Below are 53517 nucleotides of genomic sequence, written 5' to 3' on the forward strand. Positions count from 1 at the left end.
TTCATGCATGCGTCGCCTGCTATGTGGGAGCGCGTAACATGGACATCATTGAAGCGATCGTTACGAAGAGCCAATGGATTATTGCGATCTTGGCACTCTTTGTCGTTGCCTGGGCTCGCTTCAACTCTCCGCCCACCAATCGGTCCGGTACGACCTTCGCACTGTTCTTCTGGGGGGTGATATTCTACTACGCCCTGATGATACCGCTCTGGCTGGTCGTCATGATCGGACTCGTCCAGGGCAGCATCGGGTTCGACTTCATCGTCGGCCAGATGAAGGCGGTAGATCCAAAGGCGCAGGCGCAACTGGCTCAATATGCTCCGATCGTGGCCGTGCTCATCATCGTCGTCGCTTCGCAATTCCGGCAGGTGGCACGGATCGACCGGGCCGCGCGCGCATTTTGTGTCAGATTGGCCGCCATTCCGCGTGAAGCCGACCGACTCGCATTTGAACTCGCGCAAACCACGGGTTTCGTCCCGCGCGACGACCTTCGAAGCAAGGTGACCAAAATCGTTTCGGAGAATATCGGTCCGCAAGCGTTGAGTTTCAGCAGGGACGGTACTCTTCCCGACCGCTTCACAAGAGCCATCGGCCTTTACAACCTGTTCGTCGGACCCCGGCAGAATGCCGCGGCACTCGACTTCACCGGAAATGGCTATGGCCGATCCGCCTACGCCATGATCATACAATTGGGCGACGCGGTGGCGGCTCGTGCGGATGCCCGTTACGAAGAGATGATGCACGCCGGTCTTGCATTTTTCACGTCGTCGCTTCCAACCCCGGAATTGAAGGACGCTTTGAACCGCAACATTGCTGAGGTCACCAACCTCACTTGCGGCCTCGTGTCTCGCTATGTCCTGTTTTGCGAACGGACCCATAGCGGCCGATTGCAGCGGCTAGCGAGGATGGGCTTCGCCTACAGTCCGGGGCCGACCTTTGGGCTGGATCAATGGGCGACAACGATCTTCCTCGTCACGGCCTGGAGCATTGGCATGATGCTGTTCATGCCGGGAACACTTCCGATCGAAGTCGACAAGGTGTTGACGATTGCGGTCACATTCGGCGCTTCGATCGGCTTCGCAGTCCTGGGCGCAATCGTCGTGGCGCAACGCTTCATCGGACGCAAGGAAGGCAACACACCCGGATATCCGCCTATCGCCGAGTTGGTTGTCGCCGGTCTCGTCGTCGTGGGGCTGTCGATTGCGCTCCGGATCGGCATTCCACTAATGTCCGCCCTGATGCAGGGAGGAGGATATCAGGACGTTCTTAGGCAGTTCATCGAGCGGCTATACGGCGTCATCACGCCTTTCGTCTGTACGATTTCCCTCGGGCTCATTTGTTCCTACATGGGATGTTCGCGGATGAGCTGGTACCGCGTGGCGGCCCTCGGGGCTCTCGCGAACGGCGCCGCGCTGACCTGTGCGGGGTGGCTGGTCGCGCATATGATCGGCCAGCAAGTACTGGCTCTGTTCTATGTACATCCGCAGGATGCGATCCAACTGGTGGCGTTAAGCACTGGCTTAACAGGCTTCATCGTCGGCGGCATGGTCCTCGCGGTCTTCAATGAGTCCGAGCGCATACGCAACGTCACTGCTGAGCGGATAGCCACCAGTCCACGCAAGGAGTTTCCATTGCATGATGCGCCGTCGATTGCCGTCGGACTCGAACCTCCGCCAGTGACGTCTAGGTTCGACGTCGCCGATGATCTTGGCTACCGCGATCGCGCAGGAGTGGAGACCTTCGAGGGGGATTACGTCTGCTTCAGGCCCGCGTTCTCCAACCCCGAGATCATCAGTGCCTACATCATCGGCATTCATTGGGACGAAACCGAGTCCTGTCTCATGTTCGAGGAACGCGAACGTGTTGATGCCGGGCACACGCAGAGGGGCCGTGTCTACATCCCGGATGGACGCCCGTTCCTGAACTTCGTCACCCTCGAGAAGGGAGCGATACGTCTGATCATGGTGTCACGTCCCGATAAGAGAAACGAGCCCGCACGCGGTCTGATCACGACGCTGTCCAATCCCGGTGGCGCCCAGTTTACACCGGCGAGCGCTCCGATCGTTCTCAGGCGTGTGGTCGATCACACGCTTCAACTCGGCTTCATTCGGCCGGGAGCGCTCAGCTACGAAAGCTATCGCCGCGAACTCGAAATGGTGGTGCCCGATTTCGGCGTCTTTGCGTTGGCTCCCCCCCAGGTGGCTTGCGTGGCGGCGGAGTAAAAGGCCTAGTCGGCGCTGAGCCGCACGCGGGCGCGCAGAAATTTCTGCGGATCGACCGCTTCACCCCCGATGCGGATCTCATAATGCAGATGCGGTCCGGCTCTTGCCTTCAGCGCCATGCCGCCGGCGACGCCAACGCCCAGCACATACATCCAGCCTTCGTGGAAATCGAACAAATGCGAGTTCAGAAGCGAGCTTGCGATGTTCTGTACGACGGCCACGAGCCCGATCCAGGCCGCAAGGCCTTCGTCCAGGAACAGGCGAAGGTGCGCGATCCACATGGCGTAGAGCAGGACGACGCCGAGTACGCCCCATTGCATCGCGACATTGAGGGTCTGGTTGTGGGGATTGCTGACGATCTCCGCATCGAGGCGGCTTCCACCGGTGGCGGCGCGCTCGAACTGGCGCTTGATCGACCCGGTGCCGTGACCGGCCAGGGGCGCCTCGGCAACAGCGTGAAGAGCCTTGCGCCAATAGGTCAGGCGTTGGGCGGTCGAGGCTCGGCTGATGTCCTCATGGCCGTGGCGGTATTCCACGGCGATGTCCGCAATGCGGTGGCGCAGATAGGGCGAGGTCGTCCAGGCCAGCGCGCTCGCGGCTATCGTGCCCGCGAGCAGGACCAGCGCCGCGCGCCGGCTCAAATGCCTCCAGGCGAGCAGTCCGAGCAGCACCGCAATGCACAGCAGCGCCGTGCGGGCGGAGGCGACGAACACCATGTTGGTGACGAACAGCAGGATCAATGCCAGACAGGCGGCTGTCGCGACCACGTTTCCGCGGCGCCAGAAGGTCAACGCCGGCAGTGCGAGCGCAAAGGCACACAGCGTGAATTCCTGGCTCTGGTCGATGTAGTTCTTGACGGGAACGCCGGCCGACGCGGTCGCGGAGAGTTTCCAGGCAGGATCGTGCAGCACGATCCAGGAATAGACCGCAAGCAGCGCGCAGGACGCGAGAAAGCCAAAGAAGACCCAGAAACAGCGTTCGGATCGGCTCAAGTGATAGAGCAGTGCTGGAATGAGCACGAGCTTTGCGACCGGCTTGATTGCATGCAGCCGGTCCGCCCACGCGCCGTCCGACCAGAGCGTGCCGAGAAGCGCGAGCAGCAGCAAGGCAAAGGGCAGGGCGAACGCAGGCCGTGCGAGCTGGCGTCCATAGTCGCGCCAGTCGATGGTCGGCGTCACTACCAGCAGCCAGAGCCCGACGAAGATCGAAGGCGCCGTGGTCGACCAGGGCAGCGACGCCGCGATCAGCACAGCGAGCACATCGGCGGCCCCGATCAGAGCGGGCGATTTGCCCATGGCTTGCCATCGGGCGCGCAAGGCTAGTCGACCGGCCGGGCCGGACCTTTCAGCAGTCATGTGCAACGACGCTTATTGCGCGGCGGCCAGGCTTTCCCGGGGCATCTCATGCCCGAGGAAGTCGCGCGCCTGGGTCTCGTAGCCGAAGCGCTCGGCGAGCTCGTGTCGCCTCGCGCGGATGCGGCCGCGGCATTCCTCCTGCCGCGTCAGCACGCGGGTGATTGAAGCTGCGATCGCCTCGGTCGAGAAGGGGTCGAAATAGTCGGCGAGCTCGCCCGCGACTTCACGGAACACCGCGATATCGGAGCACAGCACCGGCGTGTTCGCGGCCAGCGCCTCGATGATCGGTATGCCGAAGCCTTCGGCCAGGCTCGGCATGATCAGCCCGTGCGCCTCCGCGATCATGGCGGCCTTTTCATGCTCGTCGACATAGCCGGCGAAGCGGACATTTGGCGGCAGGTTGCGCATCCGGCTGATCTGGCCCGCATGACCGATCACCGTGAGATCGGCCTGAGGGACGTTGCGGAAGGCACGAATGACGGTGGCGACGTTTTTGCGCGGCTCGTTCGACACGATGATGACGAAGTTCGGCCGCCCCGGACGCCCCGACAGGGCTGGGAGGTGGAGGACATCCGGGGCGTCGAACCGGGTGCGGGGATACACGACCCGTGCCGGCAGGTGCGCAAATTGCGGCAACAGTTCCCTGAACCGCATCATGCTATAGTTTGAAACGAAGGCGAGCTCGTCAGCCTGGCGCAGGCTGGTGCCGATCCGCGCCAGGAATTGCCGCGTGGCGATGTCGCTGAGCTTGAGGTCGGTGAGCGGCAGCAAATCATGGACGACGCAGATCACCTTGGCGTTCGGCTTGCGCCTGATCGCGACCCGCGTCGGGGTGTCCACAACGATGAGATCATAGTCACGCGCGTCGATCCGCGGCGGCGGCAGCAGGAAGAAGGCCGACGAGTCCTGATAGTTGAAGAATCCGGGCTCGAGCTGGAATTCGCCGAACAGTTCGAGATGGCGCATATCCGGCGGAATGTATTCGAGCGCGGCGGTCCGGTTCTCGATCAGCCGGGCTTGCAGGCCAAGCAGGCCGATCGCGCGCAGGAGGCAGAGGATATTGTCCCGCGACAGCAGCATGGTGGCCTTGTGGCGGAGCCAGTCGAACCTGCGACGCGCGCCGCTGAGCATCACTGGCCCGCTCACGTTGACCTCGTCGAGGAAGCGATAAAGAGCGAGCAGCTCGATGTTGCGCGACTGCGCCGGAAACAGCTTCGTGCGTCGCTCGCGCCGACATAGCTTGCGGTAACGCTTTGAGGTTTCCACCAGTAGGGTGAGTTCGTGGCCTTCCGACGCGAGCGACCGTACCAATTCCCGGGTGAAGTGGAAGATGCCGCGCTTGTGATTGGGCTGTCCGAGCGACTCGGACACGACCAGGATGTTCTGTTTCATGCGCGTTTCTCTCGGAGCTCAAAGGCGTGCGTGGCGGGCGGCTCGACCGCAATGGTCGAGGCGATGCGGCCGTGATCGAGGTTGATGATGCTGGAGCAGGTGCGGCGCAGCAGCGGCAGGTCGTGCGAGGCGATGATCACGATCGCTGCCTGCGAGACCAGGTTTTGCAGCCGCCTCTCGGCCTTCTCCGCAAAATGCTCATCGACGACGCTGAGCCATTCGTCGAGCAGCAGGATGTCGGCCGGGAAAGCGGTGGCGGTCGCGAACAACACCCGCATCAGCATGCCCGAGGAGAACATCCGCAAGGGCAGGCGCTGCATGCGCGCTTCGAGCTCGGTGAAGGCCCAGATCTCGTCGATCACGCTGCGTGTGGGCTTGCGACCGCTGATCCGCAGCAGCAGCGCGATGTTGTCCTCCGCCACGAAGTCCAGATTGACCCCGGCGTTCAGGCCGAGCAGGGGTACGACGTTGCCCCGGATCGTGACGCGGCCACTGCTCGGCGGATAGACACCGGCGATCAGGCGCAGCAGCGTCGACTTGCCGGAGCCGTTGGGCCCGGCGAGCCCGATACGGGCGCCGGCTTCGGCCTCGATCGAGACGTTGTCGACGGCGCGGATGATCCGCATCTCGCCCGGTTCGCGGATGAGGTGGCCGAGCAGTCGCCGCTTCAGCGAAAAGTCGTAGGCGCCGTAGAGCGGATAGTCGAGACAGACGTTGTGCAGGCTGATCGAGACCATGCGTCAAATCCAGAATGCGGCTTTGCGCAGGTGGACCAGCGTCAGCACGCTCGCAAAGATCAGCAGCGCCAGCGTGATGAGGACGTAGACGATGCTGGCGGGATCGATATGGCCGCCTGCAAGCGGCTCGCGCCACACCGCGAACAGATGCGTCAGCGGATTGAGCCGCATCACCGTCGAGCGGTGATTGATCACCTCGGCGGACCAGATCACGGGCGAGGCGAGGAAGGCGAGCATCAGCGTGGATTCGATGATCGGCTTGAGGTCGCGATAGCGCGTTGCCGTCGCGCCGAGGACGAGGCTCAAGGCGAATGTACAGGCTATGAACAGCAGCAGGCCGGGCAGCGCCGCCAGCGCGTGAGAGAGGTCGTGGGGCGAGAGGATCAGCCACAGCACCAGCGGCACGCAGGCGTTATGCAGCGCGAACAGCGCCTGGCGGAAGGTGCATTGCAGCAGGAAGATCACCGGCGGCAGCGCCCGGTCGCGGATCAGGCTCGCGGAATTCTGAAGCGCCGTGGTCGCATCGAGCACGACGCTGTTCAGGAAGGTCCAGGCCGTCATCGACAGCGCCAGCATCGGCAGGCGCGCCAGCATGTCGGCGTTCGACATCTGGCCGATCACCGAGCCCAATACTGCGACCACGATCGCCATCTGAAGCGACATCCAGAACGGGCCGAGCAGCGAACGCACGTAGCGGTGGCGCATGTCCGACCAGGCCAGTGCGGCCGCGATCCGGACGGTGTCCAGCCAGCCGGTCGCCTGCGGCGGCTCGGCGGCGGTTGCGGGTTCCTTGCACGACGCGGTGACGGCGTCGCGGTAGACGGCCTGCATGCCTTCCCGGAAGGCTGGGGCGGAATAGCGGGTGAGGGCGCGCGTCCGGGCTGACAGTCCCATGCGGCGGCGGCGCTCGGGATCGCTGATTAGCGTGTCGATGGCATCGCCGAGCTTTTCGGCATCACCCGGCGGCACCGTGATCGCCTCCATGCCGTGGCGGGCGACGCGCGGCACCGCGGTGTCGAGCGCCGTGTTCACGACAGGGCGTCCGGCGGCCATGGCCTCGAGCTGGACCAGGCCAAAGGTCTCGGCATTGGTGACTGACGGCATGACGAAGACGTCGGACAGGCACATCAGCTTGATGCGCTCGTTGTCGTTGACCGAGCCGAGCAAGCGGACGCGGTCGCGGAGGCCGAGCTCGCGGATCAGCTGCTCGAGCCGCGGCCGCTCGGTGCCTTCGCCGATGATCCAGACCTCGAACTTGCGGTTGACGGCGGCGCGGATCAGGACGTCAAAGCCCTTGTAGGGCACGAGCCGGCCGCAGGCGAGCACGAGCCGGCCGCGATCGTTCACGTGGTGCGGCTCGATCTTCGGCCAGTCGTAACCCGAGGTGTCGATGCCGAACGGCACGACGTGGCATTTGTCGACGAATTCCCGCAGCAACGGCGTGTTCTCGATCAGCGCGTGGTCCGAGACGATGATTGCTTTCGCCCGGCGCAGTGTCCGCCGCATCAACGGTTCGATGAACCAGCGCAGGCCGGCATGGGTGACGATGTCGGCATGCCAGTGCACCACCAGCGGCCGATTGGCGCCGAAGCCGAAGGCGAAAACGAGGTCGGCGAGCGGGAAGGGGGCATGGAGCGCGAGCAAATCGTGCTCGGCGATCTTGCGCCAGAGCCGCCAGGGATAAGTAGGAGCGGCGGGAAGCGACAGGACATTGCCGAAGGAGCGGACGCGCTCGACCGGCACATCGTTGACGACGATCTCGCGCCGCTCGGCCGATTGCGAGCAGACCAGCACGGCGGAGGCGAAACTGTCCTTCAGGCTCGCGCAGATGTCGCGGATCACCGTCAGCGTGCCGCCGAACAGGTCGGGATAATAGATCTTGAAGATGTGCAGCACCGACGGGCGGTGCGGAGTTTCGCTGGTGTGATGCATGTTGGTGTCAGCCTGCGAGAAGGGCCGCGACGAACGGTGCGGCCAGCACCGAGATGAAGATCACGCCGCGCAACAGCGCCGGCAGCATCGGCTCGATTGCGCCGTGCCCCCAGTCGCGAGCCGGCACAGCACGCAGTGAGTTGGAATTGCGGACCAAGCGGTCAGCCATGGGTGTGAGTCCCTTTACGTCGCGCCCTCAGTGGTGTCCCGTATATGTGGGAAAATTTACCACGTCAATCGGAAGGGAGAAAAAAGTGGGATTGTGTCCCACGTGGGGCGCGGGTACAATTCGGACATGAATGCCAAGTCCGGGTCCAAAGCAGCGGCTCCGCAGCCGACTGCCGCGAAGCTGCACGCGCCGCTGGCGCGGCTGCTGCGCCCGCTCGTGCGGCTCTGCATTCGCAGCGGCATGACTTTTCCGGCATTGGCGCAATTGCTTCGCGAGCTGTTCGTCAACGTCGCCGAGCACGATTTTGCGCTGGAGGGGAAGGAGCAGACCGACAGCCGTGTCAGCTTACTCACCGGGATCCATCGCAAAGAGGTGGCGCGGCTGCGCGGTGCCGGCGCGCCGGTGCACGAGGCGCCGGCCGCGGTGTCGCTGACGAGCGCCGTGATCGCGCGCTGGCTTGCTGCGCCCGAATTCACCGATACGAAGGGTGAGCCGCTGGCGTTGCCGCGCACGGCCGAGGGCGATGCGCCGTCGTTCGAGCAGCTGGTCGCCTCGGTCACCAAGGACGTGCGGCCGCGCGCGGTGCTCGACGAATGGGTCGACCGCAAGCTCGTCACCATCAACGATTCCGACGAGATCGAGCTGGTCGAGGCGGCCTTCGTCCCGAGCGGCGAGGACGACAGCAAGTGGCACTATCTCGGCCGCAATCTGCACGACCATATCGCGGCCGCCGCACAGAACGTCTCAGGCGCGGCGCCGCGCTTCCTCGAGCGCGCGGTGCACTACAACAACATCTCGCCGAAGCTTGCCAAGCGCCTCGAGGCACGCTCGCGCGAGCTCGCGATGGACGCGCTGAAGACCGCCAACCGCGAGGCCAACCGCGCGCTCGGCAAGGACAAGGGCGGTGACGCCCGCTGGAATTTCGGCATCTACATCTACAGCGAAGATGCAGATGGTGAGGCAGAGGCCAAGGAAGGCGGCAAGGACAGCAGCAAGGAAAGCGGCAAGGAGGGTGGTTCTTCATGAGCCGGCCGCCGCTGATCTCCCGCCGTCTGCTGCTGACAGGATTTTGGCTCGCCGGTACGGCGATGGCCCACGCGCAGGTCAAGCGCGGCACCGATCAGGGCATCGGCGGCACCGGAATCAGGCGCGGTGACGACCACGGCATCGGCGGCACCGGCATCGTCGGCGTGATCCAGCGTTTTGGCAGCATCTACGTCAACGGCGAGCGCGTCACTTATGCGAGCGACGTGCCGGTCCGGATCGACGGCGAGGCCGCGAGCCCCAAGGCTCTGCGCATCGGTCAGCTCGCGCGCGTGGTCGCGACCCGTCAGGCCGACGGCACGCTCGTGACGCGCAACATCACGATCGCGAGCGAGGTCGCAGGTCCGATCGAAGCCGTGAAGGGCAACGAGCTGACGGTGCTCGGCCAGAAGATCGTCACAAGCGACAAGGAGAGCAAGCTTCGTGCGGGCACGCAGGTGGCCGTCTACGGCCTGCGCCGGACCGACGGCGTGATCGTCGCAAGCCTGATCGAGCCGCGGCGCGAGGCGACCGAGCGTGTCACCGGTCTCGTCGAGCGCGGGCCTGACGGCTTGCATATTGGCGGGCTGAGGCTGAGCGGGGTCGATCCACTGCTGGTTGGCCAGCGCGCCCAGATCGAGGGCCGTTCGAGCCAGGGCACGATGCAGGCTGCGCGCACGCGCATCGACGACTTCTCGGATCTCGTCGGCGCAAGCCGCCTCTCGATCGAGGCCTATGTGCAGCGCGTGGGATCGAACCTCCAGCTCGGCTCCGGCTTCGTGGCTCGTGACGGTTCACGCTTCGGCCCGGCCGCCGGCGAGGCCCGCATGGTGGTCAACGGCGTGTTCGATCGCTCGCGCGGCTTCCAGGTGGAGTCGGCTCAGGCCATCGGTCAGGGGCCTGGAGCCCCTCCATCCGGTGGCGGCAATCCCAATCGGTCGCCCGGCGGCTCGATCCTGCATCCGAACCGCGGCGCCACCACTCCGAGCGGCGGCCAGCCCGGCGCGCCCGGTGGTGGACCTGCGCCGGGATCTGGCCCTGGACCTGGCCCAAGTGCGAATCCCGGCTCCGCGCCGACGGGCCCGAGCGGCCCGTCAGGCCCCGGCGGATTTGGTTCGCCCGGCGGCGGGCCCATGGGACCCGGCGGTGGAATGGGCGGTGGCGGCTTCGGAGGTCCCGGAGGCGGGATGGGCGGCGGCCGGCGGTAGGTGCGGCCACGCTGAAAGCGCGTGGCACGGGCTTACTAGCCCGCGCTGAGCCGCACGCCGGCGCGCAAGAACTTCTGCGGATCGACCGCTTCGCCGTCGATGCGGGTTTCGTAATGAAGGTGCGGGCCGGTGGACCGGCCGGTCGAGCCGACGAGGCCGATGACCTGGCCAAGCTTCACGATCTCGCCGACCTTGACGTTGATCTCGGAGAGATGGCCGTAGCGGGTCGACAGCCCGTTGCCGTGATCGACTTCGACCATGCGGCCGTAACCGCCGGACCAGCCGGCCGAGACCACCTTGCCGTTGGCGGTGACGCGGGCGGGATCGCCGGTCGCGGCGCGGAAATCGAGACCGGTATGCATCGCGGGCCGGCCCAGGAACGGATCGCTGCGCACGCCAAAACCGGAGGTGAATTCGACCTCGCCGATGACGGGCTTGCGGTAGGGCACCAGCGCCAGCGTGCGATTGAGCCGATCCATCTCGGCGCGGGTGACATTGATGCGGTTGAGCTGCTTCTCGAACGGCCCGGCATTGGCCGTCAGCTTGACGGGCACGAAAGGACCGCCCATCTCGGAGCGCGGCACGGCTGCTTCGAGGCTGGCGAGATTGAGGCCGAGGTCGCTGACGACGCCGCGCATCCGGCGCATGCGCGAATCCATGCCTTCCTCGACCGCGCTGAGCGTTGCCATCTGGCGACGCTCGACCTGGTCAAGCGAGGTCGTGAGCCGGACCAGGACGTTGTCGAAACCCTGGTTCTTGGCGAATTGGCTGGTCGGCGGTGCCGCGATGGTCGGCGCGCGCGACTCAAGCCGCGCTTCACGATCGGGCGGTGCCACAAAGATCACGGTGTCGCTGATCGGCGACGGCTTCGGCGTACCCTGCGTCGCGCCCTGGCTCGAATCGCCGCGCTGCGGAGCCACGCGGGGGATTGATCCCGTCACGTCGGGCATGGCCCCGAGCGCCGTGGCGCGGGACTCCAGCGCCGTCTGGCGCTTCATGATCTGGTCGAGCTTCTGGTCGAACTGTTCCTGGTCGAGCAGCTGCCGGCTGGTGGTGCGGTCGACCTTGGCACGGAGCTCGGCGATGCGGTCCTCGTAGGCGTACTGCATCTCGGCCTGGCGCGCGATCAGCCGGGTCAGGACGTCGTCGCGGAAGGCGAAATAGGTCGCGGTCGCGGCCGACCAGAGTCCGAGCAGCACGACGGTGCCGACCACGATCCAGAACACCACAGGTCCGAGGCGGACCTGCTTGCCGTGGTGCACGATGGTGTAGGCGTCGTCGGTCGAGGGAAGAGGGATCGCGGCTGCAGCCACGGCGGCGGCAGGACGGCGATGGAGGGGCCGTCCGTGGTCGTGCGCGTGATGTTGGGGGTACTGCGAATATTGGGCAGAACTTTTCGACATCGGCACTCCCGCGCCGGTCGGATGAGTCCGTACGGCCTAATTGCCGCAGCAATCTGGGCCAGTCATGGTTAATTTTCCGGAAATGGAACCACTCGAATTTAACGGATTGGTTAAAGGCCTCTTGCCGCTTCCAGCACCTCGTCGGCGTGGCCGTCGACGCGGACATTGCGCCAGACCCTGGCTACCTTGCCGTCGGCACCAAGCAGTATCGTGGTGCGAAGAACTCCGAGGAAGCTCTTGCCATACATGGATTTTTCGCCCCAGGCGCCGTACGCCTCCAGCATCTCGTGTTTCTCATCCGAGATGAGGGGCATGCCGAGGCTGTGCTTGTCGCGGAACTTCTCCTGGGCCCTTAACGGATCGGCGGAGATGCCGAGCAGGGCCGTGCCGGCAGCGCTGAAAGCGTCCGCCAGCCGCGTGAAATCGATCGCCTCCCGGGTGCAGCCGGGCGTGTCGGCGCGGGGGTAGAAGAACAGGACGAGCTTCCGACCGGCATAGTCGGCGAGCGAGACCACATCGCCGCCGTCGCGGGGCAGCCGGAAGGCGGGCGCCTTCTGGCCTTCGGTCAGGGCCGGCTTCGCCTTCGCGGGCGCGGAGGCCGATTTGGAGGAATTTAACTGTTTCGATGCGGCCTTATGTGATCCTGCTTTTGCTACGGTCCTGGTTGATTTGCTCGCCTGCGTCCGCTGTGTTTTCGCGGACTTTGTTTGAGTCGTTGCCCGCTTGGTCGGGGTCTTCTTTTTAGCCGTTGCGATGCCGGAGGGCGTTTTGGACGATTTCTTTCGGGATTTCTTGGACATACGCCTTCCTTTCGTCGCTTTCGGCGGGTCAACCAAAGCGGTATTGCAGCTCTCGTCCGGTGTGCCGGAATCGCCCTTGTCTGGGCAAGTCTGGCGACGCCGGGGTATGGTTACAAGGAATTCCACGCACCACCCCACTGCTCGTTGAACGCGCGCCCGGGGCGAAATGACGAACAGCAGGAACATTCGAGGTATGGCGGCAATGCCGGCGCGGGGAGCTTCGCTTCCCGCGGACGGCTGCGGTCCCGGCGGTGCTCAATCCTACGATGGGCGCCTGTATCGAGAGGCAATGGCAAGGAATACGTCGCCCCAGGATTACAATCGGGATTTCGATCGGCGCGGCGGTCAACAGCAGCCGCAGGAATGGGACGACGCCGACTGGGATCCGGATCAGGAAGCAGCGGCGGGCTATCGGGCGCGCCGGCTGTTGTCGCGTTCCAATTCAGGCTTCCATCGTTTCGGTGACGGGTTTGCGTCAATGCGCCGCTGGCTGGCGGCTGATCGCTGGCTGAAGCGGCTGGCCATCGTGGTCGGGGCCCTCGCCGTTATTTTCGTCGGCTGCTTCGGCGCGCTGTGGTGGCGGCTTGGTGCAGGTCCCATCAATCTCGACATCGCGACGCCCTGGCTCGCTGCCGCCATCGAGGACAATATTGGCCACGGCAACACCGTGGAGGTCGGCGGCACCCAGATCGAGCGGGCCGGGCGGATCCGCATCGCCGTGCGCATCCGCGACATCGTCGTCCGCGACCACGACCACGCCATCGTCGCCACCGCGCCGAAGGCCGAGGTGAAGCTGTCGGGGGCAGGTCTCCTGATGGGGCACCTGCGCGCCGAGAGCCTCAATCTCGTGGACGCGGAGCTCGCGATCCGCATCGCGCCCGACGGCACCGTCACCGTGTCCGCCGGCGACACCGCCAAGCCGCTGGCAACCGGCGTCGCATCCAAGAAGGAAGCGGGCCTGCCGCCGACATTCCCGCGCAACGGTGTCCCGCCGCCGCCATTCGCCACCGGACCTGCAAGCCCGGACGCATCGCAGGCCGCTCCCCAGGCCGCTGCCCCGAGCGGCATTCTTCAGGGCCTCGACTGGCTCGACAGTCTGAGTATGACCGGCCTCGACGGCCAGAACCTCAACGAGATCGGTCTGAAGAACGGCAATCTGATCGTCGACGATCAGCAGCGCGGCAGCAAATGGAGCTTTGAGAACATCACGCTCAGCCTGCGCCGGCCGAGCCATGGCGGCGTCGCGCTCAGCCTAGGCGAGGAGGGCGCGCGCCCGTGGTCGCTGCGCGCCACGATCGGCCCTGCCGAGAATGGTGTGCGTTCGGTCGACATCCGCGCCGATAAGCTTTCCACCGCCAACATCCTGCTGGCGCTCCGGGTGAAGGACTTCACCTACACCGCCGACCTGCCGCTGACCGGCGAGCTCAAGGGCGAGCTCGGCCGCGACGGCGTGCCGACCTTCTTCCGCGGCAAGATCGCGGTCGGCGCGGGCAATATCATCGACACCGACACGCCAGATTATCCGATGGCGATCGACTCCGCCGAGATCAACGTCGAGTGGGATTCGAACCGGCGGGTATTGGTCGCTCCGTTCAAGATTCTCTCGGGCGCGAACCGCCTGACGCTTCTGGCCCATCTCGAGCCGCCCAACGGCACCACCAACGACTGGCAGCTTGGCTTCAGCGGCGGCTCGATCCTGCTGGGCGGCATCGACAACGAGCCCCCGCTGGTCTTCAACCGCATCGCGATCGGCTTCCGCTTCGATACCGACCACAAGCGCATGCTGCTGACGCAAGCCGATATCAGCAATGGCGAGATCGGCGTCGCCGGCACCGGTGCCATCGACTATTCGGGCGAGCCGCGGTTGACGCTGGGCTTTGCGGGAACGCCGATGTCGGCCTCCGCGCTCAAGCGGATGTGGCCGACGCTCGTCGTTCCCGAGTTGCGCGAATGGGTGATCGAGCGGATCGAGCGTGGCACGCTCCAGCGCATCGAGATCGGCGTCAATTCGCCGACGAAGAACCTCCCGCGCAAGGGCCCGCCCATTCCCGACGACGGCCTGTCGGTCAACATCGTCGCGAGTGGCGTCGCGGTCCGCCCCGTGGATGGCATGCCGGTGGTGCACGATGCCGATTTGAAGGCGCGTGTGACCGGGCGCACCGCGACCGTGAATATCGGGCAGGGCATTGCCGATACGCCGGCGGGCCGCAAGGTCACGATCTCCGACTTCGTCTTCGAGGTGCCGGATATGGCGCCCAAGCCGTCGCCATCGCGGACCAGGTTCCGCGCCGACGGCCCCGTGGCGGCCGCCGCCGAAATCCTTTCCAATGATCGGCTCAGCGATCTGTCGGCGACGTTCGTCGATCCCAACACCAGCAAGGGAACGTTCTCGGCGAACATCCAGCTCGGCTTGCCGGTCAAGGGCGCGCTGACCAAGGGCGACACCAGCTACGCCGTCAGCGCCGACCTCAACGGCTTTGCCGCCGACAAGCTGGTGATGAACCAGAAGCTGGAGGCCAACAACCTCAAGATATCAGCCAACAACCAGGGCTATCAGGTCAAGGGCGACGTCAAGATCAACGGGCAGGCGGCTTCGCTGGACTATCGCAAGCCGACCGAGGGCGACGCTGACGTCAAATTGCAGGCCACGCTCGACGATGCGAGCCGCGCGCGTCTCGGATTCGACCTCAGCCCTGCCGTGAGCGGATCGCTGCCGATCAAGCTGTCGGGCAAGATCGCCGGAGGTCCCGACCAGACGACGAAGCTCGGTGTCGAGGCGGACCTGACCTCGGTCAAGCTCGACAACATCCTGCCCGGCTGGGTCAAGCTGCCGGGCAAGTCGGCCAAGGCCAGCTTCAAGGTGGTGCCGACGGCGCAATCAACGCGTCTGGAGGACATCGTCGTCGAAGGCGGCGGCGCCTCGATCAAGGGCTCGCTCGAGGTCGATCCGAACGGCGACCTCATGAACGCGAACTTCCCGACCTACGCTCCGTCCGACGGCGACAAGGCCTCGTTGAAGGTGGAGCGTGGCCAGGACGGGGTGGTGCGGGGCACGATGCGCGGGGATGTGTTCGACGGCCGCGGTTTCCTGAAGTCGGCGATCTCGGGCAATTCCAAGGACGACGCCAAGAACAAGATGAAGAACGTCGATTTCGACATCGACGTGAAGCTCGGTGCCGTCGCGGGCTTCAACGGCGAGGCGATGCGCAGCGTCGACGGCAAGATGTCGCGGCGCAACGGCACCGTCAAAGCCTTCACGCTGAACGGCAAGATCGGCCGCGACACGCCGGTGGCAGCCGATTTGCGCGGCGGCCGCGCCCAGGGCAATCGCGAGGTGATCTACCTCCAGACCAACGATGCCGGCGCGTTGCTGCGCTTCACCGACACCTACACCAAGGCGAGCGGCGGCCAGATGGTGGTGGCGATGGAGCCGCCGACGTCGGAGCCGAACACCACGCGCGAGGGCCTCATCAACGTCCGCGACTTCACGGTGAAGGGCGAGGCGCAGCTCGAACGCGTTGCCGCCGGCGCGCCCAACGGCACCGGGAACGGCGTCTCCTTCAGCGCGCTGCGCGCCGAGTTCACGCGCCAGAACGGCGCGCTGACGATCCGCGATGGCGTCGTCAAGGGCCCGATGATCGGCGCCACCATCGAGGGCTCGATCGACTATCCCGGCAACCAGGTCTGCATGAGCGGCACCTTCGTGCCGATGTACGGCTTGAACAACATGTTCGGACAGATTCCGGTGCTCGGGTTGTTCCTGGGCGGTGGCGACAAGGAAGGCCTGATCGGCGTGACCTACGAGGTCGTCGGTACGCCGGCCGCGCCGGTGATGCGCGTCAATCCGGTTTCGGCCATGGTGCCGGGTGTGTTCCGCAAGATCTTCGAATTCAACACCGGCAAGCAGAACACGCCGTTCGAGGAATTCCCGTCGCAGTCGAACGACGGCTCGACCGGATCGACGCGCCAGCTCTCGAGCGGCTGCACCCTCGCGCGGCGATAACCCACTAAAATTCGCAGGTGCTCGTCCCGGCTGCGCGGCCGAAGCCGCTTCGGCGCGACGAAGGCCTGGGCATCCACGTTCTTCGTGCAGAGCGGCTATAAAAACGTGGATGGCCGGGACAAGCCCGGCCATGACGCATGTGGAGGGATTGGCGTCGGGAAGCTTACGCCGCGCGCACGCCGGCCAGGAAGGTGCCGACTTCGCCGGAGAGCTGCTCGGCCTGCTTGGAGAGATTGCTGGCCGCCGCAAGCACCATGCCGGCGGCGTTGCCGGTTTCGTTCGCGGCGGTGCTGACGCCGCCGATATTGGTGGTGACTTCCTTGGTCGCTTCAGCGGTCTGCGAGACGCTGCGGGCGATCTCGGCGGTGGCGGCGCCTTGCTCCTCGATGGCCGCGCCGATCGAGGTGGCGATGCGGCTGACTTCCTCGATGGTGGCGGTGATGCCGCCGATGGCGTCCACGGCCTCCTTGGTCGCGCCCTGGATCTGCGCGATCTTGTCGCCGATCTCGCGGGTGGCTTCCGCGGTCTGGCTGGCGAGCGACTTCACCTCGGAGGCGACGACGGCAAAGCCGCGGCCGGCTTCACCGGCGCGCGCGGCCTCGATGGTGGCGTTGAGCGCGAGCAGATTGGTCTGTGCCGCGATGCTGGAGATCAGCTCGGCCACATGCTCGATCTGCTGGGCGCCGTCCGAGAGCGCGCGGACGATGGTGTCGGTGCGGCGTGCGCTGTCCACGGCGCGGCCGGTCACTTCGGCGGATTGCGCGACCTGGCGGCTGATCTCGGTGATGGAGGAGGAGAGCTCTTCGGCGGCAGCCGCGACCGTCTGGACGCGCTGGCTGGCTTCGGTGGCGGCCGAACCGACCACAGCGGCACGGCGATTGGTGCCTTCGGCCGTGGACGACATCGACTTGGCGGTGGTCTCGAGCTCGCCGGAGCCCGAGGCCATCAGGCCGACGAGCTGGCCGACGGACGCATCGAAGCGGTCGGCGAGCGAGATCAGCGCGTCACGCTTCTCCTGCTCGCTGCGGCTCTTGGCGGCGACTTGTTCGGACTCCAGCGTGCGCGCCGTCAAAGCGGTCTGCCTGAGCATTTCGAGGGTCTCGGCCATGCGGCCGATCTCGTCGCCGCGATCGGTCTCCTCGACCGGCTGGTCGATGGAACCGTCGGCAATCTCCTGCATGCGGGTCTTCTGGCGATCAAGCGCGCCGAGCACGTCGCGCGCGATCAGCCACGACAACGTCGCCATCAGCAGCATCAGGCCGAAGCCGACCGCGGCAAGCTCGAGCGTCAACGCGCGCACATCGGCGTCGATGTCGTCGACATAGAGGCCATAGCTGATCGTCGCGTTCCAGGGGGCGAACTTGCGCGCGAACACGGTCTTGCGCACCGCTTCGGTCTGGCCGGGGCGGGGATAGAGATAGGAGGCTACGCCGCCGCCATTCTGTTCGCCGGCCTTGAGGATCGCGTCGGCAATGAGGACGCCATTGGCGTCAATCGCGCCGGTGATCTTGCCTTCGAGCTGCTGGTTGGCGCCGTTGACGAGGAGGGACGTGTCGGCGTTGTAGACGACCGGATAGCCTTGGTTGCCGTTGAAGGTCATGCGCCGTCCGCGCATGTGGAACTGGGCCTTGGCCTCGGCCTGCGTCAGCTTGCCGGCGGTGACGTCGTCCTGGACCGACTGGGCGAGATTGTAGAGCATGTCGACCGCGGTCTTCATCTGCTGGACCCGGTCCTCCATCATGCGGCTCTTGCTGAGGAAGGCCGATACCGCGATGATGGCTGTGACTGTGAGAGCCGCAAGACAGACCATGCTGGTAAGCTTGGTGCGGATCTTCAGATGGCTCAGCAGCTTCATCGTAGCCTCTACGAAATGGTTGTTATTGCTCGCATCGGTAGCATGAAGTTCTTACCAATCATGAACATAGGCATGCGGCCGCCGGCCGCGCGCGCGACCGTTCGCAGCCTGATGCGTACCCGTGCAGGCAAAGCGACATGCGTCGGCGCACGTCAGCGCGTATGCTGGAGAAGATCGATCCTGGACTTCGGTGGTCATCGAGCCTGGCGGGAGCGGCAATGAACCGATTCGTTCACCGCCTCATCATGTCCGCGCTGCTCGTCGCGGCCCTCGTCCTGATCTGGAACGTGCTGGGCTCGCGGTAGATGACACCGGCAAAGCTGCCGGTGCCAGCCGTGACTTGAGCGCTAGTTGCGCGCGTCAGCGTCGCGCAAATGCGCCGCCGGTCGAGGCGCGTTCGTTGCCCAGCGCCGCATCGACGCTGATCGGGCCACCGCCGGCCGCCGAGAGATAGAGGCAGGCGAAGCAGAACAGGATGGCAAGCGTGCCGTTGTTGAGCAGCGGCAGGAGCACCGGCGTCTCGCCCTTGAGCATATGCCCCATGAAGTAGGCGAAGGCCATTTCACCGGAGAGGATGAAAGCGGCGAGGCGGGTGAACAGGCCGAGGATCAACAGCGCGCCAAGCACCAGTTCAAGCGTGCCGGCCGCGCCGTAAAGCGACATCAGTTCGACTTTCGCGAACATCGGCAAAGGCGGAAACTTGAAAAGCTTGGCTACGCCGAATTGAAACAGCAGCAGGCCGGTGATGAAGCGGAACAGGCTCAGGAGAACCGGTTCAAAGCGAGTGAGATAGGAAAAGTTCATTGGTTTGTGCCCTCCATCCAATGGGCGACTTGGACCGTATTCAGTTCGGCCTCGCAAGCCACCCGGGGTCAATTCGGTGCTGACATTTTTGTCATGTGGACAAAATATCGCAGGTCGTCCCTTAACTCCGGTTGCGCCCGACGGTTTCGCACGCGGCGCAGCGTGTGTCGCCCGTAATTTCCCGGTGACGCGGAGGGATGCAGGTTACGTCGGGGAGACCTACTCCCGCAAGGCGGGGACAATCAGAAATGGAATCATTCCGAGGATCACGCTCGCAAGTGCGAAGACGAGCAGGAGATTGTAGCCGTGCGTGAAGTCGTGGATGAGGCCGCCGCTCCATGAGCCGAACGCCGAGCCCAATCCGCTGCCGATCGAGATGGTGCCGAAGATCGTGCCGACGCGCTTGCCGCGAAAAATCTTCATGGCGGTCGCTGTGATCAGCGGGCCGCGCGAACCCATCATGCTGCCGAAGCAGACGACGAAGCCGGTGAGCAGGATGATGTTCGGATAATACTGCAAGAGCCAGAGCAGGACGATGCCGATGATCGAGATCGCGTAGCTGAGCAGCACCGAGGGCCGGCGCCCGATCAGCCCGTCGAGCGCGGACACGCCGAGCATGCCGAACACCAGCACCACGCCCGAAAAACCCCAGGCGGTCGCGGCCTGGAGCGGCGGAAAGCCGGCGTCGATGAGGTAGGCCACGATCTGCGCGGCGATCGAATACATGCCGACCGCGGTGAAGAAGAAGGTCGAGAACAGCGCCCAGAAAGCGTGGTGGCGCATCGCGCTCGCAAGCGTCCAGCCGTTGTCGATGAAACCGGGATCGGTCTTCTTGCTGACATGCGGCGAGCCGACCGCGAACATGCGCCAGGGCAGAAGCAGCAGCGGCACGAGCAGGCCGAGCGCGGCGAAGCCGTAGACTTGATAGGCTTCGCGCCAGCCGAGATGATCGATCAAAAGCTGCGAGGTCGGGAGCAGCGCCAGCACGCCGCCACCCATCGCCGAATAGACCACCGCCATCGCGGTCGGCAGCCGTGGCCCGAACCAGCGGCCGAGTAGGATCGAGTTCGGCACAATGCCGATGAAGGCGACGCCAATGCCGACGCAGAGGCCGATCGAGAGCTGAAATTGCCAGAGCGCCTGCGCGTGCGCCGCGATCAGGAACGCCGAGCCGAGCAGGAAAAGCCCGAGTGCGTAGACGATGCGCGGTCCGGAATGGTCGAACAGGCGCCCGACCAATGGCGCGGTCAGACCGCTGATCAGCCAGGTCAGTGAGTAGATCGAGACGACCTGCGCACGATCCCAGCCAAAGTTTTCGGAGATCGGCTTGAGGAAGACAGTGAAGCTCTCGCTGAGGCCGCGGCCGAGGACGGCGAGCGTGAAGCACAGTCCGAGCACGATGAGTGCGGTGCGCACCGCATCTCGCTGCGTGCGTACGGCGTGTTCCCTCGAAGTTTCCCTGGGCGTGTTTTGATCCATTGCCGGTCAGGGAGCGCGCTTCGGCGCGCCCTGACAAGCATCAAAAGCTCATAAGCCTATGCAGGCCGGATGAGGACGTGCTTCTTCTTGCCGAAGGACAGCTTGATGACGCCCTCAGGCGTCAGATTGGCCGCTGACAGCGCCATCTTCTCGTCGCTGACGGACTCGTCGTTGACGCGCAGGCCGCCGCCCTTGATCTGGCGCCGTGCCTCGCCATTGGAGGCAACCAAGCCTGCCTTGACGAAGGCGTTGAGCACGCCGAGGCCGGCGTCCAGCTCGCCGCGCGGAATTTCCACTGTCGGCAGGCTTTCGGCCAGCGCGCCTTCCTCGAAGGTGCGGCGCGCGGTTTCAGCCGCCTGGTTTGCGGCGTCGCGTCCGTGCAAGAGCGCGGTCGCCTCGGTCGCAAGCACCTTCTTGGCCTCGTTGATCTCGGAGCCGCCGAGCGCCTCGAGCTTCCTGATCTCGCTCATCGGCAGCGTCGTGAACAGCTTCAGGAACTTGCCGACGTCGGCGTCCTCGGTGTTGCGCCAGTATTGCCAGAAGTCATAGGGCGAGAACTGGTCGGCGTTGAGCCACACCGCGCCCTGCGCTGTCTTGCCCATCTTGGCGCCGGACGCCGTGGTCAGCAGCGGCGTCGTCAGCGCGAACAGCTGGTGGGTGCCCATGCGGCGGCCGAGATCGACGCCCATGATGATGTTGCCCCACTGGTCCGAGCCGCCCATCTGCAATTTGCAACCGGTGCGCTTGGCGAGCTCGACGAAGTCGTAGGCCTGGCAGACCATGTAGTTGAACTCGATGAAGCTCATCTCCTGCTCGCGCTCGAGGCGCAGCCGCACGGAGTCCATGGTCAGCATGCGGTTGACCGAGAAATGCCGGCCGACGTCACGCAGCATCTCGATCCAGTTGAGTTTTGTCAGCCACTCCGCATTGTCGAGCATGACGGCGTCGCTCTTGCCGTCGCCGTAGCGCAGCACCTTTGCGAACACGCCGCGGATCGATTCCTTGTTCGCTTCGATCTCGGCGACGGTGCGCATCGCGCGGGTCTCGTCCTTGCCGGAGGGATCGCCGACCATGGTGGTGCCGCCGCCCATCAGCGTAATCGGCTTGTTGCCGGACTGCTGGAGCCAGTGCAGCATCATCATGGTCAGGTAGTTGCCGATGTGCAGCGAGCGGGCGGTGCAATCGTAGCCGACATAGGTGGTCGCTTCGCCCTTGGCGGCGAGCGCGTCCAGCCCCTCGAAATCGGAGCACTGGTGGATGAAACCACGTTCCTGCAGGGTATTGAGGAAATCCGATTTAAATGCAGTCATCTGTCGGCGAGCCTGACAATTCTTGGTTTACTGTTTCGGGTGCAATTTAAGGGTCTCCCGTGGGAACTCGATTGCCACCCGCCACTTTGCCTGTGGCATTATAAGATGTGTCCCTCTGGCACAAGATCGGCATGCCGGAGGGGGGCTCTTGAGGACGCTGATCCATGATGTTGACGGCACTCGGTTTGATGAGCGGCACCTCGCTGGACGGGGTGGATGTCGCGCTGATCGAAACCGACGGAAAGCAAGTGAAGGCGTTCGGGCCGTCCGGCTACCGGGCCTACAGCCCGGCGGAGCGCAATCTGCTGCGCCAGGCGCTGAGCGAGGCCGTGCACCTGCCGCGACGCGACGCCCGCCCGGGCGTTCTGGCCGAGGCCGAGCGCGCGGTGACGCTGGCCCATGCCGAGGCTGTGGCCGCCTTCATCGCCCAAAACCGGATGAAGCCGGAGGACATCGACATCGTCGGCTTCCACGGCCAGACGGTGCTGCATCGCCCCGAGAAGCGGCTGACGGTCCAGATCGGCGATGCGCCGGCGCTGGCCAGGGCGATCCATATCCCCGTGATGCACGACTTCCGCGCCGCCGACGTCGAGGCCGGCGGGCAGGGCGCGCCGTTCGTGCCGGTCTACCACCGGGCGCTCGTCCATTCGCTGGAGCGTGAAGGGCCGATCGTCGTCGTCAATATCGGCGGCGTCTCCAACATCACCTATATCGACGGCAACGACACGCTGATCGCCTGCGACACCGGACCGGGCAACGCGCTGCTCGACGATTTCATGTACCGCACCATGAACCAGGCCTTCGATGCGGAAGGAAAGTTCGCAGCGCTCGGCAAGGCGGACGAAGCCTGGATCGCGCGGGGACTGGAACTGCCGTTCTTCGCAGCTCTGCCGCCGAAATCGCTCGACCGCAACGACTTTGCCGCGCTGAAGCTCGGCGACGTCCCGCCGGCCGATGGCGCCGCGACCCTGACCGCCTTCACAGCGGCGGCGATCGCCCGGATCATCTCGCTCCTGCCGCGCCGGCCGCGGAGCTGGATCGTCTGCGGCGGCGGCGCCCGCAACCTCACCATGCTACGGATGCTGCGGGAGCAGGTGGGCTCGGCCACCGTCGAAGCCGCCGAGACGCTCGGCTGGGCCTCCGACGCCATCGAGGCGCAGGCCTTTGGCTTCCTTGCCGCCCGCGGCCTCAAGGGGCTGCCGCTGTCCTACCCCGCCACCACGGGCGTGCCGATGCCGATGACAGGCGGCGTAATGGCGCGGCCCTGAGGTCCGGGCCTTAAGATCAAGGACGGTTGATGCAAATGCATCGATCTTGACGGGTGAATGCAATTGCATCTATATTGGATGCAGTTGCATCAAACCGCCGGGATCATTGCCATGACCGCTTCACTGAAACTCGTCAGCCACAAGCTCTGCCCCTATGTGCAGCGTGCCGTGATCGCGCTCAACGAGAAGGGCGTGCCGTTCGAACGGATCGACATCGATCTCGCCAACAAGCCCGACTGGTTTCTGAAACTCTCGCCGCTCGGCAAGGTGCCGGTCCTGGTGGTGACGACGGAGAAGGGCGAGGTCGCGTTGTTCGAGAGCAACGTGATCTGCGAATACATCGAGGAGACGCAGGCAGGCCTCAAGCTGCACCCGGCGGATCCGTTGAAGCGCGCCGAACATCGCGCCTGGATGGAGTTCGGCTCGGCGATCCTCGGTGACCTCTGGGGTCTGGAGACCACGACCGATCCGGCGACGTTCGAAAGCAAGCGCCAGGCGGTAGCGGCGAAATTCGCGCGCGTGGAGGCAGCGCTCGGCGCAGGGCCTTACTTCGCAGGCGATGCGTTCAGCCTCGTGGATGCGGTCTTCGCCCCGATCTTCCGCTATTTCGACCTGTTCGACGAACTGACCGAGCACGGTATCTTCCGCGAAGTGCCGAAGGTCCGCGCATGGCGCGCGGAGCTTGCGAGACGCCCGAGCGTACGCACCGCAGTCGGCGCGGACTATCCGCAATTGCTGCGTGCCTTCCTGGTGCGCCACGACGCGCATCTGCTGAAGCTTGCGGCCTGAGCGCGCGCCAATGTCGCAATCCATGGCCTGGCTGATGCTGGTGATCGCCGGTGCGCTCGATGTCGGCTGGGCGATCTCGATGAAATATGCGGAGGGCTACACGCGGGCGGGCTGGAGCATCACCTCGCTGGTGCTGCTCGCCGCCTTCGTCTTCCTGCTCGGACGCGCTTTGCAGGTGCTGGAGGTCGGCGTCGCCTATTCGGTGTGGACCGGCATCGGCGCGGCCGGCACCTTCCTGCTGGGCGTCGTGCTGTTCGGCGAGACCTTGAGTGCGATGAAGCTTGCCGGCATTGCGCTCGTGCTGATCGGGATCGCCGCGCTCAAGCTGGCCTAGATCTCCGCGGCCATCTTCGCGAGCGTTGCGACGGTATTCATGTTGCGCGCGGTGCCGGTCTTGGCGGCGGGGATGACGAGCTTCGATGTCCCCATGCCGTCGCCATAGTGCACGTAAATCTCGCGGCGGCCGAGGCTGAGCTCTTCGTTGTTCTGGCCGCGGATGCTGGCAAGCGCGTCTTCAGGTGGCGCCCTGTCGAGGAAGATCGCGACGGTGCGATTGGGCGCTGCCTTTGGAAAAGGATTGTCGGCCGAGACTTGCGCCATCTCGGCGGCGCTACGCACGAGCACCCCGACCGGCGCGCCGGCGTAGGCGTGCAGGCGCTTTTCGAGGGCGGTCTTGATTGCAGCTTCCGACTTGCGGCTCGTGAACACGACGTTGCCGCTCGCAATATAGGTGCGCACGGCGGCGAAGCCGAGCTCCTCGCACATGGCCTTGAGCTCGCTCATCGGCAGCTTGCCGGTGCCGCCGACATTGACGGCACGCAGCAAGGCGACGAAGCAGCCCATTTGAGGCCTTAGCGCACGTTGGCGAGGCGCATGTCGAGATAGGCCGTGATGGTTTCCATCAGCGGCTCGAGCTTGGCGTCGAAGAAGTGGTTGGCGCCGGGGATGACCTGCTGGTCGATCACGATGCCCTTCTGAGTCTTCAGCTTCTCGACCAGCGTGTTGACGTCCTTGGGCGGCACCACCGCGTCCTTCTCGCCATGCACGATCAGGCCCGACGACGGGCAGGGCGCCAGGAACGAGAAGTCGTAGAGATTGGCCGGCGGCGCGATCGAGATGAAGCCCTCGACCTCGGGACGGCGCATCAACAGCTGCATGCCGATCCAGGCGCCGAACGAGAAGCCGGCGACCCAGCAGGCACGCGCTTCGGGATTGATGGTCTGTGCCCAGTCGAGGGCTGCGGCCGCATCCGACAATTCGCCGGTGCCGTGGTCGAACGAGCCCTGGCTGCGGCCGACGCCGCGGAAGTTGAAGCGCAGCACCGAGAAGCCGCGATGCGCGAAGGCGTAGTAGCACTGGTACACGATCTGGTGGTTCATCGTGCCGTGAAACTGCGGATGCGGATGCAGGATCATCGCGATCGGCGCGTTCTTTTGCTTGGCCGGGTGATAGCGGCCTTCGAGACGGCCAGCAGGGCCGGTGAAAATGACTTCAGGCATGATGATCTCTTGATTGATCCCTTGAAGACGCTCTTCAGCAATCAACCGATTGTGCGGACTTCATCGACTGCTGTGCCGATCAAACCGCGAATGGAAGAGTGGAGCGGCGCCCTCGGATGGTGCGCGAGCGGCGCGCGGTGAACTGACGCGGGCGTTCTAACATGAGGCGAGGGTCAAAAAGCAAGCATCTTGAACATCCCGCAATGGGCTCAAGATGTTAGCGTGTCATGGCGGCGTCATTGCGCGGTGGGGATTCGGAATCGAGTTGCCAAGCGCTCCACGGGGGCCCATGTCGGGCTTCAGGACGGGCACACCAGCCCGATCCGTGGAGTAATATAATACCTCATGCCGAGCCGCGCCTATCTCGACTGGAATGCGACCACGCCGCTGCGTGCTGAAGCGCGGACCGCGATGCTTGCAGCGTGGGAGCTGATCGGCAACCCGTCCTCGGTCCATGCCGAAGGGCGCGAGGCGCGCCGGCTGGTCGAGGAAGCCCGTGCCACGCTCGCGGCGGCCGTCGGTGCATTGCCGCGGAACGTCGTCTTCACCTCAACCGGGACCGAGGCCAATGCGTTTGCGCTGTCGCCCGGTCTGCGGGGGCCGTCCGGCGGCCCTGTCGGGCGCTTGTTGGTCTCGGCCGTCGAGCATGCCTCGGTGCTGTCAGGCGGCCGGTTCCCAGCGGAGAAAGTCAGCCAGATCCCGGTCACACGCGCCGGCGTGATCGACCTCGACCATCTGAAGGCCTTGCTCGGTGACGGCCCGCCGGCTCTGGTCTCCATCATGGCTGCGAACAACGAGACAGGCGCAATTCAGCCGCTCGCAGAGGCTGCTGAGATCGTCCACGCGGCCGGGGGGCTCCTGCACGTCGATGCAATCCAGGCGCTGGGGAAAATCCTGTTCGATATCAAGGCTATGGACGCAGACCTTGCGACCTTTTCCGCACACAAGATCGGCGGCCCCAAGGGCGTCGGCGCGCTGGTCCTGGCGGAGGGGATCGCTGGACTGGAACCCGTGCTGCGGGGTGGCGGACAGGAGTTGAGCCGGCGCGCGGGAACCGAGAATGTCGCCGGCATCGCCGGCTTCGGGGCAGCGGTGAGGGCTGCCCTTCAGGCTCTGCCGGAGGATGTGGAGCGGATGGCAACCCTCAGAAATTCCTTGGAAAATGGAATCCGCGGGATCGCCGGCACGATGGTCTTCGCGGATGACGTCAAGCGGTTGCCAAATACCATCCTCTTCACTGCCCCCGGCCTGAAGGCCGAAACCGCCGTGATCGGCTTCGATCTCGAAGGCGTGGCTGTGTCCTCGGGCTCGGCCTGTTCATCAGGCAAGGTGCAGCCGTCTCACGTGCTGTCGGCGATGGGGTATGATGCCACCGTCGCCCAGGGAGCGGTGCGTCTCAGTCTGGGCTGGTCCACGGAACCAGATGACATCAACAGGGCGTTAGAGGCTTGGCGAAAGCTTGGTAATACCCTACTTAGAGCCTAAGCGATGAAACACGGCTTGAACGGTTCTAAGCGCGTGCTTTCTGCCGAAAAACATCGTAATACTCGTCCAAGTTTGTGATCCACCGCGGTCCTTGAAACCGCGAGCGGAGGATAGAATGCCAGCCGTGCAAGAGACGGTCGAGCGCGTGAAGCGCATCGACGTCGATCAGTATCGTTATGGGTTTGAGACCCTGATCGAGTCCGACAAGGCCCCCAAGGGACTGTCGGAAGAGACCGTCAAGTTCATCTCCGAGAAGAAGAACGAACCTGCCTGGATGCTCCAGTGGCGGCTCGAGGCCTATCGGCGCTGGCTGACCATGACCGAGCCGACCTGGGCGCGCGTCGACTATCCCAAGATCGACTTCCAGGACCTCTATTACTACGCGGCGCCGAAGCCGAAGAAGACGGTCACCTCGCTCGACGAGATCGATCCGGAGATTCTCAAGACCTACGAGAAGCTCGGTATTCCCCTGCGGGAAGTCGCCATGCTCGAAGGCGTCGAGCCGAAGCCCGGCGAGGAAGATCCGGCCCGGCGCAAGATCGCGGTCGATGCAGTGTTCGATTCGGTCTCGGTTGCGACCACATTCAAGGCCGAGCTGAAGAAGGCCGGCGTGATCTTCATGCCGATCTCGGAGGCCATCCGCGAGCATCCCGAGCTGGTGCAGAAATATCTGGGCTCGGTGGTTCCGACCTCGGACAATTTCTACGCGACGCTGAACTCGGCGGTGTTCTCCGACGGCTCGTTCGTCTACGTGCCGCCGGGCGTGCGCTGCCCGATGGAGCTGTCGACCTATTTCCGCATCAACGAGCGCAACACCGGCCAGTTCGAGCGCACGCTGATCATCGCCGACAAGGGCTCCTACGTCTCCTATCTCGAAGGCTGCACCGCGCCGCAGCGCGACGAGAACCAGCTGCACGCCGCCGTGGTGGAGCTCGTTGCGCATGACGACGCCGAGATCAAATACTCGACGGTGCAGAACTGGTATCCCGGCAATTCGGAAGGCAAGGGCGGCATCTACAATTTCGTCACCAAGCGTGGCGACTGCCGTGGCGACCGGTCCAAGATTTCCTGGACCCAGGTCGAGACCGGCTCCGCCATCACCTGGAAGTACCCGAGCTGCATCCTGCGTGGCGACAATTCCAGCGGTGAGTTCTACTCGATCGCGATCTCGAACGGTTTCCAGCAGGTCGATTCGGGCACCAAGATGATCCACCTCGGCAAGAACACGTCGAGTCGGATCATCTCCAAGGGCATCGCCGCCGGCAAGTCGCAGAACACCTATCGCGGGCTCGTCACCGCGCACCGGAAAGCGACCGGCGCGCGCAACTTCACGGCGTGCGATTCCCTGTTGATCGGTGACAAATGCGGCGCGCACACCGTGCCGTATATCGAGGCCAAGAACTCCTCGGCGACGTTCGAGCACGAGGCGACGACCTCGAAGATCTCCGAGGACGTGCTGTTCTATTGCATCCAGCGCGGCCTCAGCCAGGAAGAAGCCGTCGGCCTCGTCGTCAACGGTTTCGTCAAGGACGTGCTTCAGCAGCTGCCGATGGAATTCGCGGTGGAAGCACAGAAGCTGATCTCGATCTCGCTTGAAGGGTCGGTCGGCTAATCGCCGACCCTCGCGGTGCGCTACGGCGCTCCATGCATCATTTGAATAGACTGGACACCAAGATGGCTTTGCTTGAAGTGAAGGATTTGAAGGTTCGTGTCGAGGAGCGTGAGATCCTCCACGGGCTGACGCTGACTGTGAACGAGGGCGAGGTTCACGCAATCATGGGGCCGAACGGCTCCGGCAAATCGACGCTCTCCCACGTCATCGCCGGCAAGCCCGGCTATGAGGTCACCGACGGCCAGATCCTGTTCAAGGGCGAGGACCTGCTGGAGATGGACCCCAACGAGCGCGCCGCGAAGGGCGTGTTCCTGGCGTTCCAGTATCCGGTCGAGATTCCCGGCGTCGCTACCATGACCTTCCTGCGCACCGCACTGAACGCGCAGCGCAAGGCGCGCGGCGAGAGCGAATATTCGACCCCGGACTTCCTGAGGAAGGTCCGCGAGGTCTCGAAGTCGCTGAACATCCCGCAGGACATGCTCAAGCGCGGCGTCAATGTCGGCTTCTCCGGCGGCGAGAAGAAGCGCAACGAGGTGCTGCAGATGGCGCTGTTCGAGCCGAGCCTGTGCATCCTCGACGAGATGGATTCGGGTCTCGACATCGACGCGCTGCGCATTGCGGCCGACGGCGTCAACGCGCTGCGCTCGCCCAAGCGCGCGATGGTCGTCATCACCCATTATCAGCGGCTGCTGAACTACATCGTGCCCGACGTCGTGCACGTGATGTCGAAGGGCCGTGTCGTGAAGAGCGGCGGCAAGGACTTGGCGCTGGAGCTGGAAGCGTCCGGCTACGCCCAGTTCGAGGATGCCGCGTAAGGAATTTTAGGATGAACGTTGCTGTGGCAAAGACCGGAAACGGCCGCGCGGTGAGCGATCTCTTCGCCAGCGCCGAAGGCCGCCTGCCGGGTTCGCCTTCTGTGATCGCGGTACGCCGCGAGGCGTTCGAGACCTATGAGCGTCTCGGCCTGCCGCATCGCCGGATCGAGGAATGGAAATACACCGACCTGCGTGCACTGGTCGGCGAGGTGCTGCCGCTTGCAGCCAGCCCCGATGCGGCCGCGCAGAAGCGTGCCGCGGATGCCGTCAAGGCGCATGCGATCGAAGGCGCCCGCAAGCTGGTGCTGGTCGACGGCGTGTTCGCGGCCGATCTCTCCGACGTCAAGGCGCTTGCCTCTGAGGCGGGCCTCAAGACGCTGCGGGAAGCGCTGGAGAAGGACGCAGGTCTCCTGAAGACCGCGGCCACCGATGCCGTGATCGCGCTGAATGCGGCGCTGGCAACCGACGGCGTCGTGTTGTCGATCGCCGACGGTGCGCAGCTGTCCGCGCCGATCCAGATCATCCACATCGCGACCGCTTCGTCCGCGTCGGCTTTCAGCCGTTCGCGGATCGCGGTCGGGAACGGCGCTCGCGCCACCATCATCGAGAGCTTTGTTGCGGCCGGTGCCAAGGCCTACCAGGTCAACGACGCCGTCATCCTCTCGGTCGGCGACAATGCCGACGTCGCGCATATCCGCCTGTTGGACGATGCACCCGACGCAGTGAACGTGACCTCGCAGTTCGTCACGGTCGGCGCGAACACGAAGCTCAATTTCTTCAACATGACGACTGGCGCTGCCGTCAGCCGCCTCCAGGGCTTCATCACGATGGCGGGCGAGGGCAGCGACCTCTCCGTCAACGGCGTGAACCTGCTCCAGAAGACCGAGCACGGCGACACCACGCTGGTGGTCGATCATGCCGTGCCGAACTGCGTCAGCCGCGAGGTCTTCCGCGCGGTGATCGACGATCGCGCCCATTCGGTGTTCCAGGGCCGCATCATCGTCCGTCCCGACGCGCAGAAGACCGACGGCAAGATGATGACCCGCGCGCTGCTGCTTTCGGACGAAGCCGAGGCCGACAACAAGCCGGAGCTCGAGATCTTCGCCGATGACGTCTCCTGCGGCCACGGCGCCACTGCCGGCGCGCTCGACGACAGCCTGCTGTTCTACCTGAAGGCGCGCGGCCTCCCGGAGAAGCAGGCCCAGGCGCTGCTGATCCAGGCTTTCGTGGGCGAAGCGATCGAGCAGATCGCCGATGACGGTTTGCGCGAGCACGTGATCGGCATCGCCGAGCGCTGGCTGGAGCGGCGCCAATGAGCACGCATCCCGCAGTCAAGAACGGTGCCTACGACGTCGCACGCGTGCGCCAGGATTTTCCGGCGCTCGCCATGCAGGTCTACGGCAAGCCGCTGGTCTATCTCGACAACGCCGCCTCGGCGCAGAAGCCGAGCGCCGTGCTCGACCGCATGACGCAGGCCTATACGTCCGAATACGCCAACGTGCATCGCGGCCTGCATTACCTCGCCAATGCCGCCACCGAGGCCTATGAGGGCGGTCGCAGCAAGGTTGCGCAGTTCATCAACGCGCCGCGGACCGAAGAGGTCATCTTCACCCGCAACGCGACGGAGGCGATCAACCTCGTCGCGTCGTCCTGGGGCGAGCCGAACATCAAAGAGGGCGACGAGATCGTCATCTCGATCATGGAGCACCACTCCAATATTGTGCCGTGGCATTTCCTCAGGGAACGCCATGGCGCCGTGATCAAGTGGGCGCCGGTCGACGACGAGGGTAACTTCCTCATCGACGAGTTCGAGAAGCTGCTGACCGCGAAGACCAAGCTGGTCGCGATCACGCAGATGTCGAACGCGCTCGGCACCATTGTCCCGATCAAGGACGTTGTGAAGATCGCGCATGCGCGCGGCATTCCCGTGCTCGTCGACGGCAGCCAGGGTGCAGTGCATCTGCCTGTCGACGTCCAGGATCTCGGCTGCGATTTCTATGTCTTTACCGGCCACAAGGTCTACGGGCCGACCGGCATCGGCATCCTCTGGGCCAAGTACGACCACCTCGTCGCGATGCGTCCCTATAACGGCGGCGGCGAGATGATCCGCGAGGTCTCGCGCGACATCGTCACTTATGGCGATCCCCCCCACAAGTTCGAGGCCGGCACGCCCGCGATCGTCGAGGCCGTGGGCCTTGGCGCGGCCATCGACTACGTCAATTCGATTGGCAAGGAGCGCATCGCCGCCCACGAGCACGATCTCACCACCTATGCCCAGGACCGGCTGCGCGAGATCAATTCGCTGCGGCTGATCGGCACCGCCCGGGGCAAGGGCCCGGTGATCTCCTTCGAGCTCAAGGGCGCCCACGCCCACGACGTCGCCACCGTGATCGACCGCCAGGGCATCGCCGTGCGCGCCGGCACCCATTGCGTGATGCCTCTTTTAGAGCGGTTCAATGTAACCGCCACCTGCCGGGCGTCGTTCGGCATGTATAATACGCGGGAAGAAGTCGATCATCTGGCACAGGCGCTGTTGAAGGCGCGGGATTTGTTCGCATGAGTGACACGGCCGAAGTCAAAGCCAATCCGATGGAGACCCAGTCGGCGCTGCCGCCTGAGGAGACCGAGCGTCTCACCACCGAGATCATCGCGGGCCTCAAGACCGTGTTCGATCCGGAGATCCCGGCCGACATCTACGAGCTCGGCCTGATCTACAAGGTCGAGATCAAGGACGACCGCTCGGTTGACGTCCAGATGACGCTGACGACGCCGAATTGCCCGGCTGCCGGCGAGCTGCCAACCATGGTCGAGAACGCGGTCGCCAGCGTCCCCGGCGTCGGCGTGGTCGACGTCAAGGTCGTCTGGGAGCCGCCGTGGTCGCCGGAACGCATGAGCGACGAGGCCCGCCTCGTGCTCAACATGTGGTGACGGTCTCAGCTCGCATTGAATTCGCTCCGCAACGGACCACATAGGTAACATGACCCAGGCAACACCAGCTTCGACACCAAAGCCCCGGCGGCCACGCCCGCAGGTGATGCGGCTGACGGATGCCGCGGCCCAGCGCATCAGCGAGCTGACGAACCGCGCCGATTCCGAGATCGTGGGTCTGCGCGTCGGCGTGAAGAACGGCGGCTGTGCCGGCCAGTCCTACACGGTCGAATACGCCCATGATGTCCGCCCGACCGACGAGGTGGTCGAGGACAAGGGCGTCAAGATCCTGGTCGATCCCAAGGCCGTGCTGTTCCTGCTCGGCACCGAGATGGACTACAAGGCCGACAAGATGCAGGCCCAGTTCGTCTTCAACAACCCCAACCAGGTCTCCGCCTGCGGCTGCGGCGAGTCGGTCGAGCTGCGGCCCGCGAAGATCGACGGGTAAGTCGCTGTCGTCCCCGCGAACGCGGGGACCCGTACCGCGTGATCTGGCGATGACGCTCGGTATCAGTACCAAGCTTTCCTGGCTGGTAGTCTTCGCTAAACTCCTCCCGGTGGTTATGGGTCCCCGCGTTCGCGGGGACGACCGTGGGGGAGACAGCTTGGCCATGGACCGCGAATTCCTGATCGACCTGTTCGCCGATTTCGGCCCCGTCGCCATCCGAAAAATGTTCTCCGGCTACGGCATCTCCGCCGACGGCATCAACTTCGCGCTCGCCTTGCGCGCGGGCCTGTTCTTCCGCGCCGACGAGGTCACCATCCCGGACTTTGAAGCGGAAGGCTCGAAGCCGTTCCAGTATTCGACCCGCGCCAAAACCGTGCTGGTGAATTCCTATTGGGAATTGCCGGCGCGCCTGTTCGACGATTCCGAGGAGCTTGCGCAATGGGCGAGGGCAGCGCTCGCCGCCGCCCAGCGCGCCAAGGTGAAGAAGCGGCCGAAGGCGAAGAAGGCAGTGGCGAAGAAGCAGCCAGCCAAGAAAGTGGGCAAGAAGGCGGTGCGTAGGGTGGGCAAAGCGAAGCGTGCCCACCGTTCGAGATAGTTATGCCGAGATGGTGGGCACGACGCTACGCGCCTTTGCCCACCCTACGGGACCTGAGGATCAATCTACGGCCTTGGTCAGTCCGACCCTCATGTCCTTGGCCATGAAGACACCGACGCCGTCGGCCAGCACGCAACCGTCGGCAATTCCGAGCACCAGCTTACCGCGGCGGACCATGCGCATGGCGACCTCGTAGCGCACGCGTCGCGTCTCCGGTGTGACCAATCCCGTAGCCTCGACCTCGCCGACGCCGATGGCGCGGCCCTTGCCCGGTGAGCCCGACCAGCCGAGCCAGTAGCCGATCATCTGCCACATCGCATCCAGGCCGAGACTTCCCGGCATCATCGCGTCACTGCGATAGTGGCAATCGAAGAACCAATGGCCGGACACAATATCGAGCTCGCCGACGATGTGGCCCTTGCCGAACTCGCCGCCGTCCAGGCTGATCTCGGTGATGCGATCCATCATGAGCATCGGCGGGGCCGGCAATTGCGCGTTGCCCGGGCCGAAATAGCCGCCGTCGCTCGATCTCAGCAGTTCGTCCCTGGTGTAGGATGGTTGCGGTGTGTGAAAGTCATGGGGATTGGGCAAGACGACAAGTCCTCTCGACGCTCGCAGTCGGGCGGCGGGGAAGATGTCGTTCGGCGGGTTGGAATGTCAAGCGCCGGCCGTTTCTTCGGCGCGCTGCTTCGGCGTCAGGCTACCCGGCTGTGCGACTCGATCGCGAATTCCGGATCGGCCTCGCAGATCACGCGGTTGCGCCCGTTGCGCTTGGCGGCATAGAGGCAGGCATCCGCACGCTCGATCAGCGCGTCAGGGTCGTCGCCCTGCTTGAGCATGGAGACGCCGACGGAGATGGTGACGCGGCCGAGGATCTCGCCGGTCGATTTCTTCTTCAATTCCTTCGCCATCACGGCGCGGCGGATGTGATCTGCAACGGTGAGGGCCTGGCGCAGCGCCGTGTTGGGCAGCAGAACCGCGAATTCCTCGCCGCCATAGCGCGCGGTGATGTCCTGTCCCTTGATGGTCTGCTTCATGGACAGGCCGACCAGCCGCAACACTTGGTCGCCGGTGAGATGGCCGTAGGAATCGTTGAACGATTTGAAATGATCGATGTCGAACAGCAGCAGCGACAGCGGCTCGCCCGAGGCGAGCGCGCTCTGCACGGCCATGCCGATCATGCGATCGAAATATTTGCGATTGCCCAACCCCGTCAGCGGATCGGTCAGGCTCTCGGCGCGGATCGCCTCCAGGCTCTGCTGGAGATTGCTGATCTCGTTCTTGGACAGGGTCAGCCGGTCTTCCAGCGCCTTGTTGGTCTCGCGCATCTCGCTGGTCGAACGCACCAGCGTCTCGACGATCGACTTGATCTGGTCGCGGCTCTTGGCCGACGACAGTTGCTCGGTCGCGCCCGACAGGCTGGCATCGTAGGAGCCGGTCATCCCGAGCGCTTCGCTCAGCACCGTCATCACGTCGTCGATCTCGCCGATGACGCGTGCGCCGACCTTGTCGATGCGGTCGGTGGTCTTGATGTGGGAAAGATAGGTCTCGTAGATCTGCTCGAGATCGCCTTCGGTCAGCTTGCCGTGGCGCGCCAGCGTCTCGTTGATGATCTTGTTGAGCGGCGCGTTATAGCCGGTGGCGTAGACGTACCAGATCTCGTAATTGCGGGGAATTGCAGTCTGTCGAAGCGAGCGGATCTGACCGAGAGCCACTTCGGCGAACGCCATCGTGCGTTCGTGTTCGTCGAGCACCTTGACCACTGAACATACCCCACAGCGGTCGGTGCGCCATCGACCGCAGCAATACTTAAATTATGTTCGCAGGCTAACGGACGATCGTGAACGCTCTGTAAACAGACGTTCGCGAATGCATCAGAAAAAGTGTGAGGCGGCTCAGCTCAACCGAGCCTGAATCGCGCCGGCGCGTCAAGCGCCGGCGGGAGAACGCACTGGCCGGAGCAGAAACGCCGGAAGGTGCGAGTGATCGCCGGGCTCGGTATCGGCCTCGCGCTGGCGGCGCGGCTCGGGGCGGCCGATCGACGGCACATGCGATGGATTGGCTTGCTGGCGCGATCCACCGCGCGGCTCGGATGATTGCTTCGCTTCACGCGGAGGCCTCGCCTCCCGTGCGGGCCTCGGCTCACGTGCAGGTCTCGCTTCGGGAGCGGGCTGTGTCTCTGCGGAAGGCCTCGCCTCGCCGCGCGGTTCGCGGGGCTCGTGGCTGCGCTCACGATCGCGGCCACGCTGCGGCTTGCCGCGTCCGCCGCGCGAACGTTCACGGTCGCGCCCGCGCGGTTCGCGCGAACGTGCGCTCTGCTCGCCTGCGTCCGCGGGCACTTCGAAATCGCCCTCGGCGCGCGGAATGCTCTGGCCGATCAGCTTCTCGATCGCCACCATCGACTTCTGGTCGAGCGGCGTCACGAGCGAGATCGCCATACCGGACCGGCCGGCGCGGCCGGTGCGGCCGACGCGGTGAACATAGTCGTCGGGGTGGTGGGGGACGTCGAAATTGAAGACGTGGCTGACCTCAGGGATGTCGAGGCCGCGGGCGGCAACATCGGAGGCGACCAGCAGCGGCAGTTCGCCCTTGCGGAACTGTTCGAGCGCCGCCGTGCGGGCCGACTGGTCCATGTCGCCATGCAGGGCGCCGACGCTGAAACCATGCTTTTGCAGTGATTTGTGAACGACGGCGACCTCGCGCTTGCGATTGCAGAAGATGATCGCGTTCTGGAGATCCTTGGCCTCGCGCAGCAGGCGTCGCAGCAATTCACGCTTCTCATGCGCCTCGCGCCCGGCCGGGACCTGACACTGCGTGACGGTCACGGCGGTGGTGGCGGGCTTGGAGACCTCGACCTTCTGCGGATTATGCAGGAAGGTCTCGGTGATGCGCCGGATTTCCGGCGGCATGGTCGCGGTGAAGAACAGGGTCTGCCGCGTGAACGGGACGAGCTTACAGACGCGCTCGATGTCAGGAATGAAGCCCATGTCCAGCATGCGGTCGGCTTCGTCGATGACGAGCAGCTCGACGCCGGTGAGCAGGAGGCCGCCGCGCTCGGTGTGGTCGAGCAGGCGGCCGGGGGTGGCGATCAGCACGTCGACGCCGCGCGTCAGCTTGGCATCCTGGTCGCCGAAGGAAACGCCGCCGATCAGCAGGGCGACGTTGAGCTTCTGGCCGGCGCCGTAGCGGTCGAAGTTTTCCTTCACCTGCGCCGCGAGCTCGCGGGTCGGCTCCAGGATCAGCGTGCGCGGCATGCGCGCGCGGGCGCGACCCTTTTCGAGGATGGTGAGCATCGGCAGCACGAAGGCCGCGGTCTTGCCGGTGCCGGTCTGGGCGATGCCGAGCACATCCTTGCGTGCGAGGACGTGGGGGATCGCCTGTTCCTGGATGGGGGTGGGGGTGGTGTAACCGGTGGCCGCCACTGCGGCGAGGACTTTTTCGGACAGTCCGAGATTTGAAAAGGACATTGAGCCTCTGGTCGAAACCGCCGTTCGGAATCGAGGGTAATTAAGGCTGTCGCGTTCCACCCCGAAACGGCGCGCTCTCAAAGAAGCTGGGGGTGCTGACTCACGCGAACAAAGCGCAAGGCTCAAGAATCGGTCTTCGATCTGAGCCGCGTCGCCCCGGAACATAGGCGGGAATCGGCCAAAGTCAATGGAGCGGGCGCGGGAAGACCCTAAAAAACCTGAGGTTTTTGCTCAAATAGCGGGCCCGGCTGGGCTTTTCCGCCTCCACCGTTAACCGGGCGATAGCTGCCCGAGGGACGGCTAACGCCCTTCCGGGCCCCGGGCCCGGAAATCGCCGGGGGCCATTCCGTAGGCGGCGTTGAAGACCCGGTAATAGGTCGCCAGGCTCTCGAAGCCGCAGGAGGTCGCGATATCAGCGATCAGCCGGTCCGGCGCCTCACGCATCAGGCGGCGGCTCTGTTTCAGGCGTTCGTCCGTCACGGTCTGCGAAAAGCTCTTCGCCGCGGCTTCGAACAGCATGTGCAGGTGACGCACGGACACGCCGAGCTGGTCGGCCACCATCGCCGGCGCCAGACCGGGGTCTTGCAGATGGCGCGCGATCAGGCGCCGCGCCTGCGAGAGCCGGGCGGTCCGTAGCGCGGCCTGCCCACGGCGGCTGCCGGGTCGCACGATGCCGCGCTCGATCAGCGCCAGATGGGCCAAGGCCTGGACGAGCGAGGCTTGATCCAAGGAGGCTTGATCCAAGGAGGCTTGATCCAAGGAGGTCTGGGCGACTGAGGTCGCATCAGTGGCGCCGTTATCGCCCGCGGCGGCGTCATCGAGGTCGGCGAAGCAGGCGCCGAGCAGGGGCGCCAGGCCGGGATCGCTGAAGGTCCGGGGCGCAAGCTCGCGCATGCGCCTGTCCTGCGTGGAGAGCCTGCTCACGGGGATCTTCAGGATGCGCAGGTGGAAGCCGCCTGCGCCGAGCGGCGCGGTGCGATAGGGCTGGTCGGTATGGCTGGTGGCGAAGCTGCCGTTGGCGATCGCAAAGTCGCCGGTGCGCATGCCGCCGAACCAGCCGCCGCTGCCGAGCTGCTGGTAGACGCAGATGCTGTCGCCGGGCGCGTAGGCGATGTCGGAGTTGCTGCGCTCGACCGTGTAGTGCGACGCCTTCAGCTCGACGAGCCCACCGCCGCCGAGCTGGCGCAGCGAGAATTCGCCGTAGAAGTCCGCGCGGCGCTCGCGCTCGAGTTCGGCGGTGACGCCGAACAGGCCCTTGGACCGGACCTCGCGCCAATAGTCGAACCGGTCATGCGGCTCGACCTCGTCAGTACACCATCGATACACGGCAGCCCCCGCTTGCAGCGCGCAGCTACCTAGAAAAAGCAGATTCCGGAGGAATCTGCCATAGTCCTGATGACGGAACCCGAGGGCTCTCGGCGTTGAACCGTCGATATGGCTGGACCGACTATCATCAACGGCAGTGGGTTCCCATGAATCGCTGTTCGAGGGGGCCGGCGGAGCGCCGTTCTCCAACGGGAATTTTACGATGACGCGTCGGCTTTTCAGAATTCTGGCGGCCCTTGGCCTTGCGGTGAGCCTGAGCGGCTTCGCGCTGCCCGCACAAGCCGAGAAACGCGTTGCGCTCGTCGTCGGCAACAACGACTACAGGAACGTCCCCAAGCTCCTCAAGGCGGTCAACGACGCCCGTACCATGGGCGATACGCTGAAGCAGCTCGGCTTCTCGGTGATGGTCGCCGAGAACCAGAGCCGGCAGCAATTCTCCGAGACGCTGCTCGCGTTCGACAGGACGATCGAGCCCGGCGACACCGCATTCTTCTTCTACGCCGGCCACGGCTTCGAGATCGCGGGCCAGAACTACCTGCTGCCGACTGACGTGCCGGCGGCGACCGAAGGGCAGGAAGAGCTGGTGCGCGACGCTTCCATCCTGGCCGACCGCATCGTCGAGCGCCTTCAGAACAAGAAGGCGCGCACGTCGATCCTGGTGTTCGACGCCTGCCGCAACAACCCGTTCGAGCGCAAAGGCACCCGCGCGGTCGCCGGCGGCGGCGGCCTCGCGCCGATGGTGCAGCTGCCCGAAGGCGTGTTCTCGGTGTTCTCCGCGGGTCCCCGCCAGACCGCACTCGATCGTCTCTCCAACGACGACGCCAATCCCAATTCGGTGTTCACGCGCACCTTCGCCAAGGAGCTGCTCCAGCCCGGCGAGAACCTGGTGCAGGTGGCGCAGCGCACCCGTCGTCTCGTCAGCGAGATGGCCGACACCGTCAAGCACAGGCAGGTGCCGGTCTATTTCGACCAGATGGTCGACGACGTGTTCCTCAGCGGCGTTGCCAAGGACGCGACGGCCGCTGCGCGCCCGGCCGATCCGCCGCCGCAGAAGCTCGCGGCTCTTCCGCCGGTGTCGGTACCGCGCGTGCCGAAGGAGGAAACCACCAACGCGCCGATCGCCAGCTTCTCGCGGCACAATGGCGGCTGGAGCGTGGTGTTCTCCTTCGCCGACCCGACGCTCGGCATTTCCTGGCGCATGGCCGGCAATGGCGATTTCCGCGAGACCGGCTTCATCGACACGCTCGATCCGCGCACGCGCAAGCGGATGCCGAACCCGTCGATCGAATTGCCGCCGGATGCGCCGGCCGGCACCATCGAGGTCCGCTATGTCGATCAGTCCGGCGACATGCAGGGGCCATTCCCGATCAGGTTCGATCCCGAGGCCGCGCTGATCCGCGATCAGTGCGGAATTTCCTGAAACCCTATAAAAATAGTACCCGCCGCAATCAAGTCAGTCATTTGTCAGTTATCGTGTTCGCGCTACGTTTTTACGCTATTCTGTTTCTTTTTTGTTCCGGCTCTCGACGCGGGCCGTCATGGTCTTGGCCGTGGCCTTCGCCTGGATGCGGTCGTACTCTTGGGTCTGCGCAATATCGCTGTGCGTCGCAGCATGGCGGACGAACTCCAGTGGAACCCCGGCCGCGATAGCCTCTGAGATTGCCCCTGACCGGCTGTCCATATTCCAGACGTTCTTAGGCACCCCGGCCTTGGTGGCCACCAACCGCCATTTCCGGCGGTATTCGTTCGGGCTCCAGGGTAAGCCGCTCACGTCGTTGATGATGATCGGCCCGTTCGCCGGCAGCAGGTGGCGGTTCACGCTGACCTTCTTGGTAACGGGGTCGGTGACAAGCAGGGGCTGGCCGCCGACGAGCTCGCCGAACTCCTCCAGCACCATCGGCGCCAGTTTCAGGTCAACCTCGGTCTCCTTCTGCTTCTTGCTCGTGATGTGCCGCAGGATCAGGTTCTCGTCGATCTCCTGCCAGACGATGCCGCGAATCCACTTCATGTCCTTGTGGACGGTGGCAGACAGGCCATCCTCCGCGATCGGCACCCACTCGCCAATCACGTCCCGCTGTCGCAGGGTGCATTCAAACTGGAAGGCCTGGCCGAGCGCCAGAGAGTACCAGCCGAAGTGCAGGCGGGCCTTATAGCGGATGGCGTCGGCCTGCTCAGCAGTCACACTGACCTTCCGTGCCGCCGTTCCCTTGAACCTGAGATCGTGCATCACCTGACCCAGGCGGACGCACTCTTGGCACTCGAGGATAGACCGGCCGAAGGTGAACAGGGAGCGGAGCTGGCCGACGAAGGCCGACCCCATCGAGATCTTCACGCCATCGCCGGTCCATTCCTTGTACCAAGCAAGGACGGTGCGGCCCTTGATGTCGCCAAGATCCTCGTGCCCGTGGTCAGCAACGAGGCGGCGCAACAAATTGTCCACGTTCCTGCGAACGTTGAAGCGCAGCTTGCGGTAGGGCGAGTCCGGATCGGTCTGGTAGCAGTTGATCAGCGACTTCAGCGAACCCTCATAGGCGTTCATCTGCGGCAGGCCGCCACGTCCGAAGGTCAGCATCTCGTCTTGAAGGCGCCGGCACTGGTCCTGGATGAAAGAGACCTCGGTCTCGTTCGGCTCCTGGCCGACGAATAGCTGTTGGCTTTTTGGGATGAAGCCGCGCTCGACGAGATCGGTGCGGGCCTGCCAGCGGCACTCCCAGCCGCGCGTGTGCTTGCGCCAGATGTGGCCGGGCGCGTCCTTGATGCGGGGCGGGCTCATGCGCTCTGCCTCCCGCCATACTGCTTATCCATGAACTGCTTGACCGCCGGCCAATATCGCCGATCGCCCCAGAGTTTCTGCTTCTTTGGGAAGCCCGTCATTCGTTCCAACATCCGGATTGCCTCTCGTGCTTTCTTTTCCGGCACGCCAAGGCGGCGGATCAGCTCCGAGTCCTTGACCCAAAGCTTTTCCTGTTCGCGTTCTAGTGTTTCAGGGCTTGGCATGCTCACGGAGGCAGTGTTCCCTAACTGACTTTGAATGTGAATAGCTGATTTGAAGCGGATTTCTAAGGTTCTGCATACACTTACAAAATAGTTCAACATCGCAAGTGACAAGAGCGACTACTCGCGCTGGGGTGGTGGCAGGTTCGACGTCACTGAGTATGTGAGTGGTTTTGGTACTGGCAATGGCTGCCACATCGTGCAGGGCCACTCTTTCGAAAAACCTCCGTCAGAACTGATCCACCACGGGTCGCAGTATTCGTATTCTGGGCATCGGCATTCACCGCCGCAATCACCGATATGGTTTCTCGTTTCCTCTTCCTGTGACCAGTGACCGATGGTTACGCGCGGCCCCTCTGGAGCTGGCCCGAATAGCCAAATCTCGGTCCCATCCTTCGGAGCGGTCTCTATCGGCTGCCATTCACTTATGCTGTCAATATCAACGGTGAGTGCCGTTAGGCTTATCACGATCTGCTCAGCGACGGCGACGACACCCAGCACGTTCGGGTCGCTGTTGTTGAACTCTGGCTTATTTTGCACGTCCCAGATGATATCGTTGGCGCGTTCGATGTTGTTCGACAGGACGGCGCGAAGATACTTCGTATCGATAGCTTCGGTCATGAATTCCCCGTCATCACGACTAGAGGCTTGTGGATCGGCGCTGTCGAGTTGTCGAAATTCCACTTGGCGCCACGATATGCCGCCCACTTGTTCCAAGTCTGGGCGCCTTCTTGGCCATCGTATCGCAGCCAATTGAAGTAGGTTTCGTCAGCGTCGATCAACAGCGCGTAGCCGAACGGCATTTGCTGGATTCCGAGCATGTCGTCTGCACGCCGGCCACCAAGCCGGGTATGGTGCGCCACGGCGACGTCGAGTGCGTCGGGGATAGATTGGTTCATGGTCATCGCGACGTGCACCCGCAATTAGAGCATTTGCTCGGCGGCGAGCTGTTGAGAATCCAATCCTCCGGCTCGCAGACGTAGACCCACGGATACGGGTGGCTGCGGAGCCAACACCATAATCTTTTCATGATGGATTGCCTCCAAAACAGCGCGACGATGATGAAATAGACGATAATCCCGCCAAACAATATTTCCATTTCACATGCTCACTTGTTTGAGGAAAGTTGTGACCAGGCGCGCATCAGTGGCGCCCGATCATCATGCCGGCGATCAAACAAAGCACCCAGAATATCGCCCACAAAAGTCCCCTGATCTCTTTCATGTTTCCCACTTTCAATGTTCTGAAGGAAGCCGCGAAGAGACCGTGACCGGAATCAGCTTCCAACCATCCTTGAGCGGCCACACGCCGCCGGCCTTGAGCTTGTAAACCGCCACATCCCTCGACTGATAAAGCATTGGAATGTTCAGGCCCCATTCGTGTTTGGGATGCCAAACGCTCCAGCAATGGATTGGAGTTGGTTCACTCACGCGATCCTCCCACAGCAGCACTTATGAGAGCGCGCCCGGCCTGCGTGCAGATGTAGCCGCTACCGCGCACGCACCCGTCATCGTCCCAGCAGCTCGTTTGCTCGGCCAGCCCCTTCCGCTTCAGCGCCCTGGTGGCTAAACGCGCTTCACGCAATGGAAGTCCACTCCACGTAGCGATGTGGCTGAAGAACAGGACTCCTTCATTCTCGTTACATCCGGCAAGAACCTCCAGAACCTTGCGCTGACGTTCGCTAAGGCTAACCATCGTTTCTCTCCCCCACTGCGGACACATCATCGAGCACGTCCTTGACGTCGTGAGTGTCAGCGTCGCCAGTCGCCTTCCAGAAGCAGGCTTCGGCGCATGTCGCCCATCGGATGGCCTTCTGTGGCTCGCCTCCAATCACAATATCCGGGATGGCGCTCATGATCTGTTCGCCAAGTTGTTTCCACATGTTGCCGACCAACTCTTCGGCTTCTGCTGCGTCCATTTATTTCCCCTGAGGTGCTGAGTGATGCGAAGAAGGCGGGGGTGAGGATTCGTCCTGATGCCGCGCCAGGTCGGTACGTTTCGGGTGCGGCGTGGCGTTGAGCAGGTTGATCACTGCATCCAAATCCGGGCATTCCATGCTGTCCACGAAATAGGTCGTGGTGTGGATCTGCTTGACCTTTGGCGAGCGAGGCGCGCCGGCCTTGATGACGACGAGGCGCGGATAAGTCTCGCTCTGGTAATGGTTCTCATAGGCCCCGTGTGCCATGTCGAGAAACATGAGACCGCGAAACTTAGCGTTCTTCTTCAGATCGTCGATTGTGATCATTTTTCACCTCCCAGCACAGGGCGCGTCACCGCTGATAGGGCTGTCCGCGCGTACCGCTTCACAAGGTCATATCCCTTGTCCGACAGAGCGGACAAAAGCAGTGGCGACAGGCTGTAACGCTCTCGCTCGGCGTTGACTAAGACAAGGGCGAGTTCATCGCTGGTGCCGGCAGATCGCTGCGGTTGAGCTGGCATGTAAGCCGCATCGACCAGCGCATCCATGAGCGCGTCTTTGGTGCCGTGGTCGTTGCAGGCGATAGTGATATCCAAACCTGTGCACGATACCGTCGTGGCATTCATCAGGGCAGGCGTCAGTCCGCCATTGCCGGAAGATGAGCGCTCATGCGCGGGGCCGATACAGGCGTCAATCGCGGCCATGGCTTCGTCGTAGCGATCTACGGGCTCGGCCAGAGCACGGATAGCCTTGGCGTTGTATGCATCCGCATCCCAGGATGCCACGGCTTCCATGTCGCCACGGTTGCTGCAGTAGCAACGCTCGCAATCGCACGGCCTTGGCTGTTTGGGCTCGACCAGCTTGGCACATTCCTCAATTGTCGCCAGCCTAACTTGCACCGATTGGGCAGCATCTGGGACGTGATCAAACAGGCCGTTGAGGGCGGCGAGGGCAACGGCTTGCTGGGCCAAATTCTCGTCGCCGCCCGCATTGATGATCTGACGCACCCACTCGTCAGCGTGATGCTTTCGAGCCTCATCGCGGCTTCCAGCGGAACACGGCAACTGTGAATTGGTCATCCAATAATCCCCCATGCGTGCAGAGCGCTTAGGCCAGCGCCGGCTAGAAAAATCCCCAGGAAAAGAACGCCGATGGACTCGCTCATCGTCATGCTCCGTGCGGCGATGTAAGCGCAAGTGTGGGTTCGACCAGCCGGCAGCCGCAAAGCCAAACGCAATGCGCCGAATAGATGCCGTGGCCCGTGCCTTCCAGCGACGGCAGCGCAAGCCAGCCGAGGCGGAGATAATCGGAGACGCGCGCGTGGATGACCCAGCGGTGGAAGGTCATAGCTCGAATGCCTCCTGCTTGATGGCCGGCTTCGCTGGTGCGGAAAACATATCGGGGGCGGCGAGGGCGGCCTCGATGCGCCGCTTGGCGATCTCGAAGTATTCCGGCACCATTTCGATGCCCGTAAAGCCGAGACCGAGGTTCACGGCGGCTACTCCGGTCGTCCCTGAACCCATAAAGGGGTCAAGGATCGTCCTGCATCCGTCAGGGAGCTTGTCGATGCACCACCGCATAACCTCGATGGGCTTTTGCGTGGGGTGTTCCTTGCCGTCCTGAAGGGCTACGGAGCGCGGCAGCATGATGCGCCGAGCCGCCCCGTCAAAGGAGCACCACGCCAATTCAAAATCAGCCAGCGAGAAATCGGTCTGGCCCTTGTCCCAGGACAGCCACTTGCTCGACGGAGGAAGGCTGTCAGTGAAGTAGTTCCCGCCCCAAACGATGGTGTGCTTGGCCGAGCCGAGGATAAGTTTGATGAGGTCTGAAGGCGGCCTCTCAAGATCCCATCCCGGCGCCGCGTAGTCGCGCCAGCCATGCTTCTGGCTCTTCCGGTCTCGCGCCGCGTTGATGCCATAGGGAGGGTCCGTGACCGTCGCGTCGTGGCGCGTCAGCGTCGGCAATATCTCCCGGCAATCCCCCAGGTACAGGGTCACGCCTTCGGCTATGGTCTCAATTCGTCTCAAATCAAAATCCTCAGTTGCGCTGTCGTAGCGTCACTACCAGACCCACCAAACCGCAATCCCGACTGCCACCACACCAGCGAACAGAAAGAACGTCGGTCGATATGCCTTGCCGAGTAGCGCCATTGTCAGATCCTCAAAGCGTGTGGTTGGTGAAGAGAGACGCGGCGTAGACCGGGATGCCGAGTAGCGCGAGGACGAGGAGGGCGGCCATTAGCGTTCCCTCGGTGCGTAAACGGGCTCACCGCGCATGTTCTTCCATCCGCGAAATTTGCTCGGCTTCTTGATGCCTTGGTGACGCTTGCGAACGCGCGCGACCTTGGCTTTCAGTTTCACGTCCAGAGCGGTTTTCGCACTATGGCAGGGCGTAGTGCAGAGCGGCTGCAAATTGCTCTCGGCATGAAGGCCGCCCAAGATCAGCGGAATGATGTGGTCGCACTGCCACTGGCCGGCGCGGAGCTCGCGCGAGCACTTCGGGCAGTAGCCCTCGAACTTCTCGAAGACGCGGCTTTTCACCCGATCCGGAATCGCACTATCGTCCGTCTTACCGCGCCATTCGTTGGTGCTACGCATGTTCGAGGGCCTTCCATGCGCCGTATTGGGTATCGAGCTGATGCCAGATCACGCGCGCGGCGTGGTTCGTTGTAAGCTCCGACCTGGATGAGACGCCGCAGATCATACGCACACATTCAGCGGCGTCGGTTGCCTCGTGCCAGTCGTCAGGACGCTCCTCCTTGAGGAAGGCAACGAACGCAGGCTCATCGCAGCGGATTCCGGCCTGCTGTGCCGGCGCCATGTCTCGCCAGTCGCGCTTCGCCCCAGCCAGAGGCTTGTCAACAACTGGCTGGGGCTGTGCGGGTTTGGGCGCCAACGCGGCGATCCCAAACCAACGCTCGGTGGCCGGGGCTGGCATGCCGCCGAGCACTTCGTAAGCTGCATCCGCCTCATGAAGCGGCACCTCGAAAATTATCTGTACGACACTGCGGCTCTTGATGAGCTTCCAGTCGGCGTATGTTCCCTTGAATGCGGTCATGCTGCTTTCCGATCCGCAGGGAGTTTGGCGATGACGAGAGCTTTCAATTCATCAACGATAGTCTGCGGCAAATCGAAATCGCGCCGCGCCTTGGCCTGCTCGGGCGACTTCCACCAGTTGCCAGCAGCCGGATCGTTGTTGGGAAACTCCGCGATGATTGCCTTGCAGTCCGCAATAAATCGGTCGCGAACCACATCGCTTTCATCGGCTACGTTGGTCTGTTCCTTGTCGTACAGTGCGAGGCCGAAGGGGTTGCCGAAGGTCATGAGGGCGCGCTTCATTGCGTCCGTCTCAGCCTCCTTGATTGCGCTCTCGTGGGCCTGTCCCAGATCCTGGTCGATGCCGTGGCCGGCGCCGACACCTTCGCGTGTGACGAGGCTGTCGCCAGCGAACGCAATTACGCGGACCTTCGCGATATAGGAGACGCCAAAGCCGGGCTTTTTCTGCTGACCGATCTCGCGGTCCTTTTCGGCGACGCACCTGATGTCGATCGTTTCGCGCGTCCACCCGTCAAAGCCAAAGATGCGATTGGCTTCATCGATGGCCTTCCAGCCCTCGATATATGATACATCTCGGCCGCCCTGCTTGCGAGACTTGACAGCGCTCGCTGGGAGTTTTGCCGCTAGTGCAGCCTTCGCCTGATCGGTGAAGCTCATAGTCCGATATCCTTCTGGCCGTCGCGACGCTTCACGAACAAAGGGCAAAAGCCCCCGTTAATTCCGACGCATCGCATGTATGGCTCTTTGTCGATCCAGGCTTTCGGCGCGACGGGAGAAAGCCCTTCGAGCCGCGGAAACTTCATGCACACCCAGCGAGACGGACCCTGCTTGCGCGTCTCCGCGTGTACGTTGTCGCAGTCCTCGCAGAAGGTCGGCGTCATTGCTCTGCCGGCGCCTTCTGGTAGGCTTCCTGGGCTGCCGTGATATCGGAGAGTGCGCGCTGTAAAACATCGCGGGTCCGGCGCAGTTCATCCTCGGCAAGGCTCTCGAAGCTGGGGCGCCGAGATAAGGCCCTTGCATGACGGGCAGCCATCGCAGCGCCAGCCTCGATGAAGTCGAGATGGGGACGAACACTTGCCTCCCAATCTGCAAGCGGGATCGGGCGGATTGCCTCAATGGTCTGGCGAGCCATATCCAGTTCTGACATACGGGACATCACGCGAACTCCGGGTTTGCCATTTCGACAGAGACGGCCTCGAGCTGGCGTTCAAACTCGTAATCCAGCTTTAGGTCGTCGATGACTTTGATCCTCTCGGCGGCCGGAAGCGGCCAGAGGTTCTGCCAATGCGACAGGAGAACATTCGCAAATTCCTGGCTGGTCATCACGTCCCCCAAATGAGAGAGGAGAGGACGACGAGGTAGACGCCGACGCAGCAGAGCAGCATTTCGATGCGGTCTTTGGTCATGCTGCGTTCCTCGCTGCCTTGAGCTGCGAGCGCATGAAGAACAGCTCGGCTTCAATGGCTTCTTGGATTTCAGCGGCGAGCGTGACGCGCGCGGCCTCAGTGTTGAGGTCAGTGTCATCCGCCAGAAACGCTGCGGCGAGCTCGTAGCGCTTGGGATCGAAGGTCTTGGCCATCACTCAGCCGCCTCCAGCCGGAGGTCATTCGCGCGGTTGATCAGCTCGTCCTTCACGTCGGAGACGTGGTGGCTACCGCCGATGTAGTAGGTGACCTCATGAGCGAAGGCGATTTCGTTGCCGTCACCGATGATCTCGCGGACCTTCTCGAGGGCGCCGCGGAACGTCATCTCGGGATCGACGACCGCCTCGCGGCCATCGCGCCCGTAATCGGCGCAAATCACGAAGTAGCGGATGTTGGTGATTGCCATGTCGCCCTCCTACCAAGCCGCAGCTTCGGCGAGCGTGGCGCAGCGGGTCAGGCCGTTGTGCGGGACGAAGCGATAGATGCGCTTGGTCGAAGCCTGCACGAGCACGTAGAGGTCAGGCATGTAGTCGCCGGGAGTGGCGACCTTGCCGATCACCTCAAGGCCGGAGACGAACCCCACCTTGACGATTTGTCCGACTTCCCACTTTTGCTTGCTGGCCATTTGGTGTCCCCGTCGTCGGCGTGATGCCGTGTTCGATGGGGATGAACCTACCAAACCGGTAGGAGAATGCAATAGGGTCTCAATAATTATTTAGCCAAAATGGTAGGACGGCAGAAACGGCAGTGGCCGGAATGGTTTAGTGAGTCGGGAACCTTGGATTTTGGCTAGTTGGTTTGCCGGCGCATGGCCGCGATGACCCTAAATGCCTGGTCCTGCACGTCTCGGGGCTGATCCCGCAGGAGCGCGTCGGCGCTGGGCTGGTCGGGGTGCCTATAGAGATCAACGATTTCGATGCCAAGAACCCAGGCTATGGCGCCCTTGGCGTCATCATCAGGCTTTCGCTTGCCGGTTTCCCACCGCGAAACCGTGACATCGCTGGTTTCTAGTCGGTCGGCGAGCTGCTGTTGCGTCAGGCCACGACTCTCCCGCCATTCCGCGAGGAACAGCCTTACGGGTTTCCTTGGGCCGATCCGAGGGGGCATATAAGAAGCTTACCTACCGTTGTGGATAACTCCCATGACCAAAAAGGTAGGAAGAGGGGCTTGCGGAGCCTACCGTTTTGGTTTAGATACGGCGGTATGGCTGAAAACAACCACCCCTTGGCAATATGGCGGGCCAGCAAAGGCCGCACCCAGGAAGCCCTTGCTGGCGAACTGGGCGTCGCACCAATGACCGTTTGGCGGTGGGAAAATCGCGAACGAGCTCCGCGCCCGAAAGATGCAAAACGTATCTCTGACCACACCGGCATTCCGACGGGCGAACTGATCGAGGCATCGATTAAGCGGGAAACCGCCTGATGACCGGCCAAGCGACCGTCCATATCGAAAAGTTGGGCGCCTTTGCCGGAAAGAGTCGGCGAGAAGCCGCCGTGGCTCTCGGTATTTGCGAAGCCTACGTTGTGCTCCTCGCGAAAAAGGCTGGAATTCCTCTCGCCAAAAATCAATCTCGTGGCAATGCCAAGTTGGAGGAGTTGAAGCAGTTGGCTGCTGGCGGCTTCACGCGCCAAGAGGCGGCTCGGCAACTCGGGATGTCTTTCGCTTGGGTTAACACCATGGCTCGCCGCCATGATCTCAAATTTCTCCGCGGCGGATTGATTATTGATCCGCCCATGCGGGTGAAGCAGATGGCCGCTCTCTACAAGAGCGGAAGGACGCTTCAAGAAATCGGCGATCACTACGGCATTACTCGGGAGCGCGTTCGCCAACTCATTTCGCGTCATTGCGGGATCAGCGCGCTCGATGGCGGCCAGCACAAAGTTGCCATAGACCGCCGCGCTAAGTTTGAAGCCAAGCGGAACACTGCCTCGCTCAAGCACTGGGGCTGCAATTTCGATCAATACACCAAGCTTCGCGACATGCGCAAACCCACGCGCGCCTACGCTGCACAGAAGCAAAACGCTAAAAAGCGCGGCATCGCTTGGGAATTCAATCTTTGGCAATGGTGGTCGGTCTGGCAGCAGTCTGGCAAGTGGGATCAGCGTGGACGCGGCCAGGGTTACATGATGTGTCGCAACGGCGATGAAGGCCCTTACGCCATCGATAACGTTTTCATTGCGACCGGCTGCGAGAATAGCTCCGACCAAAAGCGGAAGAAAAGCGGTCTTCCAACCGGCGTTTGCAAGAACAAGAAATATCGCGGGTATTCGGCCGCGCGTTCTATCCAGGGCAAGCTCATTAGGCTTGGTAGTTTCCCAACCCCTGAGCTTGCCCATGCCGCCTATCTTGCTGCGGGGAACGCTCAATGAGCCAACCGCAGCCGCTCCAGAATGGCACTGCCAACGGTCGGATTTTCTTCGAGCACGCGCTTGGCCTCTGCGTTGGCATTCCGAGCACCAGCAAGCGAGACCACAAGGTTCATCTGCGCTCCGTTGTCGATGATGTAGCCGATGCATCTGAGCACACCATTGATTTTTCGGAACGCGCCGAACCCGTCAAAGTACATGGTCTTCAAATCTGGTGCATTGAGCAGCAATTCTTCGTCTGTCACTGGTCATCCCCCTCTGTGGTAGAGGGACAGCCAATCACACGCGCCACACAAACGACATTAAATTCTCGCGAAGGCGTCGTTATCAATTCGGCCGATACGTTTCAGCCACAGATTGAATCAGATTTAGGCAAGTTTTCGGTTCCGAGTTTTGCAACTTCTGGAACATCAGGGCGTCGCAGGCCGTATTTTTGCGGCCTCGGTCAGCGCAATGACGAGCGCCTGAATCACATCCGGCAATTCGGACAGTGGAACCGCAAGCCGCGCGACGACAACGCCAGTACTGTTCTGTCGGCTGAACAGAACGACACGCACGATGCCGTCCACGATCTTCACTTCGTGAATGCCGTCAAAGAAGATCTCCTGAGCGTTGTGCGGGTCGATCACGTCCATCGTGTTTCTCCTTGGGGGAATGCATGAGCATGAAATTGACGAGGCCGGCAGTGACGACGGGGGAGTGTCCACTGCCGGCCTCTCGCCGCGTCACGCAATACTACGCGGGCAATGAAATTCCTCTTTCTTCAGGATCGATCCGCTCTCCTATACCGATCCTCAAATTTCTCAATCTGACGCAGGCCGTGCTCGATGGCCTTGCGGCGATCTTCTGGGTCTTTTTTCTCGCTGCGCTGGCCGGGAGTTTGCCGCTCGCCGTCGCGCTGATGCTCTTCGCTGAGTTTCACTAGGACTCTCGCCGCCGCCAAGCCAAGCGGAGTCCATGTGTCGTTGTCTTGTTCAAGTTCGTCCTTCGTCATGTCCGCAACATGAACGAAGGGATTTCTAGCGTGCTAACAAAGTTTGCGAGGAAAAAAGCAATGAGTGCCGCCGCGTTAACGTCCATCACCCGCAGCGCCTTGGGCGCCTTGGTTGAACGCGAGGAACGCCGCACCGGCTCCCGCATGGTGGCCTACGAGGTCGTTGCTCAGACGATCGGCGCATCCTCCGCATGGGTGCGCGCCTTCCTCGGGAAGTCGGAAGGGGTCAAAGAACCCCGGATAACATTGTTCCAAAATATCAGGGCCAGTTACGAAAATCTTTGTAGCCGCGTCGAACAAGAAAACCGAGCTGATGAGTTGAGATTGAAACTCATCAAGGGAGAGATCGATGCGGTTACTCAAGGCTTTGGCGAGCAAATTGGTCGTCAAGATTAGGATCGCTTGGGCGATCATTCGGAGATGGGGGAAGTAGTGCACGTCAGGGGTAGTGAATGGTCGGAAGAGCGCGTTGAGCGATTGAAGATCCTACATAGGAAGGGGCTTTCGTGCGCGCTCATCGCGTATGAACTTGGCGATGTGAGCCGCAATGCAGTGATCGGAAAGCTGCACCGGCTCGGCCTGTCTAATGCGGATTCGACTGTCCATCGAGACAACCAGTACGGCCGCAAACCGCGAGCTCCCAGAAGGCCGCCGGAAAAGACGGTCCGCATCGTTCGCGCCAACGGCAACAGCAACAGGTTGCGGCTGTTCGAGACTGCGAAGATCGAGGTGGAGCAATTGCGCTGCGCTGAAGTCGATCCGATGAACGTCGGCCTGCTCGACCTCGATCAGCACCAATGCCGGTATCCGGTCAACAACCAGTCTCCGTTCCTGTTCTGCGGCCATCGCAAGATGAACGGCTCATCCTACTGCGCGCCTCACTTCATGTTGTCGCATCGCCCCGAAATCGACCGCCGGGCCAAATTGCGGGAGGTCGCATGAGGACCGACTTGGAAGCCATCCGAGACCGGGTGATCAGCCGGGTTTTGGCGGCGCACAGGATCTCAAAAAGGGACCTTCTTGGCGAATGCCGGGATTCCGATCTGGTCATGGCCCGAAAAGCAATCGCTCATTCGCTGAGGGCTGAGCGGTTCAGCGTGCGCCACATTGGGCGCATTCTTCACCGCGATCGATCAACGATAGAGCATTACCTGGGCATGCGCGTGGACGTGTCCATGGTGCTTCCCAACAGCATCAACTGCTTCCCGACAGAGGTTCAGGACGCCATCACGGCGGCGGCCAGGTCCCAGCGCATGACGCCTGCCGTGATCGTCGCTGAATGGATCACTGAGCGCGCCTTGTTCGAGGCGAGCAAGACCATGGAGAAAGCAGCATGAGACTTCGTGACATCCTGAAGCGTCGCCAGGCCGCGTTGCGCAACGCTTCCCCCAAGTCGCGCGACCGTCTCCGGCATCTCGTCCGTGTAGCCAAAAAGGCGATCGAAATTAAGCAGGGGAAGCGCGCCGCATGACGGGGCCGATCCGCAGAACCATCCCCCATGGTGACCTCGACCTGCATTACGAGGCCGGATGGGCCTACGTCATGCCGAACTTCGACAAGCCCAACCACTACATCGTCGAGTGGTTGAGCGATAAGCCGCCTGTGTACCCGTACCGCGTATCCAACAACTCGAGCCAGGAGAACGCGCATGGACCAGCCAGCGCAGGGGCATAACGGACAACTCAAGTCGTTGGTCGAGCGGATCAACAAATTAATGGACGACCGCGACGAGGTATCGAGCGACATCCGTGATGTATTCACGGAAGCGAAATCGGATGGTTTTGACATCCCGGCGTTGCGCGCCATCATCCGCGCCCAGCGCGAGGACGCGGAGAAGCGTCGTAACCGCGAAGCCATGATCGACATGTACCGCGGCGAGCTGGGGATCGACTGATGCCTCGGTATGACGATGGTCTAGACGATGATGGATACCCGCTCCAGCGGCCTTATGTGCAAGGCTCTGAAGAGATAGTCGGCGAGTTCAAGCCTATTGCCATCGGCGGTATGTTCGCAAGCGTTGTCGAGCGTGCAAAGGCCGCTATGGAGGCTAACCGCACCGCCGATAGCCCCATTGAGTCCATCTTGGGCGCTGCCATCATCGTCTGCTTCCAGAATCGCGGGAAGCCGCTGACGCTGGCGTCTGAGCCTTCCGAGGGGGCACGTGGGCTGCTCCTCGTTCCTCAATTCAAATGGTCGATCTATCGATCAGACTGGGCAATCTACAATCCCAAGTCCACTGGCGCGCTTCTGATTGAGTGCGATGGGAAGGAGTTTCACTCCAGCCCGGAGCAGATCGAGCACGACAAGAAGAAGGACCAAGCTGCGCACGATCGCGGCTACCTGACAATGCGCTTTACCGGCTCTCAGATCCACAAGGGCGCCGATGCATGTGCTGCCGAGATATTCGGCTTTGTCTATGGAGGGAAAAATGGCTCGCATTCGTAGCATAAAGCCAGAATTCTTCCGCCATGAGGCGCTGTACGAAGCTGAGCGCGACACTGGTTTGCCTTTGCGCATTGCCTATTCTGGGCTGTGGACCGCTGCGGATCGGGAAGGACGCTTTCGTTGGTCGCCGCGGCAATTGAAGTTGGATTGCCTGCCCTATGATGACGTTGACTTCTCACGCGTGCTCGACGCGTTGACGACGCGTGGCTTTATCGTGAGGTACGCGGTCGAAGGGAAGGAATATGGGTGCATTCCGAGCTGGCACCAGCACCAGGTCATCAACAATCGCGAGAAGGCATCCGATCTGCCTGCCCCCAATGAAAACAATACATTGACGCGTGAAGCACGCGTGGATGACGCGCCGACCACGCCGCTTGAGCAGACTCAAGGGGAAGG

The 53517-nt window shown here is 63.2% G+C and carries 65 protein-coding genes and 1 pseudogene (1 of these 66 cut by a window edge); 28 read left to right on the top strand and 38 right to left on the bottom strand.

The annotated features are described in order from the left end of the window. The first annotated feature begins 38 nt into the window (after positions 1 to 38). Positions 39 to 2222, top strand: coding sequence for a zinc-binding metallopeptidase family protein (locus ABIB95_RS25900; RefSeq protein WP_354243248.1), 2184 nt, complete (start codon positions 39 to 41; stop codon positions 2220 to 2222). 5 nt (positions 2223 to 2227) lie between these two features. On the opposite strand, the gene ABIB95_RS25905 is transcribed toward ABIB95_RS25900, so the two are convergent. The 5 genes from ABIB95_RS25905 to ABIB95_RS25925 are packed head-to-tail and all read right to left on the bottom strand — an operon-like array spanning position 2228 to position 7807. Continuing rightward, positions 2228 to 3577, bottom strand: a complete 1350-nt coding sequence (locus ABIB95_RS25905; RefSeq protein ID WP_354243251.1) for an O-antigen ligase family protein — start codon at positions 3575 to 3577, stop codon at positions 2228 to 2230. 12 nt (positions 3578 to 3589) lie between these two features. After that, entirely contained in the window at positions 3590 to 4969 is a 1380-nt protein-coding gene (locus tag ABIB95_RS25910; RefSeq protein ID WP_354243253.1) for a glycosyltransferase family 4 protein, read from the bottom strand. Beyond that, positions 4966 to 5706, bottom strand: coding sequence for an ABC transporter ATP-binding protein (locus tag ABIB95_RS25915; RefSeq protein ID WP_354243255.1), 741 nt, complete (start codon positions 5704 to 5706; stop codon positions 4966 to 4968). The genes ABIB95_RS25910 and ABIB95_RS25915 overlap by 4 nt, the downstream gene beginning before the upstream one ends. Positions 5707 to 5709: 3 nt before the next feature. Next, positions 5710 to 7638, bottom strand: coding sequence for a glycosyltransferase (locus ABIB95_RS25920; RefSeq protein ID WP_354243258.1), 1929 nt, complete (start codon positions 7636 to 7638; stop codon positions 5710 to 5712). A 7-nt stretch (positions 7639 to 7645) separates the two neighbouring features. After that, a complete protein-coding gene (locus ABIB95_RS25925) occupies positions 7646 to 7807 on the bottom strand; it encodes a hypothetical protein (protein WP_354243261.1) in 162 nt (53 codons plus the stop codon). A 126-nt stretch (positions 7808 to 7933) separates the two neighbouring features. Between ABIB95_RS25925 and ABIB95_RS25930 the strand changes: the two genes are divergently transcribed. Both ABIB95_RS25930 and ABIB95_RS25935 read left to right on the top strand, forming a co-directional pair. After that, positions 7934 to 8833 (top strand): DUF6502 family protein, encoded by a 900-nt coding sequence (locus ABIB95_RS25930; protein WP_354243264.1) that lies wholly within the window; start codon positions 7934 to 7936, stop codon positions 8831 to 8833. Further along, complete coding sequence (locus tag ABIB95_RS25935) at positions 8830 to 10038, top strand: DUF5666 domain-containing protein (RefSeq protein ID WP_135213496.1); 1209 nt, start codon at positions 8830 to 8832, stop codon at positions 10036 to 10038. The genes ABIB95_RS25930 and ABIB95_RS25935 overlap by 4 nt, the downstream gene beginning before the upstream one ends. A 35-nt stretch (positions 10039 to 10073) precedes the next feature. Here the strand turns inward: ABIB95_RS25935 and ABIB95_RS25940 are convergent, their stop codons facing one another. Both ABIB95_RS25940 and ABIB95_RS25945 read right to left on the bottom strand, forming a co-directional pair. Further along, positions 10074 to 11441: a M23 family metallopeptidase gene (locus tag ABIB95_RS25940; RefSeq protein ID WP_354243268.1), complete on the bottom strand. Its 1368-nt coding sequence runs from the start codon at positions 11439 to 11441 to the stop codon at positions 10074 to 10076. Positions 11442 to 11551: 110 nt separating this feature from the next. Continuing rightward, the gene (locus ABIB95_RS25945) at positions 11552 to 12241 is read right to left on the bottom strand and encodes a peroxiredoxin (protein ID WP_247310769.1); all 690 of its coding nucleotides are present in this window, start codon (positions 12239 to 12241) and stop codon (positions 11552 to 11554) included. Between the two features lie 202 nt (positions 12242 to 12443). Between ABIB95_RS25945 and ABIB95_RS25950 the strand changes: the two genes are divergently transcribed. Continuing rightward, the gene (locus tag ABIB95_RS25950) at positions 12444 to 16244 is read left to right on the top strand and encodes a YhdP family protein (protein WP_354243670.1); all 3801 of its coding nucleotides are present in this window, start codon (positions 12444 to 12446) and stop codon (positions 16242 to 16244) included. Positions 16245 to 16407: 163 nt separating this feature from the next. Here the strand turns inward: ABIB95_RS25950 and ABIB95_RS25955 are convergent, their stop codons facing one another. Continuing rightward, positions 16408 to 18099, bottom strand: a complete 1692-nt coding sequence (locus tag ABIB95_RS25955) for a methyl-accepting chemotaxis protein (protein ID WP_354243271.1) — start codon at positions 18097 to 18099, stop codon at positions 16408 to 16410. A gap of 161 nt (positions 18100 to 18260) precedes the next feature. Here ABIB95_RS25955 and ABIB95_RS25960 point away from each other — a divergent pair, with 161 nt between their 5' ends. Continuing rightward, positions 18261 to 18404 (top strand): hypothetical protein, encoded by a 144-nt coding sequence (locus ABIB95_RS25960; RefSeq protein WP_354121625.1) that lies wholly within the window; start codon positions 18261 to 18263, stop codon positions 18402 to 18404. Positions 18405 to 18459: 55 nt separating this feature from the next. On the opposite strand, the gene ABIB95_RS25965 is transcribed toward ABIB95_RS25960, so the two are convergent. The 3 genes from ABIB95_RS25965 to tyrS all read right to left on the bottom strand — a co-directional run bounded on the left by ABIB95_RS25965 (position 18460) and on the right by tyrS (position 21692). Next, entirely contained in the window at positions 18460 to 18903 is a 444-nt protein-coding gene (locus tag ABIB95_RS25965; protein WP_071914328.1) for a DoxX family protein, read from the bottom strand. A 219-nt stretch (positions 18904 to 19122) separates the two neighbouring features. After that, positions 19123 to 20382, bottom strand: coding sequence for an MFS transporter (locus ABIB95_RS25970; protein ID WP_354243273.1), 1260 nt, complete (start codon positions 20380 to 20382; stop codon positions 19123 to 19125). Between the two features lie 56 nt (positions 20383 to 20438). Beyond that, positions 20439 to 21692: a tyrosine--tRNA ligase gene (gene tyrS, locus ABIB95_RS25975; RefSeq protein WP_063983526.1), complete on the bottom strand. Its 1254-nt coding sequence runs from the start codon at positions 21690 to 21692 to the stop codon at positions 20439 to 20441. 164 nt (positions 21693 to 21856) lie between these two features. Between tyrS and ABIB95_RS25980 the strand changes: the two genes are divergently transcribed. The 3 genes from ABIB95_RS25980 (at position 21857) to ABIB95_RS25990 (ending at position 24083) form a co-directional block, all read left to right on the top strand. Beyond that, positions 21857 to 22960, top strand: coding sequence for an anhydro-N-acetylmuramic acid kinase (locus ABIB95_RS25980; protein WP_354243275.1), 1104 nt, complete (start codon positions 21857 to 21859; stop codon positions 22958 to 22960). A gap of 111 nt (positions 22961 to 23071) precedes the next feature. After that, the gene (locus ABIB95_RS25985; protein ID WP_354243278.1) at positions 23072 to 23749 is read left to right on the top strand and encodes a glutathione S-transferase family protein; all 678 of its coding nucleotides are present in this window, start codon (positions 23072 to 23074) and stop codon (positions 23747 to 23749) included. A gap of 10 nt (positions 23750 to 23759) precedes the next feature. Further along, positions 23760 to 24083, top strand: coding sequence for a DMT family transporter (locus tag ABIB95_RS25990; RefSeq protein ID WP_354243281.1), 324 nt, complete (start codon positions 23760 to 23762; stop codon positions 24081 to 24083). Here the strand turns inward: ABIB95_RS25990 and ABIB95_RS25995 are convergent. Together ABIB95_RS25995 and ABIB95_RS26000 are read right to left on the bottom strand one after the other, a co-directional pair. Further along, positions 24080 to 24592 (bottom strand): DUF1697 domain-containing protein, encoded by a 513-nt coding sequence (locus ABIB95_RS25995; RefSeq protein WP_354243283.1) that lies wholly within the window; start codon positions 24590 to 24592, stop codon positions 24080 to 24082. The genes ABIB95_RS25990 and ABIB95_RS25995 overlap by 4 nt on opposite strands. A gap of 8 nt (positions 24593 to 24600) precedes the next feature. Then, entirely contained in the window at positions 24601 to 25248 is a 648-nt protein-coding gene (locus ABIB95_RS26000) for an alpha/beta hydrolase (RefSeq protein ID WP_014495555.1), read from the bottom strand. A 345-nt stretch (positions 25249 to 25593) separates the two neighbouring features. On the opposite strand from ABIB95_RS26000, the gene ABIB95_RS26005 reads away from it, so the two are divergent. The 8 genes from ABIB95_RS26005 to ABIB95_RS26040 all read left to right on the top strand — a co-directional run bounded on the left by ABIB95_RS26005 (position 25594) and on the right by ABIB95_RS26040 (position 33131). Further along, a complete protein-coding gene (locus ABIB95_RS26005; RefSeq protein ID WP_354243285.1) occupies positions 25594 to 26733 on the top strand; it encodes a cysteine desulfurase family protein in 1140 nt (379 codons plus the stop codon). 115 nt (positions 26734 to 26848) lie between these two features. After that, positions 26849 to 28345: a Fe-S cluster assembly protein SufB gene (gene sufB / locus ABIB95_RS26010; RefSeq protein ID WP_028148770.1), complete on the top strand. Its 1497-nt coding sequence runs from the start codon at positions 26849 to 26851 to the stop codon at positions 28343 to 28345. 62 nt (positions 28346 to 28407) lie between these two features. Further along, a complete protein-coding gene (gene sufC, locus ABIB95_RS26015; RefSeq protein ID WP_028161255.1) occupies positions 28408 to 29160 on the top strand; it encodes a Fe-S cluster assembly ATPase SufC in 753 nt (250 codons plus the stop codon). A gap of 11 nt (positions 29161 to 29171) precedes the next feature. Beyond that, on the top strand, positions 29172 to 30476 hold the full coding sequence (gene sufD, locus ABIB95_RS26020; protein ID WP_354243288.1) for a Fe-S cluster assembly protein SufD: 1305 nt from the start codon (positions 29172 to 29174) through the stop codon (positions 30474 to 30476). Further along, entirely contained in the window at positions 30473 to 31720 is a 1248-nt protein-coding gene (locus ABIB95_RS26025) for a cysteine desulfurase (protein ID WP_354095340.1), read from the top strand. Before sufD ends, ABIB95_RS26025 begins: the two co-directional genes overlap by 4 nt. Then, positions 31717 to 32088 (top strand): SUF system Fe-S cluster assembly protein, encoded by a 372-nt coding sequence (locus tag ABIB95_RS26030; protein ID WP_014495549.1) that lies wholly within the window; start codon positions 31717 to 31719, stop codon positions 32086 to 32088. Before ABIB95_RS26025 ends, ABIB95_RS26030 begins: the two co-directional genes overlap by 4 nt. Positions 32089 to 32137: 49 nt before the next feature. Further along, positions 32138 to 32536, top strand: a complete 399-nt coding sequence (locus ABIB95_RS26035; RefSeq protein ID WP_354243291.1) for a HesB/IscA family protein — start codon at positions 32138 to 32140, stop codon at positions 32534 to 32536. Between the two features lie 163 nt (positions 32537 to 32699). Further along, positions 32700 to 33131, top strand: a complete 432-nt coding sequence (locus ABIB95_RS26040; protein ID WP_354243294.1) for a TfoX/Sxy family protein — start codon at positions 32700 to 32702, stop codon at positions 33129 to 33131. 60 nt (positions 33132 to 33191) lie between these two features. Here ABIB95_RS26040 and fabA read toward each other — a convergent pair whose 3' ends face one another. The 4 genes from fabA to ABIB95_RS26060 all read right to left on the bottom strand — a co-directional run bounded on the left by fabA (position 33192) and on the right by ABIB95_RS26060 (position 37924). Continuing rightward, positions 33192 to 33722 (bottom strand): bifunctional 3-hydroxydecanoyl-ACP dehydratase/trans-2-decenoyl-ACP isomerase, encoded by a 531-nt coding sequence (gene fabA / locus ABIB95_RS26045; RefSeq protein WP_354243297.1) that lies wholly within the window; start codon positions 33720 to 33722, stop codon positions 33192 to 33194. Between the two features lie 104 nt (positions 33723 to 33826). Next, entirely contained in the window at positions 33827 to 34894 is a 1068-nt protein-coding gene (locus tag ABIB95_RS26050; RefSeq protein ID WP_354243300.1) for a GGDEF domain-containing protein, read from the bottom strand. Between the two features lie 165 nt (positions 34895 to 35059). Beyond that, positions 35060 to 36598 (bottom strand): DEAD/DEAH box helicase, encoded by a 1539-nt coding sequence (locus ABIB95_RS26055; RefSeq protein ID WP_063983517.1) that lies wholly within the window; start codon positions 36596 to 36598, stop codon positions 35060 to 35062. Positions 36599 to 36898: 300 nt separating this feature from the next. Next, positions 36899 to 37924, bottom strand: coding sequence for a helix-turn-helix domain-containing protein (locus tag ABIB95_RS26060; protein ID WP_354243302.1), 1026 nt, complete (start codon positions 37922 to 37924; stop codon positions 36899 to 36901). A gap of 202 nt (positions 37925 to 38126) precedes the next feature. Between ABIB95_RS26060 and ABIB95_RS26065 the strand changes: the two are divergent. Beyond that, positions 38127 to 39329 (top strand): annotated as a pseudogene (locus ABIB95_RS26065) (caspase family protein); the annotation flags it as partial. A 90-nt stretch (positions 39330 to 39419) separates the two neighbouring features. On the opposite strand, the gene ABIB95_RS26070 reads toward ABIB95_RS26065, so the two are convergent. The 19 genes from ABIB95_RS26070 to ABIB95_RS26160 form a co-directional block, all read right to left on the bottom strand. Then, positions 39420 to 40697 (bottom strand): site-specific integrase, encoded by a 1278-nt coding sequence (locus ABIB95_RS26070; RefSeq protein ID WP_354243305.1) that lies wholly within the window; start codon positions 40695 to 40697, stop codon positions 39420 to 39422. Further along, positions 40694 to 41032, bottom strand: coding sequence for a hypothetical protein (locus ABIB95_RS26075; RefSeq protein WP_354243307.1), 339 nt, complete (start codon positions 41030 to 41032; stop codon positions 40694 to 40696). The genes ABIB95_RS26070 and ABIB95_RS26075 overlap by 4 nt, the downstream gene beginning before the upstream one ends. A gap of 6 nt (positions 41033 to 41038) precedes the next feature. Next, entirely contained in the window at positions 41039 to 41539 is a 501-nt protein-coding gene (locus tag ABIB95_RS26080) for a hypothetical protein (protein WP_354243310.1), read from the bottom strand. Next, on the bottom strand, positions 41536 to 41823 hold the full coding sequence (locus tag ABIB95_RS26085; RefSeq protein ID WP_354243313.1) for a hypothetical protein: 288 nt from the start codon (positions 41821 to 41823) through the stop codon (positions 41536 to 41538). The genes ABIB95_RS26080 and ABIB95_RS26085 overlap by 4 nt, the downstream gene beginning before the upstream one ends. 330 nt (positions 41824 to 42153) lie before the next feature. Beyond that, positions 42154 to 42348 carry a hypothetical protein gene (locus tag ABIB95_RS26090; RefSeq protein WP_354243316.1) on the bottom strand — a complete coding sequence of 65 codons (195 nt, stop codon included), beginning with the start codon at positions 42346 to 42348 and terminating at the stop codon, positions 42154 to 42156. A gap of 257 nt (positions 42349 to 42605) precedes the next feature. Continuing rightward, the gene (locus ABIB95_RS26095; protein WP_354243319.1) at positions 42606 to 42836 is read right to left on the bottom strand and encodes a hypothetical protein; all 231 of its coding nucleotides are present in this window, start codon (positions 42834 to 42836) and stop codon (positions 42606 to 42608) included. Beyond that, on the bottom strand, positions 42837 to 43163 hold the full coding sequence (locus ABIB95_RS26100) for a hypothetical protein (protein WP_354243322.1): 327 nt from the start codon (positions 43161 to 43163) through the stop codon (positions 42837 to 42839). After that, a complete protein-coding gene (locus ABIB95_RS26105; protein ID WP_354243325.1) occupies positions 43160 to 43915 on the bottom strand; it encodes a hypothetical protein in 756 nt (251 codons plus the stop codon). Before ABIB95_RS26105 ends, ABIB95_RS26100 begins: the two co-directional genes overlap by 4 nt. 88 nt (positions 43916 to 44003) lie before the next feature. Then, a complete protein-coding gene (locus ABIB95_RS26110; RefSeq protein ID WP_354243327.1) occupies positions 44004 to 44183 on the bottom strand; it encodes a hypothetical protein in 180 nt (59 codons plus the stop codon). Next, positions 44180 to 44863 carry a DNA methyltransferase gene (locus ABIB95_RS26115; protein WP_354243329.1) on the bottom strand — a complete coding sequence of 228 codons (684 nt, stop codon included), beginning with the start codon at positions 44861 to 44863 and terminating at the stop codon, positions 44180 to 44182. The genes ABIB95_RS26110 and ABIB95_RS26115 overlap by 4 nt, the downstream gene beginning before the upstream one ends. 210 nt (positions 44864 to 45073) lie before the next feature. Beyond that, a complete protein-coding gene (locus ABIB95_RS26120) occupies positions 45074 to 45433 on the bottom strand; it encodes an HNH endonuclease (protein WP_354243332.1) in 360 nt (119 codons plus the stop codon). Beyond that, complete coding sequence (locus ABIB95_RS26125; protein ID WP_354243335.1) at positions 45426 to 45893, bottom strand: hypothetical protein; 468 nt, start codon at positions 45891 to 45893, stop codon at positions 45426 to 45428. The genes ABIB95_RS26120 and ABIB95_RS26125 overlap by 8 nt, the downstream gene beginning before the upstream one ends. Next, the gene (locus tag ABIB95_RS26130; protein ID WP_354243338.1) at positions 45890 to 46549 is read right to left on the bottom strand and encodes an RAD52 family DNA repair protein; all 660 of its coding nucleotides are present in this window, start codon (positions 46547 to 46549) and stop codon (positions 45890 to 45892) included. The genes ABIB95_RS26125 and ABIB95_RS26130 overlap by 4 nt, the downstream gene beginning before the upstream one ends. A gap of 220 nt (positions 46550 to 46769) precedes the next feature. Then, positions 46770 to 47048, bottom strand: a complete 279-nt coding sequence (locus tag ABIB95_RS26135) for a hypothetical protein (protein WP_354243340.1) — start codon at positions 47046 to 47048, stop codon at positions 46770 to 46772. After that, on the bottom strand, positions 47048 to 47215 hold the full coding sequence (locus ABIB95_RS26140) for a hypothetical protein (protein ID WP_354243343.1): 168 nt from the start codon (positions 47213 to 47215) through the stop codon (positions 47048 to 47050). Before ABIB95_RS26140 ends, ABIB95_RS26135 begins: the two co-directional genes overlap by 1 nt. A gap of 79 nt (positions 47216 to 47294) precedes the next feature. Further along, positions 47295 to 47471, bottom strand: coding sequence for a hypothetical protein (locus tag ABIB95_RS26145; RefSeq protein ID WP_354243345.1), 177 nt, complete (start codon positions 47469 to 47471; stop codon positions 47295 to 47297). Next, positions 47471 to 47722 carry a hypothetical protein gene (locus ABIB95_RS26150; RefSeq protein ID WP_354243347.1) on the bottom strand — a complete coding sequence of 84 codons (252 nt, stop codon included), beginning with the start codon at positions 47720 to 47722 and terminating at the stop codon, positions 47471 to 47473. Before ABIB95_RS26150 ends, ABIB95_RS26145 begins: the two co-directional genes overlap by 1 nt. A 9-nt stretch (positions 47723 to 47731) precedes the next feature. After that, on the bottom strand, positions 47732 to 47941 hold the full coding sequence (locus tag ABIB95_RS26155; RefSeq protein ID WP_354243350.1) for a hypothetical protein: 210 nt from the start codon (positions 47939 to 47941) through the stop codon (positions 47732 to 47734). A gap of 164 nt (positions 47942 to 48105) precedes the next feature. Beyond that, positions 48106 to 48423 (bottom strand): helix-turn-helix domain-containing protein, encoded by a 318-nt coding sequence (locus tag ABIB95_RS26160; RefSeq protein ID WP_354243353.1) that lies wholly within the window; start codon positions 48421 to 48423, stop codon positions 48106 to 48108. Between the two features lie 96 nt (positions 48424 to 48519). On the opposite strand from ABIB95_RS26160, the gene ABIB95_RS26165 reads away from it, so the two are divergent. Next, complete coding sequence (locus ABIB95_RS26165) at positions 48520 to 48738, top strand: helix-turn-helix transcriptional regulator (protein ID WP_354243356.1); 219 nt, start codon at positions 48520 to 48522, stop codon at positions 48736 to 48738. Continuing rightward, the gene (locus ABIB95_RS26170) at positions 48738 to 49685 is read left to right on the top strand and encodes a sigma factor-like helix-turn-helix DNA-binding protein (RefSeq protein ID WP_354243359.1); all 948 of its coding nucleotides are present in this window, start codon (positions 48738 to 48740) and stop codon (positions 49683 to 49685) included. The genes ABIB95_RS26165 and ABIB95_RS26170 overlap by 1 nt, the downstream gene beginning before the upstream one ends. Here ABIB95_RS26170 and ABIB95_RS26175 read toward each other — a convergent pair. Next, positions 49679 to 49927 (bottom strand): hypothetical protein, encoded by a 249-nt coding sequence (locus ABIB95_RS26175; protein ID WP_354243362.1) that lies wholly within the window; start codon positions 49925 to 49927, stop codon positions 49679 to 49681. The genes ABIB95_RS26170 and ABIB95_RS26175 overlap by 7 nt on opposite strands. A 165-nt stretch (positions 49928 to 50092) precedes the next feature. Continuing rightward, positions 50093 to 50317 (bottom strand): hypothetical protein, encoded by a 225-nt coding sequence (locus tag ABIB95_RS26180; protein ID WP_354243365.1) that lies wholly within the window; start codon positions 50315 to 50317, stop codon positions 50093 to 50095. Positions 50318 to 50340: 23 nt separating this feature from the next. Between ABIB95_RS26180 and ABIB95_RS26185 the strand changes: the two genes are divergently transcribed. The 9 genes in view from ABIB95_RS26185 to ABIB95_RS26225 are tightly spaced (at most 45 nt apart) and all read left to right on the top strand, a layout consistent with a single transcriptional unit that may run on beyond the window. Next, positions 50341 to 50607, top strand: a complete 267-nt coding sequence (locus tag ABIB95_RS26185; protein WP_354243368.1) for a hypothetical protein — start codon at positions 50341 to 50343, stop codon at positions 50605 to 50607. Positions 50608 to 50652: 45 nt separating this feature from the next. Then, positions 50653 to 51072, top strand: coding sequence for a hypothetical protein (locus tag ABIB95_RS26190; protein WP_354243371.1), 420 nt, complete (start codon positions 50653 to 50655; stop codon positions 51070 to 51072). A 6-nt stretch (positions 51073 to 51078) separates the two neighbouring features. Next, positions 51079 to 51618, top strand: coding sequence for a GcrA family cell cycle regulator (locus ABIB95_RS26195; RefSeq protein ID WP_354243374.1), 540 nt, complete (start codon positions 51079 to 51081; stop codon positions 51616 to 51618). Continuing rightward, complete coding sequence (locus ABIB95_RS26200) at positions 51615 to 52013, top strand: hypothetical protein (protein ID WP_354243377.1); 399 nt, start codon at positions 51615 to 51617, stop codon at positions 52011 to 52013. The genes ABIB95_RS26195 and ABIB95_RS26200 overlap by 4 nt, the downstream gene beginning before the upstream one ends. Next, positions 52010 to 52147: a hypothetical protein gene (locus ABIB95_RS26205; protein WP_354243380.1), complete on the top strand. Its 138-nt coding sequence runs from the start codon at positions 52010 to 52012 to the stop codon at positions 52145 to 52147. Before ABIB95_RS26200 ends, ABIB95_RS26205 begins: the two co-directional genes overlap by 4 nt. Next, positions 52144 to 52350, top strand: a complete 207-nt coding sequence (locus tag ABIB95_RS26210; RefSeq protein ID WP_354243383.1) for a hypothetical protein — start codon at positions 52144 to 52146, stop codon at positions 52348 to 52350. The genes ABIB95_RS26205 and ABIB95_RS26210 overlap by 4 nt, the downstream gene beginning before the upstream one ends. After that, positions 52325 to 52570, top strand: coding sequence for a DUF2312 domain-containing protein (locus tag ABIB95_RS26215; protein WP_354243386.1), 246 nt, complete (start codon positions 52325 to 52327; stop codon positions 52568 to 52570). The genes ABIB95_RS26210 and ABIB95_RS26215 overlap by 26 nt, the downstream gene beginning before the upstream one ends. Further along, positions 52570 to 53121 (top strand): endonuclease domain-containing protein, encoded by a 552-nt coding sequence (locus ABIB95_RS26220; protein WP_354243389.1) that lies wholly within the window; start codon positions 52570 to 52572, stop codon positions 53119 to 53121. Before ABIB95_RS26215 ends, ABIB95_RS26220 begins: the two co-directional genes overlap by 1 nt. After that, positions 53105 to 53517, top strand: the beginning of a protein-coding gene (locus ABIB95_RS26225; RefSeq protein WP_354243392.1) for an LvrA C-terminal domain-related protein. 523 nt of this gene lie beyond the right edge of the window; 413 of the gene's 936 nt are visible here — the first part of the coding sequence; it begins with the start codon at positions 53105 to 53107; its stop codon lies off the right edge, out of view. Before ABIB95_RS26220 ends, ABIB95_RS26225 begins: the two co-directional genes overlap by 17 nt.

Source organism: Bradyrhizobium sp. LA2.1 (assembly GCF_040547725.1).
GTDB classification, from domain to species: domain Bacteria; phylum Pseudomonadota; class Alphaproteobacteria; order Rhizobiales; family Xanthobacteraceae; genus Bradyrhizobium; species Bradyrhizobium barranii.

Coding starts and splice junctions, on each gene's coding strand:
- ABIB95_RS25900 (WP_354243248.1), top strand. CDS start 39: ATGGACATCATTGAAGCGATCGTTACGAAGAGCCAATGGATTATTGCG.
- ABIB95_RS25905 (WP_354243251.1), bottom strand. CDS start 3,577: ATGACTGCTGAAAGGTCCGGCCCGGCCGGTCGACTAGCCTTGCGCGCC.
- ABIB95_RS25910 (WP_354243253.1), bottom strand. CDS start 4,969: ATGAAACAGAACATCCTGGTCGTGTCCGAGTCGCTCGGACAGCCCAAT.
- ABIB95_RS25915 (WP_354243255.1), bottom strand. CDS start 5,706: ATGGTCTCGATCAGCCTGCACAACGTCTGTCTCGACTATCCGCTCTAC.
- ABIB95_RS25920 (WP_354243258.1), bottom strand. CDS start 7,638: ATGCATCACACCAGCGAAACTCCGCACCGCCCGTCGGTGCTGCACATC.
- ABIB95_RS25925 (WP_354243261.1), bottom strand. CDS start 7,807: ATGGCTGACCGCTTGGTCCGCAATTCCAACTCACTGCGTGCTGTGCCG.
- ABIB95_RS25930 (WP_354243264.1), top strand. CDS start 7,934: ATGAATGCCAAGTCCGGGTCCAAAGCAGCGGCTCCGCAGCCGACTGCC.
- ABIB95_RS25935 (WP_135213496.1), top strand. CDS start 8,830: ATGAGCCGGCCGCCGCTGATCTCCCGCCGTCTGCTGCTGACAGGATTT.
- ABIB95_RS25940 (WP_354243268.1), bottom strand. CDS start 11,441: ATGTCGAAAAGTTCTGCCCAATATTCGCAGTACCCCCAACATCACGCG.
- ABIB95_RS25945 (WP_247310769.1), bottom strand. CDS start 12,241: ATGTCCAAGAAATCCCGAAAGAAATCGTCCAAAACGCCCTCCGGCATC.
- ABIB95_RS25950 (WP_354243670.1), top strand. CDS start 12,444: ATGCCGGCGCGGGGAGCTTCGCTTCCCGCGGACGGCTGCGGTCCCGGC.
- ABIB95_RS25955 (WP_354243271.1), bottom strand. CDS start 18,099: ATGAAGCTGCTGAGCCATCTGAAGATCCGCACCAAGCTTACCAGCATG.
- ABIB95_RS25960 (WP_354121625.1), top strand. CDS start 18,261: ATGCTGGAGAAGATCGATCCTGGACTTCGGTGGTCATCGAGCCTGGCG.
- ABIB95_RS25965 (WP_071914328.1), bottom strand. CDS start 18,903: ATGAACTTTTCCTATCTCACTCGCTTTGAACCGGTTCTCCTGAGCCTG.
- ABIB95_RS25970 (WP_354243273.1), bottom strand. CDS start 20,382: ATGGATCAAAACACGCCCAGGGAAACTTCGAGGGAACACGCCGTACGC.
- tyrS (WP_063983526.1), bottom strand. CDS start 21,692: ATGACTGCATTTAAATCGGATTTCCTCAATACCCTGCAGGAACGTGGT.
- ABIB95_RS25980 (WP_354243275.1), top strand. CDS start 21,857: ATGATGTTGACGGCACTCGGTTTGATGAGCGGCACCTCGCTGGACGGG.
- ABIB95_RS25985 (WP_354243278.1), top strand. CDS start 23,072: ATGACCGCTTCACTGAAACTCGTCAGCCACAAGCTCTGCCCCTATGTG.
- ABIB95_RS25990 (WP_354243281.1), top strand. CDS start 23,760: ATGTCGCAATCCATGGCCTGGCTGATGCTGGTGATCGCCGGTGCGCTC.
- ABIB95_RS25995 (WP_354243283.1), bottom strand. CDS start 24,592: ATGGGCTGCTTCGTCGCCTTGCTGCGTGCCGTCAATGTCGGCGGCACC.
- ABIB95_RS26000 (WP_014495555.1), bottom strand. CDS start 25,248: ATGCCTGAAGTCATTTTCACCGGCCCTGCTGGCCGTCTCGAAGGCCGC.
- ABIB95_RS26005 (WP_354243285.1), top strand. CDS start 25,594: ATGCCGAGCCGCGCCTATCTCGACTGGAATGCGACCACGCCGCTGCGT.
- sufB (WP_028148770.1), top strand. CDS start 26,849: ATGCCAGCCGTGCAAGAGACGGTCGAGCGCGTGAAGCGCATCGACGTC.
- sufC (WP_028161255.1), top strand. CDS start 28,408: ATGGCTTTGCTTGAAGTGAAGGATTTGAAGGTTCGTGTCGAGGAGCGT.
- sufD (WP_354243288.1), top strand. CDS start 29,172: ATGAACGTTGCTGTGGCAAAGACCGGAAACGGCCGCGCGGTGAGCGAT.
- ABIB95_RS26025 (WP_354095340.1), top strand. CDS start 30,473: ATGAGCACGCATCCCGCAGTCAAGAACGGTGCCTACGACGTCGCACGC.
- ABIB95_RS26030 (WP_014495549.1), top strand. CDS start 31,717: ATGAGTGACACGGCCGAAGTCAAAGCCAATCCGATGGAGACCCAGTCG.
- ABIB95_RS26035 (WP_354243291.1), top strand. CDS start 32,138: ATGACCCAGGCAACACCAGCTTCGACACCAAAGCCCCGGCGGCCACGC.
- ABIB95_RS26040 (WP_354243294.1), top strand. CDS start 32,700: ATGGACCGCGAATTCCTGATCGACCTGTTCGCCGATTTCGGCCCCGTC.
- ABIB95_RS26055 (WP_063983517.1), bottom strand. CDS start 36,598: ATGTCCTTTTCAAATCTCGGACTGTCCGAAAAAGTCCTCGCCGCAGTG.
- ABIB95_RS26070 (WP_354243305.1), bottom strand. CDS start 40,697: ATGAGCCCGCCCCGCATCAAGGACGCGCCCGGCCACATCTGGCGCAAG.
- ABIB95_RS26080 (WP_354243310.1), bottom strand. CDS start 41,539: ATGACCGAAGCTATCGATACGAAGTATCTTCGCGCCGTCCTGTCGAAC.
- ABIB95_RS26085 (WP_354243313.1), bottom strand. CDS start 41,823: ATGACCATGAACCAATCTATCCCCGACGCACTCGACGTCGCCGTGGCG.
- ABIB95_RS26095 (WP_354243319.1), bottom strand. CDS start 42,836: ATGGACGCAGCAGAAGCCGAAGAGTTGGTCGGCAACATGTGGAAACAA.
- ABIB95_RS26100 (WP_354243322.1), bottom strand. CDS start 43,163: ATGATCACAATCGACGATCTGAAGAAGAACGCTAAGTTTCGCGGTCTC.
- ABIB95_RS26105 (WP_354243325.1), bottom strand. CDS start 43,915: ATGACCAATTCACAGTTGCCGTGTTCCGCTGGAAGCCGCGATGAGGCT.
- ABIB95_RS26110 (WP_354243327.1), bottom strand. CDS start 44,183: ATGACCTTCCACCGCTGGGTCATCCACGCGCGCGTCTCCGATTATCTC.
- ABIB95_RS26120 (WP_354243332.1), bottom strand. CDS start 45,433: ATGCGTAGCACCAACGAATGGCGCGGTAAGACGGACGATAGTGCGATT.
- ABIB95_RS26125 (WP_354243335.1), bottom strand. CDS start 45,893: ATGACCGCATTCAAGGGAACATACGCCGACTGGAAGCTCATCAAGAGC.
- ABIB95_RS26130 (WP_354243338.1), bottom strand. CDS start 46,549: ATGAGCTTCACCGATCAGGCGAAGGCTGCACTAGCGGCAAAACTCCCA.
- ABIB95_RS26135 (WP_354243340.1), bottom strand. CDS start 47,048: ATGTCCCGTATGTCAGAACTGGATATGGCTCGCCAGACCATTGAGGCA.
- ABIB95_RS26140 (WP_354243343.1), bottom strand. CDS start 47,215: ATGACCAGCCAGGAATTTGCGAATGTTCTCCTGTCGCATTGGCAGAAC.
- ABIB95_RS26145 (WP_354243345.1), bottom strand. CDS start 47,471: ATGGCCAAGACCTTCGATCCCAAGCGCTACGAGCTCGCCGCAGCGTTT.
- ABIB95_RS26150 (WP_354243347.1), bottom strand. CDS start 47,722: ATGGCAATCACCAACATCCGCTACTTCGTGATTTGCGCCGATTACGGG.
- ABIB95_RS26155 (WP_354243350.1), bottom strand. CDS start 47,941: ATGGCCAGCAAGCAAAAGTGGGAAGTCGGACAAATCGTCAAGGTGGGG.
- ABIB95_RS26160 (WP_354243353.1), bottom strand. CDS start 48,423: ATGCCCCCTCGGATCGGCCCAAGGAAACCCGTAAGGCTGTTCCTCGCG.
- ABIB95_RS26165 (WP_354243356.1), top strand. CDS start 48,520: ATGGCTGAAAACAACCACCCCTTGGCAATATGGCGGGCCAGCAAAGGC.
- ABIB95_RS26170 (WP_354243359.1), top strand. CDS start 48,738: ATGACCGGCCAAGCGACCGTCCATATCGAAAAGTTGGGCGCCTTTGCC.
- ABIB95_RS26180 (WP_354243365.1), bottom strand. CDS start 50,317: ATGGACGTGATCGACCCGCACAACGCTCAGGAGATCTTCTTTGACGGC.
- ABIB95_RS26185 (WP_354243368.1), top strand. CDS start 50,341: ATGAGCATGAAATTGACGAGGCCGGCAGTGACGACGGGGGAGTGTCCA.
- ABIB95_RS26200 (WP_354243377.1), top strand. CDS start 51,615: ATGAGGACCGACTTGGAAGCCATCCGAGACCGGGTGATCAGCCGGGTT.
- ABIB95_RS26205 (WP_354243380.1), top strand. CDS start 52,010: ATGAGACTTCGTGACATCCTGAAGCGTCGCCAGGCCGCGTTGCGCAAC.
- ABIB95_RS26210 (WP_354243383.1), top strand. CDS start 52,144: ATGACGGGGCCGATCCGCAGAACCATCCCCCATGGTGACCTCGACCTG.
- ABIB95_RS26215 (WP_354243386.1), top strand. CDS start 52,325: ATGGACCAGCCAGCGCAGGGGCATAACGGACAACTCAAGTCGTTGGTC.
- ABIB95_RS26220 (WP_354243389.1), top strand. CDS start 52,570: ATGCCTCGGTATGACGATGGTCTAGACGATGATGGATACCCGCTCCAG.